Genomic DNA, 53604 nt, shown 5'->3' with positions numbered 1-53604 from the left:
CAGGCGCTCCTCGCCACGTACGGCCGGGAACACTCCGACGAACGGCCGCTGTGGCTGGGCTCGCTGAAGTCCAACATCGGCCACACGCAGGCCGCGGCAGGCGTGGCAGGTGTGATCAAGATGGTCATGGCGATGCGCCACGGCGTCCTGCCGCGGACCCTGCACGTCGACGAACCCACACCGCACGTGGACTGGTCGGCCGGTGACGTCCGGCTGCTGACCGAGGCCGTCGACTGGCCCGAGACGGACCGCCCGCGCCGTGCTGCCGTGTCGTCCTTCGGCGTCAGCGGCACCAACGCCCACACCATCATCGAGCAGGCCCCCGCTGCCGAGGAGCTGCCCCCGGCGTCCGACTCGGGCGCGGCCGTGCCGTGGGTGCTCTCCGGCAGGACCGAAGCAGCACTGCGGGCGCAGGCCGCCCGCCTCGTGTCCTTCCTGGACGACAACGACAACGACAGTGACAACGACGGCGAGGCGGCCCCGGTGGCCGACGCGGCGTATTCGCTGGCCACGACCAGGGCGGCCTTCGAACACCGCGCCGTGGTGGTCGCGGAGACCCCCGAGGAGCTCCGGCAGGGACTGGCCGGTGTCGCCCGCGGCGCCACGCCGCCCGGCGTGGTGACCCCCACCGCACGCACCGGCGGCAAGACCGTCTTCGTCTTCCCCGGGCAGGGGTCGCAGTGGGTGGGCATGGCCGCCGAACTGCTGGAGACCTCCCCCGTCTTCCGCGAACGGATCGACGCCTGCGAGCGCGCCCTCGCGCCGCACGTGGACTGGTCGCTGACCGCGGTGCTGCGCGGCACGCCCGATGTCGAGCAGGACCGGGTCGACGTGCTGCAGCCCGTGCTGTGGGCGATGACGGTGGCCCTGGCCGAGGTGTGGCGCTCCTTCGGAGTGACCCCCGACGCCGTCGTCGGGCACTCCCAGGGCGAGGTCTCCGCGGCGGTGATCGCCGGAGCGGTCTCCCTGGAGGACGGGGCGCGCATCGTGGCGCAGCGCAGCCTCGCGGTGCGCGAACTCCAGGGCCGCGGCGGCATGGCCTCGGTGACGCTTCCGGACGAGGAGGCGCAGGAACTGATCGGCCGGTGGGCCGGCCGCCTCGGCACCGGCGCCGTGAACGGGCCCGGGACCGTCGTGGTCTCCGGGGACACCGACGCCCTGGACGAACTCCTCGCCCACTGCGAACAGGAGGGCATCCAGGCCCGCAAGGTCGCCGTCGACTATGCCGCGCACTCGCCGCAGATCGAACGCGTCGAAGCGCAGGCGAGTGAGGGGTTCGCCGGCATCATCCCGCTCCCCGGCTCCGTGCCCTTCTACTCCACGGTGACCGGCGGGAAGCTGGACGCGGACGAGCTCGGCTCCGGCTACTGGTACCGCAACATGCGGCAGACGGTGCGGTTCCACGACGCGATCCGGACCGCTCTGGCCGACGGACACGACGTTTTCGTCGAAGTCAGCCCGCACCCCGTGCAACTGGCGGGCATCCAGGACGCCATCGAGGCCGCCGAGGCGGAGGCCGCGGTCGTACCGACGCTGCGCCGAGGCGACGGCGGACGGCACCGGCTGATGCTGTCCCTTGCCCAGGCCCATGTGCACGGCGTCGGCATCGACTGGGACGCAGTCCTGCCGGGTGCGCGCCGCGTCGACCTCCCGACCTACGCGTTCCAGCACGAGCGGTACTGGCTGGAGGCGGGCGCTCCGGCCGGTGACGTGCGAGCGGCCGGACTGGACGCCGCCGACCACCCGTTCCTGGGGGCTGCGGTGGAGCTGCCGGACACCGGCGGCCACCTGCTGACCGGGCTGCTGTCCCTGCAGGCCCAGCCCTGGCTGGCCGACCACGCGGTGCTGGGCACGGTGCTGCTGCCGGGCACGGCCTTCGTGGAACTGGCCGCCCACGCCGCGGCCGAGACCGGCTGCGATGTGGTCGAGGAGCTCACCCTGCAGGCACCGCTGGTGCTGCCCGAGCACGGCGGTGTCGCGCTCCAGGTCCTCGCAGGCGCCCAGGACGACTCCGGCCGCCGCCCGCTGAGCGTGCACTCGCGAGCCGGGGACGGCCCCTGGATCCGCAACGCCACCGGCGTCCTGGCCACCGGCGGAGCCCCCTCCGGCACCGACCTGAGCAGCTGGCCCCCGGCCGACGCCCAGCCGGTGGACCTGGACGGGTTCTACGACCGCTTGGCGGACCTCGGCCTGAGCTACGGCCCGCTCTTCCAGGGGCTGCGTGCCGCCTGGCGCGGCCACGACGCGGTCTACGCCGAACTCGCCGTCACCGACGAGGCGCAGGCGGACGCGGACGCGTTCGGCGTGCACCCGGCGCTGCTCGACTCCGCGCTGCACGCGCTGGGCGCGGGCGGCCTCGTACCGGCCGCCGACGGGCCCCTGCTGCCCTTCGCGTGGTCCCGCGTCACGCTGCACGGAACCGGAGCAGCCGGCCTGCGGGTACGGCTCTCCCAGGCCGGCGGGGACACGGTACGGCTGGAGGCCGCCGACGGCACGGGCCGTCCCGTGGTGTCGGTGGAGTCGCTGACGCTGCGCCCGGTGTCGGCGGAGCAGCTGCGCACGAGCTCCCGGGACTCCCTGTTCACCGTGGACTGGGCACCGCTCGCCGCACCAGCCGACGCGAAGGCCTTGGCCGTACGGGCCTACGACGACATCGCCGCCCTCATCGCCGCCCCCGCGGCGGAGACCGGGGCGCAGGCGGACACGGACGCCGTCGTCGTCCCCTGCCCGGCCGGGTCGGGCACCGACGCCGAACGGGGCCGGGACGTCCTCGCCGAGGTGCTCCGGCTGGTCCGGTGGTGGCTGGCCGAGGACCGGGCCGCCCGCCTGGTGCTGGTGACCCGGGGCGCGGTCGCCGCACGCGACGATCCGGCACAGGGCGACCCGGTGCAGGCGGCCGTGTGGGGCCTGGTCCGGTCGGCACAGTCGGAGGACCCGGACCGCATCGTCCTCCTCGACACCGAAGAGAACGCCGACGGAGAGCACCTCGCGGCGGCGGCCGTCCCCCGGCTCGTCGCCTCCGAGGAGCCGCAGGCGGCACTGCGCGGCGACGCGCTGCTGCTGCCGCGGCTCGCCAGGGCCGCCGCCGACGCCCCCCGGGCCACCCCGGACTTCGGGACCGGCACGGTGCTCCTGACCGGCGCGTCCGGCGCCCTGGGCGGACTTGTCGCCCGGCACCTGGTCGCCGAACACGGCGTGCGCAGCCTGCTCCTGATGAGCCGGCGCGGCGCGGACGCCGAGGGTGCGGCGGAGCTCCAGGAGGAACTGACCGCCGAGGGTGCCGAAGTGCTCTGGGCCGCCTGCGACGTGGCCGACCGGGACGCCCTCGCCGAGGTGCTGTCCGGCACGCCGGTGACGGCCGTGGTGCACACGGCCGGAGTCCTCGACGACGGCGTGATCGGTTCGCTCACGCCGGAGCGCATGGAGACGGTGCTGCGCCCCAAGGTCGACGCGGTGCTGAACCTGCACGAGCTGGCGGGCGACGTGTCGGCGTTCGTCCTCTTCTCCTCGCTCGCGGGCACCCTCGGCACCCCCGGCCAGGCCAACTACGCCGCGGCCAACGCCTTTCTGGACGCCTTCGCCGGGCGCCGCCGGGCCCAGGGGCTGCCCGCGGTGTCGCTGCCGTGGGGCCTGTGGCAGCGCACCGGCACCATGACCGAGGACCTCGGCGGCGCCGGCCGGACCCGGCTCGCCCGCGGCGGCGTGCTGCCGCTGTCCGACGAGGACGGCCTGGAACTCCTCGACGCGGCGCTCGCGCTGCAGGAGCCCGTGGTGGTGCCGGCACGGCTGGACCTCGCCGCCCTGCGGAACGCGACCGCCCCGGTGCCGCCGCTGCTCAAGGCGCTTGTCGGCGCCCGGCCGCGGCGCACGGACCGGGCGGCTTCCGTACCGCTGGCGCAGCGGATCGCGGGCCTGCCCGAGGGCGAGCGCGAAGAGGCCGTGCTGGACCTCGTCCGGTCCGAGGTCGCCGCCGTTCTCGGACACAGCTCGGCCAAGGCCGTCCAGCCCGACCAGGCCTTCGGCGACCTGGGCTTCGACTCGCTGACCGCGGTGGAGCTCCGCAACCGGATGAACCAGGCCACCGGCCTGCGGCTGCCCGCCACGCTCGTCTTCGACTGCCCGACGCCCGCGGTGCTCGCGCAGCGGGTGCTGAAGGACCTCCCCGGCGGCACGGCCGGGACGGCGCCGGTCTTCGACGGGCTCGACCGCCTCGCCGCCGCCCTCGACGGCGCCGGAGCGGACGGCGTCGACAACGTCACCCGAACCAAGATCAACATGCGTCTCCAGGCGCTGCTCGCCCGCTGGAACGGGAACGAGCCGGCCGATCCGGGAGGCGCCGGCGGAGCCGAGAACGAGGACGACCTCAGCTCGGCGAGCGACGAGGAGCTGTACGAGCTCCTCGACGACGAACTCGGCACCTCCTGAACCGCGCAGGCCAAAAGGGGCGGACAACACCGATGATGAACGAAGACAAGCTCCGGGAGTACCTCAAGCGGGCCACCACCGACCTGCGCCAGGCCCGGCGGCGCGTGCGCGAGCTGGAGGCCCGCGACCAGGAGCCGATCGCCATTGTGGGCATGAGCTGCCGGTTCCCCGGCGGCGTCGGCTCCCCCGAGGAGCTGTGGCGGCTGCTGGCCGAGGGCAAAGACGCCATCTCGCAGTTCCCCGAGGACCGCGGCTGGGACGTCGACGCGCTCTACGACCCCGACCCCGAGCAGCCCGGCAAGGTCTACACCCGGCAGGGCGGCTTCCTCGGCGACGCGGCGGACTTCGACGCGGACTTCTTCGGGATCTCGCCGCGCGAGGCGCTGGCCATGGACCCGCAGCAGCGGCTGCTGCTGGAGACCGCCTGGGAGGCCTTCGAACATGCGGGCATCGACCCCGCCACCCTCAAGGGCAGCCGCACAGGCGTCTTCGCCGGCCTGATGTACCACGACTACGGCTTCACGCCCGGCGTCCTCCCCGAAGGGGTTGAGGGGCTGATGAGCACCGGCAACTCCGGCAGCGTCGCCTCCGGGCGCATCGCCTACACCTTCGGTTTCGAGGGCCCCGCGGTCACCGTCGACACCGCCTGTTCGTCCTCGCTCGTCGCCCTGCATCTCGCCGTGCAGGCGCTGCGGGGCGGCGAGTGCTCGATGGCGCTCGCCGGCGGCGTGACGGTCATGGCGGGCCCGAGCGCCTTCGTCGAGTTCAGCCGCCAGCGCGGACTCGCCCCCGACGGCCGCTGCAAGTCGTTCGCGGCGGCGGCGGACGGGGCGTCCTGGTCCGAAGGCGCCGGCCTGCTGCTCGTGGAGCGGCTGCGGGACGCCCGCCGGCTCGGCCACAAGGTGCTCGCCGTCGTCCGGAGCAGCGCCGTCAACCAGGACGGCGCGTCCAACGGCCTGACCGCGCCGAACGGCCCCTCGCAGCAGCGCGCGATCCTCGAAGCGCTGGCCGGGGCCCGGCTGTCCGCCGAGGAGGTCGATGCCGTCGAAGCACACGGCACGGGCACCAACCTCGGCGACCCGATCGAGGCGCAGGCGCTGCTGGCGACCTATGGACAAGAGCGCGAACGGCCGCTCCTGCTCGGCTCGCTGAAGTCCAACATCGGCCACACGCAGGCCGCCGCGGGTGCCGCCGGCGTGATGAAGATGGTGCTGGCGATGCAGCACGGCGTGCTGCCGAAGACGCTCCACGTGGACCGGCCGACCCCGCAGGTCGACTGGTCGGCCGGCTCGGTCGAGCTGCTGACCGAGGCGATCGCGTGGCCGGAGGCGGACCACCCTCGCCGGGCCGGGATCTCGTCGTTCGGGATCAGCGGCACCAATGCGCACATCATCCTCGAGCAGGCGCCCGAACCGGAGGCGGAGAACCCTGCCGACGACACGACTGAAGGCGAGGGCGTGGCCGAGGATTTGAGGCGGGCCCGGACCACGGTGGTGCCGTGGGTACTCTCCGCGAAGACCGGGCAGGCGCTGCGAGCGCAGGCACGACGACTGCTGTCGTCCGTGGACCTCACGGCCCCGTCACCGGCCGATGTGGGGTTCTCGCTGGCGGCCACCCGCTCGGCGCTGGAGCACCGGGCGGCGGTCGTCGGCGCCGACATGGAAGAGCTGCGCGCGGGGCTGACCGCCCTCGCAGTGGGCGAGCCCGCAGGACAGGTGGTGACGGGGCGCGCCGGGGCCGACCGGGCCAAGGTCGGGTTCCTGTTCTCGGGTCAGGGTTCGCAGCGGCTGGGGATGGGGCGTGAGCTGTACGAGGCTTACCCGGTGTTCGCTGCGGCGTATGACGAGGTGTGCGCGCATCTGGACGCGCCCGTCGACGTCGATGCGGAATCGCTTCATCAGACGGGTTCGACGCAGCCGGCGTTGTTCGCGGTCGAGGTGGCGCTGTTCCGGCTGCTGGAGTCGTGGGGTGTCCGGCCGGATTGTGTGGCCGGTCATTCGGTGGGTGAGATCGCGGCTGCGCATGTGGCGGGTGTGCTGTCGCTGGACGACGCCGTGAAGCTGGTGTCGGCGCGTGCCGCGTTGATGCAGGCGCTGCCCGCGGGTGGTGCGATGGTGGCGGTCCAGGCGGCCGAGGACGAGGTGCTGCCGCATCTGACCGGCGGCGTCGGTATCGCGGCGGTCAACGGCCCGTGGTCCGTGGTGGTCTCCGGAGCCGAGGATGCCGTGCTGGAGATCGCCGAGGTCTTCATCCAACAGGGCCGCAGGACCTCCCGGTTGAAGGTCAGTCACGCGTTCCACTCGCCGTTGATGGATCCGATGCTGGAGGAGTTCGCGGAGGTCGTCAGCGGTCTGGCCTTCAACGAGCCGCGGATCCCGGTGGTCTCGAACCTCACCGGCCGCCTGGCGGAGCCGTACACCCCCGAGTACTGGGTGCGGCACGTCCGCGAGGCGGTCCGTTTCGCCGATGGCGTGCGGACCCTGCACGAGCTGGGTGTGACCACGTTCGTCGAGATCGGCCCCGGCGGTGTCCTCAGCGCCCTCGCCCAGGGCTGCCTCGACGACGCGGACATCGTCACCGTTCCCGCCCTGCGTCCCGACCGCCCCGAACCCCAGGCGCTCACTCTCGCCCTCGGGCAGTTGCACACGCACGGTGTCTCCCCGGACTGGCAGGCGCTCTTCCCGGGCGCCCGGCGTGTCGCCCTGCCCACGTACGCCTTCCAGCGCGAGCGCTACTGGCTCGAAGGAACGGCCGCGCTCGACGTCTCCTCGGCGGGCCTGGACTCCTCCGGCCACGCCCTGCTCGGCGCCGTGGTGGAGACCGCCGGGGCGCAGGACGTGCTGTTCACCGGCCGGCTGTCCCCGGCCGACATGCCCTGGATCGCGGAACACACGGTCGGCGGCGTGCCGGTGCTCCCGGTCGCCGCATTCGTGGAACTCGCCCTGTCCGCGGGACGGCAGGCCGGGTTCCCGCACCTGGAACAGCTGGACGTGGACGCCCCGCTGGTTCTGGTCGAACAGGGCGCCGTCCGCATCCAGGTGCAGGTCGGTGCGGGCGACGACCCCGACCGGCGCCCGGTGCGCGTCTTCAGCCGGCCCGCTGCGGGCGGTGCCGGCGAGCCGTGGGTCTGCCACGTCACCGGAGAGCTCACCCGCAACGCTCCGGCGTCGGAGTTCGACATGATGACATGGCCGCCGACGGGTGCCGAACCCGTGGCCGTGGAGGGCCGTCCGGGTCTGCGCGCCGCCTGGCGCGCCGGGGACGAGCTGTACGCCGAGGCCGAACTGCCTGTCACGGAGCGGGACCGGGCGGACCGCTACGGCCTGCACCCCGTACTGCTGGACGCCGCCCTCCGCGTGCTGGCGTCGGACCGCGCCGAAGACCCCGGCGAGGTGCTCATGCCCTACGCCTGGAGCGGCATGTCCGTGCACACTCCGGGGCCCAGGGCCGTACGCATACGCATCCGGCCCGCCGGTGACGACGCGGTGGCGATCGAACTGTCCGACGCCGACGGCTCTCCCGTCGCGTCGGTCGCGTCCGTCCGGACACGGACGATGTCCCCGCAGCAGGTGCTGGCCTCGCGCGTGGCGCACCAGGACTGGATGTTCGAGGTCGACTGGGTCGAGCACACCGCGGCTTCCGCTCCCGCCACTGCTTCCGAAGCCGAGTGGGCGGTCCTCGGCAACGAGGGTTCCCACTCCGACATCGACGGGCTCCGCAAGGCAGTCGACGGCGGGGCGGCCACGCCTGCCCACGTCCTCCTGCACTGCGCCCCGAGCGAGGGCGACGCCGCCGCGGCGACGCGCGGGCTGCTGGCCGATGTGCTGTCGGCCGTCCAGGAGTGGGTCGCCGACGAGCGGTTCTCCGACGCGCGGCTCGTGGTGATGACGCGCGGAGCCGTCGAGCTGGACGGCACAGCTTCGGACCTCGCGCACGCGGCGGTCTCCGGTCTGGTGAAGTCGGCCCAGACCGAGCACCCTGACCGGCTCCTGCTCGTCGACGCGGACGACTCGGTCACGAACGGCGGCCTCGCCCCGGCGCTGGCCGCGGCGCTCGCCGCTCTGGACGAGCCGCAGGCCGCGGTGCGCGACGGAAAGCTGTACGTGCCGCGCCTCGCCCGGATCACCCGGCCCGAGGAGCCCACCGGTCACGCGTGGGGCCCCGAGGGGACCGTGCTGCTCACCGGCGCGACCGGTGGCCTCGGACGGTCGCTCGCGCGGCACCTCGTCGCCGAACGCGGCGCGCGGAGGCTGCTGCTGGCCAGTCGCCGCGGCCCCGCGGCCGAAGGCATCGGCGAACTCGTCGCCGCCCTCTCCGAACTGGGCGCGCACGTCGACGTTGCCGCCTGTGACATCGCGGACCGGGACGCCCTCGCGGAACTGCTGGCCTCGGTCCCGGCCGAGCACCCGCTCGCGGCCGTGGTGCACGCGGCGGCGGCCCTGGACGACGGCGTGGTCACCGCCCTGACCTCGGAGCGCCTGGACACCGTGCTGCGGCCGAAGGCAGACGGGGCGCTGCACCTGCACGAGCTGACCAAGGACCTGGACCTCTCCGCGTTCGTGCTGTTCTCCTCCCTGGCCGGAGTCCTGGGCAGCGCCGGCGCGGCGAGCTACGCCGCTGCGAACGCCTTCCTGGACGGGCTGGCGCGGCGGCGCCGGGCCGCGGGTCTGCCCGGCACCTCGCTGGCGTGGGGGCTGTGGACGGACAACGGCGGCATGGGCGACCGGATCACCGACGCCGACCGCAACCGGATCGGGCGGGCCGGAGTCGTGCCGTTCACCCCGGCGGAGGGGCTGGCCCTGTTCGACGCCGCCCTCACCGTGGACCGGCCGGTGATCGTGCCGGTCCGGCTGGACGTTCCAGGCCTGCGCGCCATGGCCCGCGCCGGCATGCTGCCCGCCGTGCTCCGCGGCCTCGTCGGCGACACCGGCGCCGCGGCCGGCGAGGCTGCGGCCGCGGGGACCCCCGCTCTGGCCCGCCGTCTCGCCGGGACACCCGAGGCCGACCAGGAGAAGGTCCTGCTGGACCTGGTGCGCCATCAGGCGGCAGCCGCCCTCGGTCACGCCACCGCCGCCCGCATCGAGCCCACCACGGCCTTCCGGGACATCGGCTTCGACTCCCTGACCGCCGTGGAGCTGCGCAACCGGCTCAAGGCCGCGACCGGGCTCCGGCTCAAGCCCACCCTGGTCTTCGACCACCCCAACCCCGTCGCGATCGCCCGGTTCCTCCACAAGGACCTGGTGCTCGACCTCACCGCCGAGGCCCCGCCCGTGCTCGGCGAACTGGACCGGCTGGAGGCGCGGCTCGCCGCGATCGCCCCGCAGGACGCGGTGCGGGACAAGGTCACCGCCCGGCTCAAGGCGCTGCTCTGGAAGTGGACCGACACCCGAAAGGACGCCGCGGCGAACACCGCCGACGCCGGCCCCGGCACCGACCGCGGCCGCGACTTCGACCTCGACCGGATCGACGCCGCCACCGACGACGAGATGTTCGACCTCATCGACCAAGAGCTCGGGTCTCACTGACTCATCTCACGCACTGCTACCGAGGACGTAAAACATGTCGAACGACGACAAGCTCAGGGATTACCTCAAGCGCGTGATGGTGGACCTGCGCCAGACCCGCAGGCAGCTGGGTGAGCTGGAGGCGAAGGACACCGAGCCCATCGCCATCGTCGGGATGGCCTGCCGCTACCCGGGCGGGGTCGGCTCGCCCGAGGACCTGTGGCAACTGGTCGCCTCGGGCGGCGACGGCGTGTCCGGGTTCCCCACCGACCGCGGCTGGGACCTGGACACGATCTACGACCCCGAGCGCGGGCGGACGGGCCGCACGTACGTGCGCGAGGGCGGCTTCCTCTACGACGCCGGCGAGTTCGACCCCCCGTTCTTCGGGATCTCCCCCCGCGAGGCCCTGGTCATGGACCCGCAGCAGCGGCTGCTCCTGCAGACCTCCTGGGAGGCCCTCGAACGCGCGGGCATCGACCCCGTCACCGCACGCGGCACCCGGGCCGGCGTGTTCGTCGGCACCAACGGCCAGGACCACGCCCACCTCCAGCGGCAGGGCGACAGCGACATCGAGGCCCACCTCGTCACCGCGAACACCGCCGCCGTGGTGTCCGGCCGCATCTCCTACGCCCTCGGCCTCGAAGGCCCGGCGGTCACCGTCGACACGGCCTGCTCGTCCTCGCTGGTGGCGCTCCACCTGGCCGCCCAGGCGCTGCGCCGCGGCGAGTGCTCGCTCGCCCTGGCCGGCGGCGTGACCGTGATGGCCACGCCGAACACGTTCATCGCGTTCAGTGCGCAGCGCGGCCTGTCGCCCGACGGCCGCTGCCGCGCGTTCTCCTCGACCGCCGACGGCACGGGCATGTCCGAAGGCGTCGGCGTGCTCCTGCTGGAGCGGTTGTCCGACGCCCGCCGACTCGGCCACGACGTGCTCGCCGTCATCCGCGGCAGCGCCGTCAACCAGGACGGCGCCTCCAACGGCCTCACGGCCCCGAACGGCCCGTCGCAAGAGCGCGTGATCCGGCAGGCGCTGGAGAACGCCCGCCTCACCGCCGCCCAGGTCGACGCGGTCGAGGCGCACGGCACGGCCACCACCCTCGGCGACCCGATCGAGGCGGAGGCGCTGCTCGCCACGTACGGCCAGGAGCACTCGGGCGACCGGCCGCTGTGGCTGGGGTCCATCAAGTCCAACATCGGTCACACGCAGGCCGCCGCCGGTGTCGCCGGTGTGATCAAGATGGTGATGGCCATCCGCAACGGCGTCCTGCCGCAGACGCTGCACGTTGACGAGCCGACCGCTCAGGTCGACTGGTCGGCGGGCGGCGTCAAGCTCCTGACCGAGGCCGTCGCGTGGCCCGAGTCGGACCACCCCCGCCGCGCCGCGGTCTCCTCCTTCGGCGTCAGCGGCACCAACGCGCACACGATCATCGAGCAGGCCCCGGCCCTCGACCGGGAGCCCGCCGCCGAGCCGGCCGGGGACCCGGCCGCCGGCGCGCTGCCGTGGGTGCTCTCGGCGAAGAGCGACGCGGCGCTGCGCGCGCAGGCGGAGCGCCTGCTCTCCTTCCTGGAGGACGGCCGGAGCGGCGGGAGCGGCCCCGGCCGCTCGCCGGCCGACATCGGCTTCTCCCTCGCCACGACGCGCACCGCCTGGGACCGCCGGGCGGCCGTCGTCGGCGAGAGCCTGGAGGAACTCACCGAAGGCGTAAGGGCACTGGCGTCCGGCGCCCCGTCCGCGGCCGTCGTCCAGAACGCGGCCCGCCTCGGCGACAAGACCGGGTTCCTGTTCTCCGGCCAGGGCTCGCAGCGGGCCGGCATGGGCCGCGAACTCTACGACGCCTTCCCGGCGTTCGCCGCGGCCTACGACGAGATCCGCGCCCACCTCGACGTCACGCTCGACGCGGACGCGGAGCAGCTCAACCAGACCGGTTGCACACAGCCGGCGTTGTTCGCCGTTGAGGTGGCGCTGTTCCGGCTGCTGGAGTCGTGGGGTGTCCGGCCGGATTGTGTGGCCGGTCATTCGGTGGGTGAGATCGCGGCTGCGCATGTGGCGGGTGTGTTGTCGCTTGAGGATGCGGCGAAGCTGGTGTCGGCGCGTGCCGCGTTGATGCAGGCGCTGCCCGCGGGTGGTGCGATGGTGGCGGTCCAGGCGGCCGAGGACGAGGTGCTGCCGCATCTGACCGGCGGCGTCGGTATCGCGGCGGTCAACGGCCCGTGGTCCGTGGTGGTCTCCGGAGCCGAGGATGCCGTGTTGGAGATCGCCGAGGTCTTCATCCAACAGGGCCGCAGGACCTCCCGGTTGAAGGTCAGTCACGCGTTCCATTCGCCGTTGATGGATCCGATGCTGGAGGAGTTCGCGGAGGTCGTTCGCGGTCTGACGTTCAGTGAGCCGCGGATCCCGGTGGTCTCGAACCTCACCGGCCGGCTGGCGGAGCCGTACACCCCCGAGTACTGGGTGCGGCACGTCCGCGAGGCGGTCCGTTTCGCCGATGGCGTGCGGACCCTGCACGAGCTGGGTGTGACCACGTTCGTGGAGATCGGTCCGGGCGGTGTCCTGAGCGGCATGGCGCAGGGCTGTGTGGACGAGGCGGTCACCGTCCCGCTGCTGCGCGGTGACCGCCCCGAGCGGCAGGCCGTCGTCACCGCGCTCGCCGAACTGCACGTCAGCGGCGCCGAAGTGGACTGGCAGGCCCTCTTCCCGGGCGCCCGGCGCGTCGAGTTGCCCACCTACGCCTTCCAGCAGCAGCGCTACTGGCTGGAGGCCCCCGAGGCCGAGACGGCCGCTGTGGACGCGTTCGACGCCGAGTTCTGGGCGAGCGTCGAGCGCCAGGACGCCCAGTCCCTCGCCGCCACGCTGGGGCTGAGCCCCGAGGAACTGGACGTCGTGGTCCCGAAGCTGTCCGCCTGGCGGCGCCAGCGGCGCGAGCAGTCCGTCGTGGACGGCTGGCGCTACCAGCTGGCCTGGCAGCCGCTGAACGGCCTGTCCGCCGGCGACCTCTCCGGCAGCACATGGCTGTTCGCCGCGCCCGAGGGCGACGAGTGGGCCGGGACGGTCCGCGCGGCCCTCGCCGGACGCGGCGCGCACCTGATCCCATTGACGGTCGGCGCCGACGCCGACCGCGCGTCCCTGGCCGGTGAGCTGACCCGGGCCGCAGCCGAAGCCGGATCGCCCGACGGCGTCCTGTCGCTGCTCGCGACCGGCGAGTCCGCTTCGCCCGAGCACCCCGCGCTCTCGCAGGGTCTCGCGCAGACCGTGGCCCTGGCCCAGGCGCTGGGCGACGCGGGCGTCGACGCGCCGCTGTGGTGCGCCACCCGCGGAGCCGCCGCCACCGGCCGCTCCGACGACGCACCGCTCAGCGCGGTGCAGAACCAGGTGTGGGGCCTCGGCCGCGCCCTGGCCCTGGAGCACGCCCGGCGCTGGGGCGGGCTGATCGACTTGCCCGCGGCCGTCGACGAGCGCGCCGCCGGCCGTATCGCCGCCGTACTGAGCCAGGGAGCCGGCGCTGCGGATGGCCAGGAGGACCAGGTCGCCGTCCGCGCCACCGGCGTGTTCACCGCCCGCCTCGTCCACGCCCGAAGCGGCGCCGGCCGGTCGTGGTCGCCACGCGGCACCGCCCTGATCACCGGTGGTACGGGTGCGCTGGGCGGGCACATCGCCCGCTGGCTCGCCGGTGCCGGTGCCGAACACCTGGTGCTCACCAGCCGCCGCGGCGCCGACGCGCCCGGCGCGACCGCGCTCAAGGCCGAACTGGAGGAGCTGGGAGCGCGCGTCACCCTCGCCGTGTGCGACGTCGCCGACCGCGACGCGCTGGCGGCGCTGCTCGCCGGGCACACCTTCACCTCCGTCTTCCACGCCGCGGGCGTGGAACAGTTCGCCCCCTTCGACGAGCTGACACCGGCCGACTTCACCCGCGCGGTGGCGGCGAAGGCCCGCGGTGCCGCACACCTGGACGACCTGCTCGGCGACCGCGAGCTGGACGCCTTCGTCCTCTTCTCGTCGATCGCCGGCGTCTGGGGCAGCGGCCTGCAGACCGCCTACGCGGCCGGCAACGCCTTCCTCGACGGGCTCGCCGCCCGGCGGAGGGCCCGGGGCCTGACCGCCACCGCGATCGCCTGGGGCCCCTGGGCCGACGGCGGCATGGTCACCGACGCCGACGAGGAGCACCTGCGCCGCCGCGGCGTCGTCACCCTGCCCGCCGCACTCGCCGTCACCGCGGTCCAGCGCGCCCTGGACTGCGACGACACCGCGGTCGTCGTGGCCGACATCGACTGGGAACGGTTCATCGGACCGTTCACCCTCGGCCGCCCGAGCGCCCTGCTGTCCGAGCTGCCCGAGGTACGCCGCGTGGGCACCGCCGCACCGGCCGACGCCGCCGCCGGCGCCGCGCCCCTGGCGGCCCGGCTCGCCGGACTGCCGGAGGCCGAGCGCACGGAGACCCTGATCGACCTGGTCCGCGCGCACGTCGCGGCCGTACTGGGCCACTCCTCGGCGGTGGAGGTCGAGCACGACCGGGCCTTCAAGGACCTCGGCTTCGACTCCCTGACCGCCGTCGAACTCCGCAACGCCGTGAACACGGCCACCGGCCTCGCGCTGCCCCCCACGCTGGTGTTCGACCACCCCAACAGCACGGCGCTCGCCCGCTTCCTGCAGAGCGAGCTGCTCGGATCGCGGGCCGCCGTGGAGCAGGAGCAGCACGCGGCCGCCGACGAGGAGCCCATCGCCATCGTGGCGATGAGCTGCCACCTGCCCGGCGGCGTCGACTCGCCCGAGGCCCTGTGGGACCTGGTGACATCCGGCGGCGACGCCATCTCCGACTTCCCGTCGGACCGCGGCTGGGACGTCGAGGCCCTCTACGATGCCGACCCCGATCGCCCCGGCAAGACGTACGCGCGCGACGGCGGATTCCTCTACGGTGCCACCGACTTCGACGCCGGCTTCTTCGGGATCTCGCCGCGGGAGGCCCTGGCGATGGACCCGCAGCAGCGCCTGATGCTGGAGACCTCGTGGGAGACCTTCGAGCGGGCCGGGATCGCCCCCGCGCAGCTGCGCGGCAGCCGGACCGGCGTCTTCGTCGGCATGGCCTACCAGGGCTACGGAGCCGATGTGCGCAGCACGCCGGAAGGCGTCGAGGGACACCGGCTCGTCGGCGGCGCGTCCAGCGTCGTCTCCGGGCGGGTGGCCTACACCTTCGGACTCGAAGGCCCCGCCGTCACGATCGACACGGCCTGCTCGTCGTCCCTGGTCGCCCTGCACCTGGCCATGCAGTCGCTGCGCAACGGCGAGTGCACGATGGCCCTGGCCGGCGGCGTCACCGTCATGGCCAGCCCGAGCGTCTTCGTGGAGTTCAGCCGCCAGCGCGGCCTGTCGCCCGACGGCCGCTGCCGGGCGTTCGGCGCCGGCGCTGACGGCACCGGCTGGGCGGAGGGCGTGGGCGTGGTGCTCGTGGAGCGCCTCTCCGACGCTGTGCGCAACGGCCACGAGGTCCTCGCGGTCGTAAGGGGCAGCGCCGTGAACCAGGACGGCGCGTCCAACGGTCTGACCGCGCCGAACGGTCCGGCGCAGCAGCGGGTGATCCGCCAGGCCCTGGCCTCGGCCGCGCTCGCTCCGGGCGACGTGGACGCCGTCGAGGCGCACGGCACGGGCACGACGCTGGGTGACCCGATCGAGGCACAGGCGCTGCTCGCCACGTACGGGCGGGAGCGGCCGGAGGACCGGCCGCTGTGGCTGGGCTCGCTGAAGTCCAACATCGGCCACACACAGGCCGCGGCAGGTGTGGCAGGTGTGATCAAGATGGTCATGGCGATGCGCCACGGCATCCTGCCCCGGACACTGCACGCGGACGAGCCGACGCCGCACGTGGACTGGTCGGCCGGTGACGTCCGGCTGCTGAACGAGGCCGTCGCATGGCCCGAGTCGGACCGCCCGCGCCGCGCCGCGATCTCGTCCTTCGGCGTCAGCGGCACCAACGCCCACACCATCATCGAGGAGGCCCCCGCCACGGCGGAGCTGCTCCCCACGCCCGACTCCGGCGCGCTCGTGCCGTGGGTGCTGTCGGGCAAGGGCGAGCCGGCGCTGCGCGCCCAGGCGGCCCGGCTGGCCGGCCACCTCGACGCGCACCACGGCTGGACGGCTTCCGACATCGGTCTCTCCCTGGCCTCCCGCGAGACGTTCGAAGACCGCGCGGTGGTCCTGGCACAGGGCTCGGACAGGCTCCGGCAAGCCCTCACCGCCCTCGCCGCCGGCGAACCGGCGGCGAACGTGACGCTGGGACGCGCCCGCTCCGAGGGCAAGGTCGGCTTTCTGTTCTCGGGTCAGGGTTCGCAGCGGATCGGTATGGGGCGTGAGTTGTACGCGGCGTTCCCCGTCTTCGCCGATGCGTACGACGAGGTGTGTGCGCGTCTGGACGCGCCGGTCGACGTCGACGCCGAGAGCCTGCACCGGACCGGGTGCACCCAGCCCGCGCTCTTCGCGGTCGAGGTGGCGCTGTTCCGGCTCCTCGAATCCTGGGGCGTGCGGCCGGATTGTGTGGCCGGTCATTCGGTGGGTGAGATCGCGGCTGCGCATGTGGCGGGTGTGTTGTCGCTTGAGGATGCGGCGAAGGTGGTGTCGGCGCGTGCCGCGTTGATGCAGGCGCTGCCCGCGGGTGGTGCGATGGTGGCGGTCCAGGCGGCCGAGGACGAGGTGCTGCCGCATCTGACCGGCGGCGTCGGCATCGCGGCGGTCAACGGCCCGGAGTCCGTGGTGGTCTCCGGAGCCGAGGATGCCGTGCTGGAGATCGCCGAGGTCTTCACCCAACAGGGCCGCAGGACCTCCCGGTTGAAGGTCAGTCACGCGTTCCACTCGCCGTTGATGGATCCGATGCTGGAGGAGTTCGCGGAGGTCGTCCGGGGTCTGGCCTTCAACGAGCCGCGGATCCCGGTGGTCTCGAACCTCACCGGCCGGCTGGCGGAGCCGTACACCCCCGAGTACTGGGTGCGGCACGTGCGCGAGGCGGTGCGCTTCGCCGACGGCATCCAGACCCTCGGCGGCCTTGGTGTGACCACGTTCGTGGAGGTCGGTCCCGGCGGTGTCCTGAGCGGCATGGCGCAGGGCTGTGTGGACGACATCGTCACCATCCCCGTACTCCGAGCCGACCGCCCCGAACGGCAGGCCGTCGTCACCGCGCTCGCCGAACTGCACGTGCACGGCGCCTCCCCGGACTGGCAGGCCCTCTTCCCCGGCGCTCACCGCGTCACCTTGCCCACCTACGCCTTCCAGCGCGAGCGCTTCTGGCTGGACGGGGACGAGGACCCGGCCGCCGCCGGCACCCCGGCCGACGCGGCGGACTCCGGCTTCTGGGACAGCGTGGAGCGCGAGGACGCGGAGTCCCTCGCCGCGACCCTGGGCGTCGGCGCGGACGCCTCGCTGAGCGCGCTCCTGCCCCGGCTGTCCGCGTGGCGCCGTCAGCGCCGCGAGCAGTCCGTGGTCGATGGCTGGCGCTACCGCGTCACGTGGAAGCCGCTCGGCGCGCTCCCTCAGCCCGGTGCGTCCGGGACCTGGCTGCTCGTCGTGGCCGGCGAGAGCGAGTGGGCCGACTCGGTCCGCACCGCGCTCGGCGAGCGCGGCCTGGAACTGGTGACGCTCGTCGCCGGGCCCGGCACCGACCGTGGGACGCTCGCCCGCGAGCTGGCCGGCGTCGGCCCGGTGACCGGCGTGCTGTCCCTGCTCGCCGAGGACGAGAGCGCCTCGGCCGGCCGCCCCGGCCTGTCGCACGGCCTCGCCGCGACCCTCTGCCTGGTGCAGGCGCTCGGCGACGCGGGCGTCGACGTCCCGCTGTGGTGCGCCACGCGCGGCGCGGTGGCCACCGGCCGCTCCGACCGCGTGAACCGCCCGCTGCAGTCGCAGGTGTGGGGCTTCGGCCGGGCGGCGGCGCTGGAATACCCGCAGCGCTGGGGTGGACTGCTCGACCTTCCCGATCTGCTGGACGCCCGCACCGCGGCCCGCGTGGCCGCCGTCCTCGGCCAGACGGCCGAGGACCAGGTGGCGGTCCGCGCCTCGGGCGTCTTCGGGCGCCGGCTCGTCCGGGCCGCCCGCGCCACCGGCTCCGCCCAGGGGTGGTCGCCGCGCGGCACGGTGCTGATCACCGGCGGTACGGGTGCGCTGGGCGGCCACGTCGCCCGCCGGCTGGCCGGTGCGGGTGCCGAGCGCCTGGTGCTCACCAGTCGCCGCGGGCCCGCGGCGCCCGGCGCCGCGGAGCTCGTCGCGGAGTTGGAGGAGCTCGGCGCGGCCGCGACCGTCGTGGCCTGTGACGCGGCCGACCGTGACGCCCTGCGCGCGCTGCTGGCCGAGCACCCCGTCAACGCCGTCGTCCACGCCGCCGGCGTCGGCGACCACGTCATGATCGAGGACTCCGACCCGGCCGCCTTCGCCGCCACGGTGGCGGCCAAGGCCGCGGGTGCCACGCACCTGGACGAACTGCTGGCCGGTCAGGAGCTCGACGCGTTCGTCATGTTCTCCTCGGGCGCCGGTATCTGGGGCGGCGCCGGCCAGGGCGCCTACTCTGCGGCCAACGCCTACCTGGACGCCCTCGCCGAGTACCGGCGGGCACTCGGGCGCACCGCGCTCGCCGTCTCCTGGGGCGGCTGGGCCGGGGGCGGCATGGCCGGCGTCGGCGACGGAGAGGAGATGCTGCGCCGCCGCGGCCTGCCCCCCATGCAGCCCGCCCTCGCGATCTCCGCGCTCCAGCAGGCGCTGGCCGACGGCGAGACCGCCCTCACCGTCGCGGACTTCGACTGGGAGCGGTTCATCGGCCCGTTCACCGTCACCCGCCCCAGCGCCCTGTTCTCCGACGTGCCCGAGGCGCGCCGCGCCCTGGAGGCGCCGGCCTCCGGCGGCGCGGAAGTCGGCGACGCGCTCACCGCGCAGCTGACCGGGCTGCCGGCGGGCGAGCAGGACCGCACGCTGGTGGACCTCGTCCGCACGCACGCGGCCGCCGTACTCGGCCACGACGGCGCCGCGGCGGTGGAGCCCGGCCGGGCCTTCAACGACCTCGGCTTCGACTCGCTCACCGCCGTCGAACTGCGCAACAAACTCATGGCCCACACCGGCCTGAAGCTGCCCACCACGCTGGTCTTCGACTACCCCGACGCCACGGCCCTGGCCCGGTTCCTGCGCGCCGGACTGCTCGGTTCGCGGGGCGCCGCGCAGCAGGAGCAGCGCGCGGCCGCCGTCGTCGACGAACCCATCGCGATCGTGGGCATGAGCTGCCGCCTCCCCGGCGGCGTCGGCTCGCCCGAGGACCTGTGGCGGCTCGTGGCGTCCGGCGGCGACGCGATCTCCGGCTTCCCCGAGGACCGCGGCTGGGACGTCGAGGACCTCTACGACCCCGACCCGGGCACCCCGGGCAGGACATACGCGCGCGACGGCGGCTTCCTCTACGACGCGGGCGACTTCGACGCCGCACTGTTCGGGATCTCGCCGCGCGAGGCGCTCGCGATGGACCCCCAGCAGCGCCTGCTGCTGGAGGCCTCGTGGGAGGCGTTCGAGCGGGCCGGCATCGACCCGGCCTCCCTGAAGGGCAGCCGCACCGGCGTGTTCGTCGGCATGTCCTACCAGGGCTACGGCGCGGGCCTCCCGCAGGTCCCGGAAGGCGTCGAGGGCCACCTGCTCACCGGCAGCGCCGCGAGCGTCGTCTCCGGGCGCGTGGCCTACTCGTTCGGCCTGGAGGGCCCGGCCGTCACCGTCGACACGGCGTGCTCGTCGTCGCTGGTCGCCCTGCACCTGGCCATCCAGTCGCTGCGCAACGGCGAGAGCACGATGGCCGTCGCGGGCGGTGTGAACGTCATGGCCGTACCGGCCGCGTTCGTGGAGTTCAGCCGCCAGCGCGGGCTGGCCCCTGACGGACGGTGCAAGGCGTTCGGCGCCGGCGCTGACGGCACCGGCTGGGCGGAAGGCGTGGGCGTGGTGCTCGTGGAGCGCCTCAGCGACGCCGTGCGCAACGGCCACGAGGTCCTCGCGGTCGTACGGGGCAGTGCGGTCAACCAGGACGGCGCGTCCAACGGTCTGACCGCGCCGAACGGCCCGGCGCAGCAGCGGGTCATCCGGCAGGCCCTGGCCTCCGCCGGGCTCACCGAGGCCGATGTCGACGCGGTGGAGGCGCACGGTACGGGCACCGCTCTGGGTGACCCGATCGAGGCGCAGGCGCTGCTCGCCACGTACGGCCGGGAGCGCCCGGAGGACCGGCCGCTGTGGCTGGGCTCGCTGAAGTCCAACATCGGTCACGCCCAGGCGGCGTCCGGCGTCGCCGGTGTGATCAAGATGGTGATGGCGATGCGCCACGGCGTCCTTCCGCGGACACTGCACGCTGATGAGCCGACGCCGCACGTGGACTGGTCGGCGGGCGCCGTGCGGCTGCTGACGGAGGCCGTCGGCTGGCCGGAGACGGACCGCCCGCGCCGCGCCGCGATCTCGTCCTTCGGCGTCAGCGGCACCAACGCCCACACGATCATCGAGCAGGCCCCGGTGGCCGAACCGGCCGCCGTCGTACCGGTCGAGGTCGCCACGGGGACCGTGCCGTGGGTACTGTCCGGCAAGTCCGAGGCCGCGCTGCGCGCCCAGGCCGAGCGCCTGCTGTCCCTCACCACCGACGGTGCCGAACCGTCCCTCACCGACGTCGGCCTCTCGCTGGCCACCACCCGGGCCGCCCTGGAGCACCGCGCCGCCGTGGTCGGTGCCGACCGCGGCCGGATCGCCGAGGGCCTGCGGGCCCTGGCCTCGGGGGCGCCCGCTCCGGGCGTCGTCCTCGGCCGTGCCGACGCCGGCCGGGTCGGGTTCCTGTTCTCCGGGCAGGGCTCGCAGCGCATCGGCATGGGGCGGCAACTGTACGAGGCGTTCCCGGTCTTCGCGGAGGCGTACGACGAGGTGTGTGCCCACCTCGACCGGCACCTCGACCGGCCACTGCGGGACGTGGCCTTCGGCGAGAACGGTCACGAGGACGGCGAGGAGCTGAACCGCACCGCCTTCACCCAGCCCGCGCTGTTCGCGCACGAGGTCGCCGTCCACCGCCTGCTGGAGTCGTGGGGCGTGCGGCCGGACTACCTGGCCGGGCACTCCGTGGGCGAGATCGCGGCCGCGCACGTGGCCGGGGCCGTGTCGCTGGAGGACGCGGCCGCACTGGTGACGGCTCGTGCCGCGCTCATGCAGGCCCTGCCCGCCGGCGGGGCGATGATCGCCGTCCAGGCCACCGAGGACGAGATGCTGCCGCACCTCACCGACGACGCCGACATCGCGGCGATCAACGGGCCGCAGTCCGTCGTGGTCTCCGGAGCCGAGCACGCCGTGGCCGCCGTCGCGGACTTCTTCGCCCGGGAGGGCCGCAAGATCTCCCGGCTCACCGTGAGCCACGCGTTCCACTCGCCGCTGATGGACACCGTGCTGGAGGACTTCGCCCGCGTCGTCGGCGGTCTGCGCTTCGAGACGCCCCGGACACCGGTCGTCTCGAACCTCACCGGTGAGCTCATCGACGCGTACACGGCGGACTACTGGGTCCGGCACGTCCGCGAGGCCGTGCGCTTCGCCGACGGCATCCGGACCCTGGGCGAGCTGGGCGTGACCACGTTCGTGGAGACCGGCCCCGGCGCGGTGCTGAGCGCCATGGCCCAGGGCTGCCTGGACGGCGCGGTCGCCGTTGCCTCCGCACGGTCCGGCAGCCCCGAGCCCGAGGCGATCACCGGCGCCGTCGCGCAGCTCCACGTGCACGGCGTCCCCGTCGACTGGCAGGCGTTCTTCGCCGGCCGCGGCGCCCGGCGCGCCGACCTGCCCACCTACGCCTTCCAGCACCAGCGGTACTGGCTGGAGACCACCGCGCCCACGGCCGCCGCCGTCGCGGGGACCGACACCGTGGAGGCCGGGTTCTGGGAGACGGTGGAGCGCGAGGACGCCCAGTCCCTCGCCGCCACCCTCGACCTGCCCGCCGAGCAGCTGGACGCGGTGCTGCCCCGGCTGTCCGCGTGGCGCCGGCAGCAGCGCCGGGAGTCCGCCGTGGAAGGCTGGTCCTACCGCACGGGCTGGCAGCCGCTCAGCGGCCTCCGGGCGCACGAACTGCCGGGCGACTGGCTGTTCCTGGTCACGGAGGACACCTCGGCCGTCGAGTGGACCGCCGCCGTCGCCGACGGCCTCGCCGCCCGCGGGGCCCGGCTGGTCCGGGTGGCGGTCGACCCCGCCGCGGACCGCGGCGCACTGTTGCGGCAGCTCGGCGACGCCGTCCGGGAGACCCCGGTCGACGGTGTGATCTCCCTGCTCGGCACCGACGAGCGGCCCCACGCCGGACACCCGGCCCTCTCCATCGGCACCGCGCTGTCCCTCGCGCTCGTCCAGGCCCTGGGCGACGCGGGCATCGACGCCCCGCTGTGGGCACTGACCAGGTCCGCCATGTCCACCGGCCGGGCGGACGCGGTGCCGAGCGCCGCCCAGAACGCCGTCTGGGGTCTCGGCCGGGTCGCCGCGCTGGAGCACGCGCCGCGCTGGGGCGGTCTGATCGACCTCCCGGACACGGTCGACGACCGGGTCGCCGGCCGCCTCGCCGCGGTCCTCGGCCAGTCGGCCGAGGACCAGGTCGCGATCCGCGCCCGCGGCGTGTTCGGCCGCAGGCTGTCCCACACCGCCGCCCGCCGGAACACGCGGGCCGGGCAGCGGTGGTCGCCGCGCGGCACGGTGCTGATCACCGGTGGTACGGGTGCGCTCGGCGGGCACGTCGCCCGCTGGCTCGCCGGTGCCGGTGCCGAACACCTGGTGCTCACCAGCCGCCGCGGCCTCGACGCGCCGGGTGCGTCGGGTCTCGTCGCAGAGCTGCAGGCGACGGGGGTCCGTGTCACCCTCGCCGCGTGCGACGTCGCCGACCGTGAGGCGCTCGCCGCGCTGCTCGCCGAGCACTCCGTGAACGCCGTCGTCCACACGGCGGGCGTGGACCACATGGAGCCACTGGAGGCCATGACGCCGGGCGCCTTCGCCGACGTGCTGTCCGCCAAGGCAGCCGGCGCCCTGCACCTCGACGCGCTCCTCGCCGGCCGGGAAATCGACGCCTTCGTCCTCTTCTCGTCCATCGCCGGCGTGTGGGGCAGCGGCTACCAGGCCGCCTACGCGGCGGCCAACGCCCTGCTCGACGGACTCGCCGAACGCCGCCGGGCCCAAGGCCTGCCGGCGACCGCCGTGGCCTGGGGCCCGTGGGCCGGCGGCGGCATGGCCGAGGCCGACGGCGCGGACGAACGACTGCGCCGCCGCGGGCTGATCCCGATGCCCGCCGAGCTCGCCGTGGCCGGCCTCCGGCAGGCGCTGGACTCCGGCGAGGCGACCGCCACGGTGGCCGACGTCGACTGGGAGCGGTTCCTGCCCCCGTTCACCGTGGGCCGCCCGAGCGCCCTGCTCGGCGACCTCCCGGAGGCCGACCTGATCCCCACCGCGGGCAGCACCGGCGGCGGGCCCGGCACGGCCGCCGCCTCGCCCCTGGCCGACCGCCTCACCAGGATGCGCGAGACCGAGCAGCACGCGCTGCTGGTCGACCTCGTCCGCGCACACGCGGCGGCCGTCCTCGGCCACGACGGCGCCGGCGAGGTCGAGGCCGACCGGGCCTTCAAGGACCTGGGCTTCGACTCCCTGACCGCGGTCGAACTGCGCAACAAGCTCAACGCCGAGACCGGCCTCGCACTGCCCCCCACGCTGGTCTTCGACCACCCCAACGCCCTGGCCCTCGCCCGGCAGCTGCGCACCGAGCTCACCGGCCTCACCATCGCGGCCGCACCCGAAGCGGCCGCCGCGCCCGCCGAGGACGACGACCCCATCGCGGTCGTCGGCATGGCGTGCCGCTACCCGGGCGGGGTGCGCTCGCCCGAGGACCTGTGGCAGCTGGTGGTCTCCGGCGGCGACGCCGTGGGCGACTTCCCGGCGGACCGCGGCTGGGACGTGGAGGGCATCTACGACCCGGACCCGGACGCGTCCGGCAAGACGTACACCCGCCGCGGTGGATTCCTGTACGAGGCGGGGGAGTTCGACCCGGGGTTCTTCGGGATCAGCCCGCGTGAGGCCGTGGCGATGGATCCGCAGCAGCGCCTGCTGCTGGAGACCACGTGGGAGACCTTCGAGCGGGCCGGCATCGACGCGGATTCGGTGCGCGGCAGCCGTACCGGAGTCTTCGTCGGCTCCGGCTACCAGGACTACGCCGCCCAGGCCTTCCACGCGATCGACGATTCCGAGGGCTTCTTCGGCACGGGCAACTCGGCGAGCATCATGTCCGGCCGTATCGCCTACACCCTCGGCCTGGAAGGACCGGCCGTCACGGTCGACACGGCGTGCTCGTCGTCGCTCGTGGCCCTGCACTGGGCGGTCCAGGCCCTCCGTAACGGCGAGTGCTCCATGGCGCTGGCCGGCGGCGTGATGGTCATGTCCACCCCGCGTGCCTTCGTGGAGTTCAGCCGCCAGCGCGGGCTGGCCGCCGACGGCCGGTGCAAGGCGTTCGGCGCCGCCGCCGACGGCACCGGCTGGGCCGAGGGCGTCGGCATGCTCCTGGTGGAGCGGCTGTCCGACGCCCGCCGCAACGGGCACCGGGTGCTGGCCGTGGTGCGGGGCAGCGCCGTGAACCAGGACGGCGCGTCCAACGGCCTGACCGCGCCCAACGGCCCCGCGCAGCAGCGGGTCATCCGGCAGGCACTCACCTCCGCGGGCCTCACCGCCGCCGACATCGACGCGGTGGAGGCGCACGGTACGGGGACGAAGCTGGGTGACCCGATCGAGGCGCAGGCGCTCCTCGCCACGTACGGCCGGGAGCGGCCCGACGGACAGCCGCTGTGGCTGGGCTCGCTGAAGTCCAACATCGGCCACACGCAGGCCGCCGCGGGTGTCGCCGGTGTCATCAAGATGGTCATGGCCATGCGCCACGGCGTGCTCCCGCGGACCCTGCACGTCGACGAACCCACACCGCACGTGGACTGGTCGGCCGGAGACGTCCGGCTGCTGACCGAGGCCGTCGACTGGCCCGAGACGGACCGCCCGCGCCGTGCAGCCGTGTCGTCCTTCGGCGTCAGCGGCACCAACGCCCACACCATCATCGAACAGGCCCCGCAGGCCCCGGCCGAGGAGGCCACCGCCGCCCCGGCGCCGACGCTCCTGCCGTGGGTGCTCTCCGCCAAGAGCAGCGCTGCGCTGCGCGACCAGGCACGACGGCTGCTGGCCTTCGTGGAGGACGGCACGTCACCGGCCGATGTCGGCTTTTCGCTGGCCACCACCCGGAGCGCCCTGCGCCACAGAGCGGCCGTCATCGGCGAGAGCTGTGACGACTTCCGCCGCGGACTGGACTGCCTGGCCGCCGGAATGCCGTCGCCCGGCGTCGTCCAGGGCCGGCCGGGAGGCAAGGTCGGCTTTCTGTTCTCGGGTCAGGGTTCGCAGCGGATCGGTATGGGGCGTGAGTTGTACGCGGCGTTCCCCGTCTTCGCCGATGCGTACGACGAGGTGTGTGCGCGTCTGGACGCGCCGGTCGACGTCGACGCCGAGAGCCTGCACCGGACCGGGTGCACCCAGCCCGCGCTCTTCGCGGTCGAGGTGGCGCTGTTCCGGCTCCTCGAATCCTGGGGCGTGCGGCCGGATTGTGTGGCCGGTCATTCGGTGGGTGAGATCGCGGCTGCGCATGTGGCGGGTGTGTTGTCGCTGGACGACGCGGTGAAGCTGGTGTCGGCGCGTGCCGTGTTGATGCAGGCGCTGCCCGCGGGTGGTGCGATGGTGGCGGTCCAGGCGGCCGAGGACGAGGTGCTGCCGCATCTGACCGGCGGCGTCGGCATCGCGGCGGTCAACGGCCCGGAGTCCGTGGTGGTCTCCGGAGCCGAGGATGCCGTGCTGGAGATCGCCGAGGTCTTCACCCAACAGGGCCGCAGGACCTCCCGGTTGAAGGTCAGTCACGCGTTCCACTCGCCGTTGATGGATCCGATGCTGGAGGAGTTCGCGGAGGTCGTCCGGGGTCTGGCCTTCAACGAGCCGCGGATCCCGGTGGTCTCGAACCTCACCGGCCGGCTGGCGGAGCCGTACACCGCCGGGTACTGGGTGCGGCACGTGCGCGAGGCGGTGCGCTTCGCCGACGGCATCGAGACCCTCGGCGGCCTTGGTGTGACCACGTTCGTGGAGGTCGGTCCCGGCGGTGTCCTGAGCGGCATGGCGCAGGGCTGTGTGGACGACATCGTCACCATCCCCGTACTCCGAGCCGACCGCCCCGAACGGCAGGCACTCGTGACGGCCCTGGCCCATCTGCACACGCGCGGCGTGTCCGTGGACTGGAACTCGTTCTTCGCCGGTGCGCGGAAGACCGACCTGCCGACCTACGCCTTCCAGCACGAGCGGTACTGGGTCGACGCCCCGGAAACCGCCGCCGCCGCCGCGGCGGCGGACCCGGTGGACGCGGAGTTCTGGGAGACAGTGGAGCGCGAGGACCTGCGGGCCCTCGCCGAGACCCTCGACATCGGGGCAGGAGACGCGTTCAGCGACGTGCTGCCGAGGCTGTCGTCGTGGCGGCGGCAGCGCAAGGAGCAGTCCACCGTGGACGGCTGGCGCTACGCCGTCACCTGGAAAGCGATACCCGATCCCTCCCCGGAGGGCCCTGCCCGGATCGGTGTATGGCTGGTTCCGGTCAGCGCCGCGCAACTCGGCGACGACTGGGTCACCGCCTGCCTCCGCGGGCTGACCGAGCGGGGCCTGGCCCCGCTGCCGGTCCCGGTCGAGCCGGCCACCGGCCGTGAGGACCTGACCGCGCAGCTCGCCCGGGCGGCCGGTGACGAGACCGTGGCGGGCGTCCTGTCGCTGCTCGCCGTCGACGGCGAGGCCGCCCCGGCGGCCGCCGCACTGACCGCCGGCGTCGCGCTGTCCGTCCTGCTCGTCCAGGCCCTGGGCGACGCGGGCATCGGCGCCCCCCTATGGTGCGCGACCCGGAATGCGGTGGGCGTGAGCCCCGCCGACGAGGTGACGGACCCGTACCAGTCCCAGGTCTGGGGTCTGGGCCGGGTGGCGGCGCTGGAGCACGCGCCGCGCTGGGGCGGTCTCGTCGACCTTCCCGGCACGGTCGACGACCGAGTCGTCGGCCGACTCGCCACGGTGCTCGGCCAGTCGGCCGAGGACCAGGTCGCGATCCGCGACCGCGGGGTATTCGTGCGGCGCCTGTCGCGTCTGCCCGCAGCCCGGAGCGACCGTTCGTGGTCGCCGCGCGGGACCGTCCTGATCACCGGTGGTACGGGTGCGCTGGGCGGGCACGTGGCCCGCTGGCTCGCCGGTGGGGGTGCGGAGCACCTGGTGCTCACCAGCCGCCGCGGTCTCGACGCCCCCGACGCCGCCGGCCTCAAGGCCGAGCTGGAGGAGGCGGGCGTGCGCGTGACCGTCGCCGCCTGTGACGTGGCCGACCGCGAGGCGCTGGCCGCGCTGCTCGCCGAGCACCCGGTGGACGCCGTCGTCCACACGGCGGGCACCGCCGAGGCGGGCATGCTCGCCGAGACGAGCCTCGGCGACTTCGCGGCGACGGTCGCCGCGAAGGCCGTCGGGGCCGTGCACCTTGACGAACTGCTCGGCGATCAGGAGCTGGACGCCTTCGTCCTCTTCTCCTCCGTCTCCGGCGTGTGGGGAGGCGGCGGGCAGGCCGCGTACTCGGCCGCGAACGCCTTCCTCGACGGCCTGGCGCAGCACCGGCGGGCCCGGGGCCTCGCCGCGACCGCCATCGCCTGGGGCCCGTGGGGCGAGGGCGGCATGGTCGCCGACGCCGGGGACGAGGAGCGGCTGCGGCAGCGCGGTCTGACCGTGCTGCGGCCGGACCGGGCGATCTCCGCCCTGCACGACGCACTGAGCGGCGGGGACGGCACGGTCACGGTGGCCGACGTGGACTGGGAGCGGTTCGTCGTCCCGTTCACCGTCAGCAGGCCGAGCGCGCTGCTGAGCGACCTGCCCGAGGTCGGGGACGTCCTCGCGGAGGAGCCCGCCGAGCAGGCCGCGGAGCCGTCCGCGCTCAACGCGAAGCTGTCCACGCTGTCCGAAGACGAACAGCAACGCCTGCTCGTGGACACGGTGTGCGCGCACGCGGCGGCCGTACTCGGCCACAGCGGCTCCGCGGCGGTGCAACCGGACCTGGCGTTCCGGGACCTCGGCTTCGACTCCCTGACCGCGGTGGAGCTGCGCAACCTGCTCACTGCCGACACCGGCCTGACCCTGCCCGCGACGCTGGTCTTCGACCACCCGACGCCCGAGGCGATCGCCCGCCACCTGCGGAGCGAACTGGCCGGCGAGACGGGCCCGGAGGAGGTGTCGGTCTTCGGCGAGCTCGACCGGCTGGAGTCGCTGATTTCGACGGCCGCCTCGGCCGAGGAGACGGTCCGGTCGGGGGTGCGGAGGCGGCTGCAGGAACTGCTGTCCCTGGTGAACTCCGCCGGAGAGCAAGGCGCGGAATCCGCCGATGCGCAGCGACAGCTCCAGGACGCGACGATCGACGACATCTTCGATCTGATCGATCAAGATCTAGAAAATTCCTAGTTCTTGGCGCTCTACCTTTGACGACAGCCGAGGACGGATGAGGCGGATGAGCAGCAACGAAGACAGGCTTCTCGAGTATCTCAAGCGCGTCACCGGAGACCTCCGTCAGGCCCGGGAGCGCCTGCGCGAGGTCGAGGAGAAGGACCAGGAACCCATCGCGATCGTCGGCATGGCGTGCCGCTACCCGGGCGGGGTGCGCTCGCCCGAGGACCTGTGGCGGTTGGTGGCCTCCGGTGGTGACGCGGTCGGCGAGTTCCCGGCGGACCGGGGCTGGGACGTGGAGGGCATCTACGACCCGGACCCGGAGGCGACGGGGAAGACGTACGCGCGCCGCGGTGGATTCCTGTACGAGGCGGGGGAGTTCGACCCGGGGTTCTTCGGGATCAGCCCGCGAGAGGCCGTGGCGATGGATCCGCAGCAGCGCCTGCTGCTGGAGACCACGTGGGAGACGTTCGAGCGGGCCGGCATCGACGCGGATTCGGTGCGCGGCAGCCGTACCGGAGTCTTCGTCGGATCCGGCTACCAGGACTACGTCAACCTCCTGGTCGGAGTGGGCGGCGAGTCCGACGGCCATCTCGGGACCGGCAACTCCGCCAGTGTGATGTCCGGCCGTATCGCCTACACCTTCGGCCTGGAGGGCCCGGCGGTCACCGTCGACACGGCGTGTTCGTCGTCGCTGGTGGCGCTGCACTGGGCGGCCCAGGCGCTGCGCGGCGGCGAGTGCTCCATGGCGCTGGCCGGCGGCGTGCAGGTGATGACCACGCCTACCGCGTTCGTGGAGTTCAGCCGCCAGCGCGGGCTGGCCCCTGACGGACGGTGCAAGGCGTTCGGCGCCGCCGCCGACGGCACCGGCTGGGCCGAGGGCGTCGGCATGCTCCTGGTGGAGCGGCTGTCCGACGCCCGCCGCAACGGGCACCGGGTGCTGGCCGTGGTGCGGGGCAGCGCCGTGAACCAGGACGGCGCGTCCAACGGCCTGACCGCGCCCAACGGCCCCGCGCAGCAGCGGGTCATCCGCCAGGCCCTGGCATCGGCCGGCCTGTCTCCCGCCCAGATCGACGTCGTCGAGGCGCACGGTACGGGCACGACGCTGGGTGATCCGATCGAGGCGCAGGCGCTGATCGCCACGTACGGCCGGGAGCGGCCGGAGGACCGGCCGCTGTGGCTGGGCTCGCTGAAGTCCAACATCGGTCACTCGCAGGCGGCCGCGGGTGTCGGCGGCATCATCAAGATGGTCATGGCCATGCGCCACGGAGTGCTCCCGCGGACCCTGCACGTGGACGAGCCGACGCCGCACGTGGACTGGTCGGCGGGCGCGGTGCGGCTGCTGACCGAGGCCGTGGAGTGGCCGGAGACCGATCACCCGCGCCGGGCCGCCGTGTCGTCCTTCGGCGTCAGCGGCACCAACGCCCACACCATCGTCGAGCAGGCCCCGCCGGCCCAGGACGAGGAGCCCGCGGATGCTCCCGCCGACGGCCCCCTGGCGTGGGTGCTCTCCGCCAGGAGCGACGCGGCGCTGCAGGCCCAGGCGGCCCGGCTGCTGCCCTTGGTACGGGGCGAGGTCCGGCCGTACGACGTCGGGCTGTCGCTGGCCACGACCCGCGCGGCCATGCGTCACCGGGCCGCGGTCGTGGGGGAGAACCGTGAGGAACTCCTCCTCGGGCTGGAGGACCTGGCCACCGGGACCCCTTCATCCCGTGTGCTGCTGGGGCGCCCGGCCGGCGGCAAGACCGGCTTCCTCTTCTCCGGGCAGGGCTCGCAGCGCATCGGCATGGGGCGCGAGCTGTATGCGGAGTTCCCCGTCTTCGCCACGGCCCACGACGAGGTGTGCGCGCGCCTGGACGCCCCGGTCGACGTCGATGCCGAAACGCTTCACCGGACCGGGTGCACCCAGCCCGCGCTCTTCGCGGTGGAGGTGGCCCTGTTCCGGCTCCTCGAATCCTGGGGTGTCCGGCCCGACTTCGTCGTGGGCCACTCCGTGGGCGAGATCGCCGCCGCGCACGTGGCCGGTGCGTTGTCCCTCGACGACGCGGCGAAGCTGGTGTCCGCGCGTGCCGCGCTGATGCAGGCCCTGCCCGCGGGCGGCGCGATGGTCTCCGTGCAGGCCACCGAAGAGGAAGTCCTGCCCCACCTCACCGACAGGGTGAGCATCGCCGCGGTCAACGGCCCCTCGTCGGTGGTGGTTTCCGGTGACGAGACGGCGGCCCTGGCGATTGCCGCGGGCTTCGCCGAGCAGGGCCGCAAGACGTCCCGGCTGAAGGTCAGTCACGCGTTCCACTCGCCGCTGATGGACCCGATGCTGGAGGAGTTCGCCGAGGTCGTCCGTGGCCTGGCCTTCGAGAAGCCGCAGCTCCCCGTCGTCTCCAACCTCACGGGTCAGCTCGTCCAGGCCTACACCCCCGAGTACTGGGTCCGGCACGTGCGCGAAGCGGTGCGCTTCGCCGACGGCGTCCGGACCCTGCACGACCTGGGCGTGAAGACCTTCATCGAGATCGGCCCGGGCGGTGTCCTGAGCGGCATGGCGCAGGGCTGTGCGGACGAGGCCGTCACCGTGCCCGTCCTGCGTGCCGACCGCCCCGAACGGCAGGCGCTCGTGACGGCCCTGGCCCATCTGCACACGCACGGCGTGTCCGTGGACTGGAACTCGTTCTTCGCCGGTGCGCGGAAGACCGACCTGCCGACCTACGCCTTCCAGCACGAGCGGTACTGGGTCGACGCCCCGGAAACCGCTGCCGCCGCCGCGGCGGTGGACCGGGTGGACGCGGAGTTCTGGGAGACCGTGGAGCGCGAGGACCTGCGGGCCCTCGCCGAGACCCTCGACATCGGGGCAGGGGACGCGTTCAGCGACGTGCTGCCGAGGCTGTCGTTATGGCGGCGGCAGCGCAAGGAGCAGGCCGCCGTCGACGACCGGCGCTACCGCGAGTCGTGGAAGCGCCTGGGCGAGCTCGCTCCGGCCGGCATCGGCGGCACCTGGCTGTTCGCCGTGCCGGAGGAGGAGAACGAGCAGACCGCCGCGGTCCGCACCGCGCTCACCGCCCGCGGCGCCACTCTGAAGACGCTGGTCGTCGGCGCGGCGAGCGACCGCGCCGGTCTGGCCGGGCAGCTGGCCGGGATCGGGCCGGTCGACGGCGTGCTGTCCCTGCTCGTCAGCGGCGACCCCGTGCTGCCCACCCTGCTGCTCGTCCAGGCCCTGGGCGACGCGGGCGTCGACGCACCGCTGTGGTGCCTCACCTCGGGCGCGGTGGCCGTGAGCGGCTCCGACGCCGTACGCGACGCCCGGCACGCCCAGGTCTGGGGCCTGGGCCGCACCGTAGCCCTGGAGCTGCCCCGGCGCTGGGGCGGCCTGATCGACCTGCCGGAGTCCGTCGACGACCAGGCCGCCGCACGCCTGGCCGGCGTTCTGGGACAGGCGCTGACGGGCCGGTGGGAGGAGGACCAGCTCGCCGTCCGCGCCTCCGGCGTCTTCGCCCGGCGGCTCGCCCACGCACCGGCACGGGCGGCCACCCGCCGCTGGCGGCCCCGCGGCACCGTCCTCATCACCGGTGGTACGGGTGCGCTGGGCGGCCACGTCGCCCGCTGGCTGGCGCGCGGCGGCGCCGAACACCTCGTCCTCACCAGCCGCCGGGGCGCGGACGCCCCGCGCGCCGCCGCCCTGCGGCACGAGCTGGAGGCCCTCGGCGCCCGCGTCACGCTCGCCGCCTGCGACGTGGCCGACCGCGACGCCGTGGCGGCCCTGCTCGCCGAGCACGCCTTCACCGCCGTCGTGCACGCCGCAGGAGTCGCCGACGCCGGCATGGTGGACGCCACCACCCCGGCCGCCTTCGCCGCCGCGCTCGCCGCCAAGGCGGGCGGCGCCGCGCACCTGGACGAGTTGCTGGGTGACCGGGAGCTCGACGCCTTCGTCCTCTTCTCCTCCATCTCCGGCGTCTGGGGCAGCGGCGGCCAGGCCGCCTACGCCGCCGGCAACGCCTTCCTCGACGGTCTCGCCCGGCAGCGCCGAGACCGCGGCCTCACCGCGACCGCGGTCTCCTGGGGCCCCTGGGCCCACGGCGGCATGGTCGAGGACGGCGACGACGAGGAGCGGCTGCGCCGCCGCGGCCTCCGTGCGATGACCCCCGTATCGGCGATCACCTCCCTGCAGCGCGCGCTCGACCGCGACGAGACCCTGCTGACCGTGGCCGACGTGGACTGGTCGCGCTTCATCGTGCCGTTCACCCTCGGCCGGCCCAGCCCGCTGCTCGGCGACCTCCCCGAGGTGCGCGCGACGCTCGCGGAGGATGCCCCCGAGGCGGGCCACGGCTCAGGGGCGCTCGCCGAGAACCTGGCCGGGCTGTCGCACGAAGACCGCGCACGCGCCCTCGTCGACCTCGTGCGCACGCACGCCGCCGCCGCCCTCGGCCACCGGGGAGTGGGCGCCGTCGAGGCCGACCGGCCCTTCCGGGACCTCGGCTTCGACTCCCTGACCGCGGTGGAACTCCGCAACCGGATCAACGAGGCCACCGGCCTCGCCCTGCCCACGACGGTGGTCTTCGACCACCCCACGGCCGCGGACCTCGCCGCCCACCTGCTCGCCGAACTCACCGGCGGCCAGGACGCGAAGGCCACGGCCGCGGCGGCCGCCGCGGTGCTGGACGAGCCGATCGCCATCATCGGGATGGCCTGCCGCTACCCCGGCGGCGTACGCTCGCCCGAGGACCTGTGGGAGCTGGTCGCCTCCGGCCGCGACGCGATCTCCCGCTTCCCCGGCAACCGCGGCTGGGACGTCGAGGCGCTCTACCACCCGGACCCCGACCACCCCGGCACCACGTACACCACCCACGGCGGATTCCTGCACGACGCGGACGAGTTCGACCCCGCGGTCTTCGGAATCAGCCCCCGTGAGGCCGTCGCCATGGACCCGCAGCAGCGCCTGCTGCTGGAGACCACCTGGGAGGCCTTCGAGCGCGCCCAGATCGCCCCCGACACGATGCGCTCCACCGCCACGGGCGTCTTCGTCGGCACCGGCTACCAGGACTACACCGGCCGCCCGCTCAAGGTGCCGGACGGCGTCGAGGGCTACATCCCCAGCGGCAACGCGGCCAGCGTGATCTCCGGCCGGCTCTCCTACGCGTTCGGCCTGCAAGGCCCGTCGGTCACCGTCGACACCGCGTGCTCGTCCTCGCTGACCGCCCTCCACCTCGCCGTGCAGGCGCTGCGCAACGGAGAGTGCTCCATGGCACTTTCCGGCGGCGTGATGGTGATGGCCGGACCGTCCGCGTTCACGATGTCGAGCCGGCAGCGCGCGCTGTCCGCCGACGGCCGCTGCAAGGCGTTCTCCTCGTCCGCCGACGGCACCGGCTTCGCCGAGGGCGTGGGCCTGGTCCTGGTGGAGCGGCTGTCCGACGCCCGCCGCAACGGGCACGAGGTCCTGGCCGTCGTGCGGGGCAGCGCGGTCAACCAGGACGGCGCCTCCAACGGCCTGACCGCGCCCAGCGGCAGAGCCCAGCAGCAGGTCATCCGGCAGGCGCTGGCCAATGCCCGGCTCGCTGCGGACGAGGTGGACGCCGTGGAGGCCCACGGCACCGGAACCCGGCTCGGCGATCCGATCGAGGCGCAGGCCCTGCTGGCCACGTACGGCAAGGAGCGTTCCGAGGGCCGGCCGCTGTGGCTCGGCTCGCTCAAGTCCAACATCGGCCACACGCAGGCCGCCGCGGGCGTCGGCGGCGTCATCAAAATGGTGATGGCCATCCGCAGCGGCATCCTGCCGCAGACGCTGCACGTCGACGAGCCGACCCCGGAGGTCGACTGGTCCAGCGGGAACGTGCGCCTGCTCACCGAGCAGACCGCCTGGCCCGACCAGGACAGGCCACGGCGTGCGGCCGTCTCCTCGTTCGGGATGAGCGGCACCAACGTGCACACCATCATCGAGCAGGCTCCGCGGACCGCGCCCGCCGCAGGGGACGGGCAGACCCCCGCAGCGCAGGACGCGACCGCCGCCCGGCCCCTGGACGTGTTCCCGTGGGCGCTGTCCGCGAAGACCGCCCGGTCCCTGCGCGAGCAGGCCCGCCGGCTGCTGAACCACCTCGACCGTACCGAAGGGCTCTCGCTGCCCGACGTCGGCCGCGCCCTCGTCACCACGCGGACGCAGCTGGAGCAGCGGGCCGTGGTCGTCGGCCACGACCGGCACGAGCTGCGGGCCGGACTCGCGGCGCTCGCCGACGGCAAACCCGCGGACACCGTGGTCCAGGGCACCGCCGCAGCCTCCGGCAGGGTCGCCTTCGTCTTCCCCGGTCACGGCTCGCAGTGGACCGAGATGGCCCGCGAACTGCTGGACACTTCCCCGGTCTTCGCCGAGCAGGCGAAGGCCTGCGCCGAGGCGTTCGCCCCCTACGTCGGCCGGCCGCTGCTCGAGGTCCTGCGCGCCGAGCCGGGCGCACCGGGCATGGCCGAGGTGGACGTCGCCCAGCCCGCGCTGTTCACGGTGATGGTGTCGCTGGCCGCCCTGTGGCGCTCCTACGGCGTGACGCCTGCCGCCGTCGTCGGCCACTCGCAGGGCGAGGTCGCCGCCGCGTACGTCGCGGGCGCGCTGACGCTGGACGACGCGGCCCGGATCGTGGCCCTGCGCAGCCGCTCGCTGACCAAGCTCATGGGCAAGGGCGCGATGCTCGCGGTCGCCATGCCCGCCGACCGGGCCCGCGCGAGGCTGGAGAAGTACGGGACCCGGCTGTCGGTCGCCGCCGTGAACGGGCCCGCCGCCCTGACCGTCTCCGGAGAGCCCGATGCGGTCGACGAACTCCTGGCGGAACTGGAAGACGAAGGCGTGCGCGTGCGCAAGGTCCGCGGCGCGACCGGCGCCGGGCACTCCGCCCAGGTCGACAGCCTGCGCCCCGAACTGCTTGAGCTGCTGGCCCCGGTGGCGCCGGCCCCGGCGGACGTCCCCTTCTACTCCACGGTGACCGGCACTGTGCTGGACACCACCGCCCTGGACGCCGAGTACTGGTACCGCAACGCGCGGCACACGGTGGAGTTCGAGCGGACCGTACGGACGCTGCTGGCGGACGGGCACGGGGTGTTCGTCGAGTGCAGCCCGCACCCGCTGCTGGCCGGCGCGGTGCAGGAGATCGCGGAGGAGGCCGGTGCCGACGCCGTGACCGGCGCCTCGCTGCGCAGAGGCCAGGGCGGCATGGACCGCTTCCTGCGCTCCGTGTCCGAACTGCACGTGAGCGGCGTGCACGTCGACTTGACGGTCCCCTTCGCCGGGCGTCCGGTGCGGCGCGTGGATCTGCCGACGTACGCGTTCCAACGGCAGCGGTACTGGCTGGAGAGCGCCGACCCGGTGCCTGCGGGCGCCGATCCGGTCGAGGCCGGGTTCTGGGAGCTGGTGGAGAACACGGACCTGTCCGGGCTCGCCGCTGAACTCGGGGCGGACGACGCCGCCCTCGTCGGCCCGGCGCTGCCGGTGCTGTCCGCGTGGCGCCGGCGCAGCCGCGAGAAGTCCACGGTGGACGGCTGGCGCTACCGCGTCTCCTTCCGGCGGCTGACCGACCACCCGGCCCCCGGCCTGGACGGCCTGTGGCTCGCCGTCCTCCCCGCCGGCCTGGCGGACGAGCCGTGGGCGCCCTGCGTCGTCGGCGTGCTCGGCGCCCACGGCGCCAAGGTGCGGGTCGTCGAACTCCCCGTCGACTGCGACCGATCGCAGGCCGCGAACCGGCTCGCCGAGGAACTCGGCGGCGAACAGCCCGCCGGTGTCCTGTCGATGCTCGGCCTCGCCCCCGGCTGCCACCCGGCCCACCCGACGTTGTCCGCGAGCCTCGCCACGACCGTCACCCTGTTGCAGGCGCTGGGCGACGTGGACGTCCAGGCACCGCTGTGGTGTGCGACCCGCGGAGCCGTGTCCACCGGAGCCACCGACCCGCTGCGCGACGCCGGCCAGGCACAGGTCTGGGGTCTGGGCGTCGTCGCCGCACTGGAACTGCCCCGGCGCTGGGGCGGTCTCGTCGACCTGCCCGAGAAGCTGGACGAGCACGCGCTGCGCCGCCTGGCGGGAGCGCTGGCCCAGCACGACGAGGATCAGCTCGCCGTACGTGTCGACGGCGTGTACGGCCGGCGCATGGTCCGGGCGCGGCCCGCAGACGTGGAGCCCGCGACACCGTGGCAGCCTCGCGGTACCGTCCTGGTCACCGGCGGAACCGGCGGCGTGGGCCGGCACCTCGCCCGGTGGCTGGCCGGCGCGGGCGCGCAGCACTTGGTGCTCACCAGCAGGAGCGGGCCCCACGCCCCCGGTGCGCAGGAACTGCATGCGGAGCTGACCGCCCTGGGCGCCGAAGTGACCATCGCCGCCTGCGACACCGCCGACCGCGATGCGGTCGCGCGACTGCTCGCCCGCGTCGAGTCCCGGCACCCGCTCACCGCGGTGCTGCACGCCGCCGGCACGGCACGGTCGTCCATGCTGGCCGACGCCGGTCTCGACGAGTTCGCCGAAGCCGCGGCCTCCAAGGTCACCGGCGCCATCCACCTCGACGAGCTGCTCGACGGCCGTGAGCTGGACGCTTTCGTCCTCTTCGCCTCCGGTGCCGGCGTCTGGGGCAGCGGTGGGCAGGCATCCTACGCCTCCGCCAACGCCTTCCTCGACGCCCTGGCACTGCGGCGGCGGGCCCGCGGCCTGACCGCGACCTCGGTCGCCTGGGGCGGCTGGGCGGGCGGCGGCATGGTCGACGACGCGGTCCAGGAGCGCGGCGAACGGCGGGGCCTGGGCGTCATGGCCCCCGAGCTCGCGATCTCCGCCCTGCGCCAGGCCGTCGAGCACGACGAGGCGGCCCTCACCGTCGCCCCGATCGACTGGGAGAAGTTCCTGCCTGCCTTCACCGTGGGACGGCCCAGCCCGCTGCTGGCCGACCTGCCCGACGTACAGCGGCTCCTGGAGGCCGAGCTGGCCGTCGGCGAGGAGACCGGCGCCGGAGCGGCGCTGGCGACCGAGCTCGCCGCACTCGCACCGGCCGAGCAGGAGGAGCGGCTGCTGGAGCACATCCGCGCCCAGAGCGCCGTGGTCCTCGGTCACACGTCGGCCGAGGACGTGCTGCCCACCGCGCACTTCCTGGAGCTCGGCTTCGACTCGCTCACCGCGGTCGACCTGCGCCGGCGCCTGTCGGCGGCGACCGGTCTCCGCCTGCCCGCCGGACTGGCCTTCGACCATCCCACGCCCGCCAGGCTCGCCGAGCACCTGCTGACGCGGCTCCAGGGCGCCGGCCACGGCGCGGCGGAGGAGCGGCCCGCCGACATGCTGGTGCAGCTCTACCGGCACGCGAGCCAGAACGGGACGGCCGCCGAGGCCATGGGGATGCTGATGGAGGCGGCCCGTTTCCGGCCTTCGTTCGAGCGGCCCGAGGAACTGGCCCAGCGGCCCGCCCCCGTACGGTTGTCGCAAGGCGACCATCCCCTCGCGCTGATGTGCTTCTCGCCGTACGTCGTACCGGCCGGGGCACACCAGTACGCGCGGTTCGCCGCACCCTTCCGCGACCGGCTGGACGTGTGGGCGCTGGTCCACCCCGGCTACGAGAAGGGCGAGCCGGTCCCGTCCGATCCGGACGGCGTGCTCCGGCTGCACGCGCAGACCGTACGGGAGTGCGCCGGCGGAAAGCCGGTCGTCCTGCTCGGCTACTCCTCGGGTGGCTGGATCGCCCACGGCGTGGCGGCACACCTGGAGGCCATGGGCGAGCAGCCGGCGGCCGTGGTGATGGTCGACAGCTTCAGCCGCGAGGTCCCCTTCGACCACCAGGTGCTCAACGCGATGGCCCAGGCGCAGTCGCAGCGCCTGGACTTCATGGCGTCCGGCGGTGAACAGCTCACCGCGATGGGTCGTTATATGCGCCTGTTCGACGACTGGGCCGCGCCGCGGATCGCCGCGCCGACCCTGCTCGTACGGGCGAGCGAGCCCGTGCTGGCCGGCGCCGCGGACGGCGACGGGCGCGCCGCACCACCCGAGCACGTGGACACGATCGTCGAAGTGACCGGAAACCACTACTCGATGTTGGAGGACCACGCCGGCACCACCGCGGCGGCGGTGGATTCCTGGCTGGCGGACGTCGTCACCGATTCGTCCGGCGCCGCCGCACCTTAGGACGCAACGACCGCATGACCGGCGCGCGACCACCGCGATCACCCCAGACCGGACCGAGTAGATGTGGGAGAGAAATCATGACGAAGGCTCTCTACGAGATAGGCGAGACCCCGCCCCTCGGTGAGGTCCCGCGGCAGATGTACGCCTCGGTGATCCGCCAGAACCGATTCGGCGAGCCGAAGCAGGCGTTCCGCACTGAGGTCGTCGACACCCCCCGGGTGGGCCGGGGCCAGGTGCTGGTCTACGTGATGGCCGCCGGCATCAACTACAACAACGTGTGGTCCTCTCTGGGCGAGCCGGTCGACGTCATCGGGATGCGGCAGCGCCAGGGCCAGCCCGAGGACTTCCACATCGGAGGCTCGGAGGCCTCCGGCGTGGTGTGGGCCGTCGGCGAAGGCGTCCGCAACGTCGAGGTGGGTGACCACGTGCTGCTCACCAGCGGCCAGTGGGACGAGGCCGCCGAGGACATCCGGATGGGCACGGACCCTCTGGTCTCGGAGAGCATCAAGGCCTGGGGGTACGAGACCAACTACGGCTCCTTCGCGCAGTTCTGCCGCGTCGACGAGTACCAGTGCCACCCCAAGCCCGCCCATCTGTCGTGGGAGGAGTCGGCGGCCTTCCTGCTCACCGGGCCCACCGCCTACCGGCAGTTGTTCGGCTGGCAGGGCAACACCGTCCGCCCCGGAGACCCCGTCCTGGTCTGGGGCGGTGCGGGCGGCCTCGGCTCGATGGCCATCCAGCTCGTCAGGCTGGCCGGCGGCATCCCGATCGCCGTGGTCTCCAGCGAGGACCGCTCCGAGTACTGCCGCCGCCTCGGGGCGGAGGGCACCGTCAACCGCCGCGACTTCGATCATTGGGGCCGGCTTCCCGACGCCGGGGACGCCGAGGCGTCGGCGCGGTTCCTGCGCGGCGCTCGCGGGGTCGGGAAGAAGATCTGGGAGATCCTCGGTGAGCGCAAGTCCCCGCGGATCGTGCTGGAGCACAGCGGCCAGGACACCCTGCCGACCTCGATGTACCTGTGCGACAACGCCGGCATGGTGGTGATCTGCGGTGGCACCTCCGGCTACAACGGAGACGTCGACTTGCGCCACCTGTGGATGCGCTCCAAGCGCCTCCAGGGCTCGCACTACGCCGGCACTCGCGAGTGCCGCGAGGTCATCAACCTCGTCGGCGCCGGCATGCTCGACCCCTGCCTGTCCGCCTGCGACGGCTTCCAGGACATAGGGCGCATGCACCAGATGATGCACGACAACGTGCACCCCTCCGGGAACATGGCCGTCCTCGTGAACGCGCCTCGGCGCGGCGAGACCGCGCTCGAACTCGCGGCCGCCTGACCGTCCCCCGTCGTACGAACCCCCCACGTCCCACAAGCACAAGGAGAGTCATGCCCGAGCCCACCGCCGACGCGCCCGCCGTCCCCAACGCCCGCAGCTGCCCGTTCCTGCCGCCGGACGGCATCGCCGACGTCCGGGCGGCCGCCCCGGTGACCCGGGCCACCTTCACCAGCGGCCACGAGGCGTGGCTGGTGACCGGCTACGAGGAGGTGCGCGCCCTGCTGCGCGACCCCTCGTTCAGCGTCCAGGTGCCCCACGCGCTGCACACCCAGGACGGCGTCGTCACCCAGAAGCCCGGCCGCGGCAGCCTGCTGTGGCAGGACGAGCCGGAGCACACCGCAGACCGCAGGCTGCTCGCCAAGGAGTTCACCGTCCGGCGCATGCATGCGCTCCGGCCGAACATCCAGCGCATCGTCGACGAGCACCTCGATGTCATCGAGGCGCGGGGCGGCCCGGTCGACCTGGTGAGGACCTTCGCCAACCCGGTGCCTTCCATGGTGATTTCCGATCTGTTCGGTGTCCCGGTCGAGCGCCGTGCGGAGTTCCAGGACATCGCCGAGGCGATGATGCGCGTCGACCAGGACGCCGCCGCCACCGAGGCCGCCGGCATGCGCCTGGGCGGGCTGCTCTACCAGCTCGTCCAGGAGCGCCGGGCCAACCCCGGTGACGACCTGATCTCGGCGCTGATCACCACCGAGGACCCCGATGGCGTGGTCGACGACATGTTCCTCATGAACGCGGCCGGCACCCTGCTGATAGCGGCCCACGACACCACCGCCTGCATGATCGGCCTCGGTGCGGCGCTGCTCCTCGACCGCCCCGACCAACTGGCCCTGCTTCGCGAGGACCCGTCGCTGGTCGGCAGCGCGGTCGAGGAGCTGCTGCGCTACCTCACCATCGGCCAGTTCGGCGGCGAGCGCGTCGCCACCCGGGACGTGGAGCTCGGTGGCGTGCGCATCACCCAGGGCGAGCAGGTCGTCGCGCACGTCCTCGCCGCCGACTTCGACCCGGCCTTCGTCCAGGAGCCGGAGCGCTTCGACATCACCCGCCGCCCCGCCCCGCATCTGGCCTTCGGCTTCGGCGCACACCAGTGCGTAGGCCAGCAACTCGCCCGGATCGAGCTGCAGATCGTCTTCGAGACCCTGTTCCGCCGTTTCCCGACCCTGCGCCTGGCCAAGCCCGTCGAGGAGCTCCGCTTCCGCACCGACATGGTCTTCTACGGCGTGCACGAGCTGCCCGTCACCTGGTGACCGCCGCACCACGGCCCACTCCCACAGGAGACCGGCGCCCGCGGACCTCCTGCGCTGATCACGCCTTCCGTCGCCGCCTCGCGCCGAGGGCGGCCGAGGCCGCCGTGCACACCAGGGACTGCCCTTTTCGGGCGCATGGCCGCCGGACCTGGAGATTCCGCATGTCGGTCTTCGTGTCGCCGTGACTCTCCCGCCGCTGCCCGGTCCTCGCGCTGAGGGTCCCCGAAGCCGCTTGCGGCACGCCACAGCCCGACGCAACGGCGGTCGCGTCCCCAGGCGGCCAGCGCGCAGTCCCGTTCACCTACGCCGCCGTCACCGAACGCGGCGACGGTTCGTACTCCGTGTCCCGCCACGCGCCCGGCGTCCGCTCGGTGACCGGGTGCTCCGACGGCCGGCCGGTCGACCACGGCGGCGCCGAGGAGCCCGTGACAGCGGCCCGCGGCCCACTGGCCCGACGAAGGGTCCGGGGCCCGGCGGCCGGGTGCCGACCGGGCCGCGCAAGGCCTGCTGACGGACTGAAGCCTGATTCCCGTAGCCAAACACGTATCGATGAACGACCGCCCTGCCGATTGTTCGAAAGGCACGACATGACAGAGACCGAAATCCGCCTCTCCGGGTCGCAGCCCCCGTCCTTCCCTCAGGACCGGACCTGCCCGTACCAGCCGCCGAAGGCCTACACGGAATGGCGGGGCGAGAGCCCGCTGACGCAGGTCACGCTGTTCGACGGCCGACCGGCGTGGCTGATCACCGGGCACGCCGAGGGACGGGCGCTGCTCGTCGATCCCCGGCTGTCCTCCGACTGGGGTCACCCGGTCTTCCCCGTCGTCGTCCAGCGCACCGAGGACCGCGGCGGGCTCGCCTTCCCGCTGATCGGCGTCGACGATCCCCTGCACGCCCGGCAGCGGCGCATGCTGATCCCCAGCTTCGGCGTCAAGCGCATGAACGCCATCCGTCCCAGGCTTCAGAGCCTCGTCGACCGGCTCTTGGACGACATGCTGGCGAAGGGGCCGGGCGCGGACCTGGTGTCGGCGTTCGCCCTGCCGGTGCCCTCCATGGCGATCTGCGAGCTCCTCGGCGTCCCGTACGGCGACCACGACTTCTTCGAGGAGTGCTCCCGCAATTTCGTGGGCGCCGCGACGTCGGCGGAGGCCGACGCGGCCTTCGGCCAGCTGTACACGTATCTGCACGGCCTGGTCGGGAAGAAGCAGGCCGAGCCTGAGGACGGCCTGCTGGACGAGCTGATCGCACGCCAGTTGGAGGAGGGCGAGCTGGACCACGACGAGGTGGTCATGATCGCACTGGTCCTGCTGGTGGCCGGCCACGAGACCACGGTCAACGCGATCGCCCTCGGAGCCCTCACGCTCATCCAGCACCCCGAGCAGACAGACGTGCTGCTCCGCGACCCCGGTGCGGTATCGGGAGTCGTCGAGGAGCTGCTGCGGTTCACCTCCGTCTCCGACTACATGGTCCGGATGGCCAAGGAGGACATCGATGTCGGCGGCGAGACGATCAAGGCCGGGGACGCGGTGCTGGTCTCCATCATGCTGATGAACCGCGACGCCACGGCGTACGAGAACCCCGACATCTTCGACGCCCGGCGCACCGCACGTCACCACGTGGGCTTCGGCCACGGCATCCATCAGTGCCTGGGGCAGAATCTCGCCCGCGCCGAGCTCGAGATCGCCCTTGGCACGCTCTTCGCCCGCATCCCGGGCCTGCGGCTGGCCGTACCCCTGGACGAGGTGCCCATCAAGGCCGGTCACGACGCCCAGGGCCCGATCGAGCTCCCCGTCACCTGGTGAGGGCCCGGGCGCAGGGAACGGAAGGAAGGGAGGCGGGCCACGCCATGCGCATCACCGTCGACCGCGACCGGTGCATCGGCTCCGGCCAGTGCGTCATGACGGCACCCGGCGTCTTCACGCAGGACGACGACGCGCTGGTCGCCCTGGTCCCGGGACATGAGGACGGGGCGGGGGACCCGCGTGTGCACGACGTCCCCATGGCCTGTCCGGTGCAGGCGGTCGCGATCTACGAGGATTGAGCGGCATGGGCCGTCGGCTTGGGGTCCGCACCCGCGCGAGCGGTGGCTCCCCGGGAGCCGGGGCCAGGGCCACCGCTTGCTGGAATCCCGCAGCGGCGCATCACGGCCGAACCGGATGTCAAGCGACGCGGCAGAGCACGGGGCCACCGCGCTCATCGGCCGGAGCCGGGCCCGTCCCGTCCTGGGCCCCGGCCCGTGAGCGCGTCGTCGGCACCGTGGCCCAGCAGTTCGTGGAGCAGCGGGGTCGCGGGCAGTGCCGGGTGGAGGTACACGCGCTCGCGGCGTTGCTCGACGGCGGCCAGCAGCATCCGGAAGGTAGTCCTCGCCTCCTCGATCCGCCCGCCGTGATGTTGCGCCTGGCCCAGCAGGCCCAGGTGGAGCGGGTGGCGTAAGTACGTCCTGGACTGGCCTAACTCGGCCAGCGAGCTGTGCATGAGGGCGAGGCCGTCGTCGTGATCTCCCGCGTGCACCAGGCCCCACCCTTTGACGACGCCCAGCATCGCCTTCCAGTAGAGAAGTCCGTGTTCGCCCGCGACGCGGACGCCCTCGTCGCTCGAGGCGAGTGCGGTGCGGGCGTCACCCTCCCACGCCGCCACGACCCCGTCCACGTACAGCGCGAAGGAGCGGTCGGACGGCCTGTTTTCGTACTCGGTGAGGCTCAACAGCTCACGTCGGCGCGTGCCGGCGGTCTGCCGGTGTCCAAGGAGCCAGTGGGTGAAGGTGTCGTAGGAGCGGCAGGAGACGCGCGGGTCGTGCTGGTAGGTACGCGCCAGCGCGAGACCCTCGTTGGCGAAACGATCCGCCATGCCGACGCCGCGCTCCAGTTCGGCGAGCGCCTGCGGCAGCATTCCGCGCACATGCAGCACGATGCCTTCGCCGTACGCCGCACCGAGCGCCGCCACGGGTTCCAGGGTCTGCCGCGAGATGTCCCGCAGCAGGCCGGAGAACTGCCGCGAGGCGTCGTAGCGGCCGGTGACCAGGTATGCCGCGCACAGCGCCCAGAGCACTGACGGGTCCTCGGGGGAATGAGTGGCCGTGCTGAGGGCGCGCCCGCGCGTCAGTGCCGCCTCGGCCTCGGGGTGGCCGAAGCCGCGAGTGTTGGCGAGTACGTGGCCGAGTTGGATGTGCAGCTTCTGTTCCAACCTCACGATGGCGGGATCGTCCGGTGGCAGGAAGCCGACCAGGTGCACCGCGCGGCGCAGCCAGATCTCCACCTGCTCGTACGCCATGCACTGCTCGGCGTGTTCCGCGGCGAGCAGCAGCCGAGGCAGCACCTCGGCGGCGGGCAGCGCACGCTTGGCGTGCCAGCTGTGATGTGCCACCCGCTCGATCTCCTCGTCCCCCACTCGCCCGCGCCTGCGTGCGCTCAGCGCGTCGGCGACCCTGGCGTGCAGGCGGTGGCGGTCCTCACGGGGGAGCTCGTCCACGAGCGTCTCCTGGACCAGGGCGTGAGCGAAGTGCAGCCGCCCCGGATGGTGCGGGTCCTCCCCGAGCAGCCCGGCACGGATGGCGGACTCGAGACCCGCGATGACCGGTTCGTCGGGCGTGGCGGTCCGGTGCAGCAGGTCGGTGTCCACCTCGGCGCCGATGACGGCGCACAGTCGAAGCACCCGCAGGACCGGCTCGGGCAGCGCGGCAAGGCGCTGGTGCAGAGCCTCGCGTACGCCGGTGGGAATGTGGGTCAGGAGCGCGTCAACGGCGTCCGGGCGATGGAGTTTACGCGCGTCCCCCACAAGGGAGAGAAGCTGCATCACAAAGTACGGGTTGCCAGCGCTGCGCCGGTGCAGCACCTCGACAACCTTCGGGTCCACTCCAGACCCCGCATGTGCCTCGACGAGGGCGCCGACGGCCTGCAGGGAGAGCCCGCAGAGCCGCAGCGTCTCGGTCCTGGGGCCGCGTAGCACGTCGGAGACCATCCGGCGCAGCGTTACGTCCGACTCGGCCTCGAACTTCCGGGCCGTGAGCACGATGCCGAGCGGATGGCCCTGGCAGCGGGTGCTCAGTAGCCTGAGCAGGTCGAGGGAGGCGGTGTCCGCCCATTGCAGGTCTTCGAGGAGCAGCACGAGCGGCTGTTTCCCGGCGAGGGCGAGCAACACCTCACAGACCGCGTCGTGGGCGAGGAAGCGGGCCTGGCACCAGTCGGAGGCCCATTTCGGGCCTCCGGTCCGGGCCGCCGACCGCTCGGGCATCAGTGGGGCGAGCAGGGCGCCGTACGGTTCCGTCGCCTCGCGAAAGGCATCCGGCCGGGTGGCGGACAGCCGCCGCAGGATCTGGGTCCACAGCCAGTAGGCGGGGACGCCTTCGCCGGGGAAGCAGTGGCTCCAGACCACCTCCAGTCCGGAGCCCCTCTCATGCGCGGCCATGCTCTCCAGACGTGCCGCAAGTTCCAGCAGCAGGCGGGTCTTTCCGACTCCTGGGGGGCCGAGGACGCCGGCCACATGGCCGTGGCCCACGACCGCGCTCGCGGCTGCGGTCGTCAGGCGGTCGAGCTCCTGGCTGCGGCCGGTGAACAGCGAAGGCGCAGCGGTCCACCCCGACTCGAACTCCCGGGATTCGCCGGCCCCCGGAGCGGCTGCCGGCTCGTGCTCCGGCCCGGGTACAAGCCGCCACCGGGCTGGCCCGGCTTGCGTGCCGGCGGCAGCCGCCCGCGCACCCGGCGGCACATGGGTTCGCGCCTCCGGGCGCGCGTCGGTCCCCGTGATCCCCTCGCGTTCGACGGCCGCGCCGCAGTCGTCTGTCCCGTTGGCGTCGTTGGTTGCCACCGCCCGGCCGTGCCCCCGGGCCGTGACGGCCGTCCTACCGTTTCCGGAGCCCTCAAAGTTCCGTACTCCGCCGTCACCCGTCTCGTTCATGACGAGCGGGACATGTGACGCTCCGGTGGACTCAAGTGGTGCGGGAGACAGCTTCTTCGAGTGGGCGCTCGCTCTCGGCTCCTGGCGCAGGATCGTGTTTCTGACCCGGCGTAGTTCGGCTGCGGTTTCCACGCCGAACTCCTCGACCAGATGACTGCGCGTCCGCTCATACACCTCAAGCGCCTCGGCCTGCCGTCCGAGCCGGGACAGTGCCGTCATGAGGTGGCCGACAAGCCGCTCCCGCGTGGGATGACGGCGCGCCTCCCCGTCCAGATCGGCGGCGACCTCTTCGGCCGCGCCGAGAGCCAGCCGCGCCTCCGCGCAGGACTCCACGGCGGTGAGCCGGATCTGTTCGAGTCGGGTGCACTCGTCACTGAGCGGCGGATGGCTGTCGAACTCCGCGTAGGGCGAGCCGCGCCACAGCCCCAAGGCCTCGGTGAGCCGGGCACGCGCGGTGCGCGGATCGCGCTGTTCCAGGAGCCGCCGTCCGTCGGTGACCAGACGCTCGAAGCGGCAGGCATCGACCTGCTCGGGATCGAGATCGAGGACATAACCGGGCGTCCGATGACGCAGCACCGAAAGTTGGCCTGTTCCCGCCTTTGTGTGCAGGGCCCGGCGCAGATGAGAGACATGGCTTTGGAGTGTGGCGACGGCGTGACGGGGCGCTCCGTCACCCCACAGTTCCTCGATGAGCAGTTCGGTGGGCACCACGCGGCCAAGGCGGATGAGCAGCAGGGCGAGCAGTGTTCGCCGGCGTGGCGGGCCGAGCGGCAGGTCATGCCCGTCGTGTCGTGCCGACATGGGCCCCAGAACGCTCAGTATGAGCTCAGCCTGGCCGGTAGTTGTGGGTGACACGTTTACGGACGGAGGTAAGGGCATGACGGTCCCCATCGTGCTCGCGGTACGGCTGGCTGACGGACGGTTTCGGGCTGGCTGATCTCACACCGTCCCCTGCGGATCCTGGCATAGAGAAGGCGCCTTCCAAGCTGGAGATCCATCGATTGGCAAGAAAGCGGCAGGTGTTCGGCAAGGATTTCGACAGGCGGTCCGGAAAACGATGGCGGACGACGGCAAGGGGCCGCCAGCGGCTCGACCAGGACCCCGCAAGGGCGGTGACGCACGATGTTCAGCATCTGGAGATACCGCTGGTCCCAGGGCCGACGACGCCCCTGCTGACGGCCTTCACGGCCGCTCACCAGTCTCCGAACTTATTTCGCCCAAGTTTCCTGAGGGAGCCCTCTCTTGCTGAGTCCAGCACCTGCATCTCCGGGCCTGTGCATGGCGAGCCTCGATAAAACCCTGACCATCCAGCAGGCGAACCAGGAGTTCTTCCGGCAGTTCAACGACTCGTCCGAGGACATATGCGGCCGCAATTTCCGTGACGTGCTGCACCCGAGCGTGCAGCAGCCGCTGGTGCGCCAATTCTCCAATTTACTGGAAGGGAGGCACCAGCGATTCGTGACGCCCGTCATTGCCGTGGGGCCTGGCGACGAGTCCGCCTTCACCGTTCCGCTCACCGCGGTCGCGGTACGCGGTGGCCTGCCCGACACGACCGCGATCCTGGTCATGATGCCCACGGCCGGTGACGCCGAGCAGACACGTGTGGTGACCAAACGCAGGAAGATCCTCTCCGCGATGGACGCGCGCATCCTCGAAGGCATCGCCGCCGGTGTCTCCACCGTCCCCTTGGCAGCCAGCCTCTACCTCAGCCGGCAGGGCGTCGAGTACCACGTGACCTGCCTGCTGCGGAAGCTGAAGGTGCCCAACCGTGCCGCGCTGGTCTCCCGCGCCTACTCCATGGGCGTGCTCAAGGTCGGCACCTGGCCGCCCGAGGTCGTGGACGACTTCGTCAAGTGAGACGGCATGGGGCCCGCGCCGGGCGCCCGCTCGCGCCGGTGGCCGTGGCAGCGTTCACCCGGGCCGAACGCACGGTCGCCGGACTCGCCGCCCACGGAGTGCCCGGCAGGCACATGGCGGAACGCCTCGAGTGAGTTCGCGCGCCGTGGAGAAACGCCTCACCAGTGCCCACCGCGAGCTCCCGGGAGCCGGACGGTCCGAACCGGCCGCGTCCTCCCCTCTGCCGGCCCCGCCGGCGCCTGGAGGCACCAGTGAGCGCTGCCCGCGCCCGGGAGCGGGCCGTACCCTGACGCCCGCTTCCGTACCCCCGGGCAAGCGAAACTCCGGGCCCGGCCACCACAGGGCCAGCCCGCCCGATCCGGAATCCGGCGACGGCCTTTGCGCGGTCTCCGCACGGTCCGTTCCGCCCCGGGCCGCGCCGCTCCGGCCGGCCTTCCGATTCAGCTTTCCTCTCCCTCGAAGCTCAGGAGACACAGCGTGATTGCACACCAGCCTCTGTCGCGCCGCCGCATGCTCGGCGTGGCGGCCTTGGGTGCCGCCGCACTCGCGGGGCAGACCACGATCACCGCCGCTCCCCGGGCGGCTGCTGCCAGCGCAACAAGTGGTTCCGGCGGCACGTTCGTCCCCGCCGTCGTGGTCGGCACCGGTTACGGCGCGGCCGTCTCCGCCCTGCGTCTCGGCGAGGCAGGGGTCCCCACCCTGATGCTGGAGATGGGTCAGCTGTGGAACCAGACCGGTCCGGACGGCAACGTATTCTGCGGAATGCTCGCGCCCGACAGACGCTCCAGCTGGTTCAAGACCCGCACCGAGGCCCCGCTCGGCTCCTTCCTGTGGCTCGATGTCGCCAACCGGGACATTGATCCCTACGCGGGTGTACTGGACCGGGTCAACTTCGACCAGATGTCCGTGTACGTGGGACGCGGTGTCGGCGGCGGTTCGCTCGTCAACGGCGGCATGGCGGTCACGCCCCGGCGCTCGTACTTCGAGGAGGTGCTGCCCCAGGTGGACGCCGACGAGATGTACACCAAGTACTTCCCGCGCGCGAACTCCACCCTCCGGGTCAACGACATTGACAAGAGCTGGTTCGAGCAGAGCGAGTGGTACACGTTCGCGCGTGTCTCGCGCCGGCAGGCCTCGAATGCGGGGCTGAGCACCACCTTCGTGCCCAACGTATACGACTGGGACTACATGCGCCGTGAGGCGGACGGCGCGGTGCCCAAGTCCGCGCTGGCCGCCGAGGTCATCTACGGCAACAACCACGGCAAGGTCTCACTCGACAAGAGCTACCTGGCGGCCGCCCTGGGCACCGGCAAAGTCACCATCGAGACCTCGCACGAGGTCAAGACGATCCGTCAGCAACCCGACGGCACGTACCTTCTGACCGTCGAGCAGAGGGACACCTACGGCAAGCTGCTCCGGACCAAAGAGGTCTCCTGCCGCCACCTCTTCCTCGGCGCCGGCAGCCTCGGCTCGACCGAACTGCTGCTGCGTGCCCGGGAGACCGGCACCCTCCCGAACCTCAGCCCCGAGGTCGGCGGAGGCTGGGGCCCCAACGGCAACATCATGACCGCCCGCGCCAACCACATGTGGAACCCCACCGGCACCAAGCAGTCGGCGATCCCCGCCCTCGGCATCGACGACTGGGACAACCCGGACACCCCCGTCTTCGCCGAGATCGCCCCCCTGCCGGCGGGTGTCGAGACCTGGGTCAGCCTCTACCTGGCCATCACCAAGAACCCGGAGCGCGGCACCTTCGTCTACGACGCCGCCAAGGACCGGGCGGACCTGCGCTGGACCCGGGAGCAGAACGCGCCCGCGGTCGCAGCCGCGAAGTCGCTGTTCGACCGCATCAACAAGGTCAACGCCACCATCTACCGGTACGACCTCTTCGGCAAGCAGATCAAGGCCTTCGCCGACGACTTCTGCTACCACCCGCTCGGCGGCTGCGTCCTCGGCAAGGCCACTGACGACTACGGCCGCGTCGCCGGATACAAGAACCTCTACGTGACCGACGGCTCACTCATCCCCGGCAGCATCGGCGTCAACCCGTTCGTGACCATCACGGCGCTGGCAGAGCGGAACGTCGAGCGCATCATCAAGGAGGACGTCGCGGACTCCTGACGAGCGGTGGGCGGGGCCCGCTCGCGCCTCGCCGCTTCTCCTCCCGGCGAACGCCCCGCCACGGTGGGGCCGGCCGAACCGAAACCGAAAGGGAACGATTCAGTGAACTCCCCGCTCACCGAGGACAACGGCGCCTGGATCCGCAGGTTCCACCCGCGCCCCGACAGCCGCGTCCGCCTGGTCTGCCTGCCCCACGCGGGCGGCTCCGCCAGCTTCTACTTCCCCGTGTCCCGGTCCATGCCCGACAGCGTCGACGTGCTGTGCGTGCAGTACCCCGGCCGCCAGGACCGCCGCACCGAACCTCTCCTGGACTCCGTACCGGCGCTCGCCGACAAGGTCTACGAGGCCCTCCTGCCCTGGACCGACCGGCCCATCGCCCTGTTCGGCCACAGCATGGGCGCCTCCCTCGCCTACGAGATCGCCCGACGGCTGGAGCAGGAGCGGGGCATCACGCCCGCCACCCTCATCGCCTCCGGCCGCCGCGCCCCGTCCACGCACCGCGACGAGACCGTCCACCTGCGCGACGACGACGGCCTCGTCGCCGAGATGCGCGGCCTCAGCGGCACCAACCCCCGACTGCTGGGCGACGAGGAAATCCTGCGCATGATCCTCCCGGCCATCCGGGCGGACTACCGCGCAGCCGAAACCTACACCTGGGAACCGGGGGCGCCCCTGCGCTGCCCCGTGACCTGCCTCGTCGGCGACGACGACCCGAAGGTCACCTTGGAGGAGGCCGCCGCCTGGTCCGGGCACACCGACGGCCCGTTCATGCTGAAGGTCTTCCCAGGCGGCCACTTCTTCGTGGCCGAGCACCAGACGGAAATCGTCCGCCTCATGGCCACCCAGTTGGGTGCCGGTCGTTGAACCGCCCCGGGTTCTGGGGAGATCTCGTTGGTTGCTGTGAGCTGGGGTTTGCGAGGGGTGGGTGTGGTCGCAGAAGACGCGCATGAAGGCGGCGAGGTCCTCGTACCTGTCGTGGCTGCCGGGGATCGCGCAGATGGGTGCCGGATGGTCATCGTAGGGCCGGAACAACTCGGTGCCGCAGTCGTCCGCGCTGCCGGCGGGGCAGATCACGTCACTGGCGATGACCGCGAACCGAACGGAGCGGTCAGCCGACCGGCTTCGAGGGGGCGCCTGGGCAGCGGTGGAGCACCACCAGGAGTCGCCTCGACCGCGTCTGGTTCAGTGCCGGAAGGTAAAGGTCGGCAGTGCCCTGTCCAGCCAGCGGGGCATCCACCAGTTGGCGTTGCCGAAGACGGCCAGGGACGCCGGCACGATCAGCATGCGCACGATCGTCGCGTCGAGGATCACGGCGATGGCCAGCGTGATGCCAAGCTCCGTGGGCGGGATCGGGCCCGTGACACCGAAGGCCACGAACACGATGACCATGATGACAGCCGCGTTCGTGATCGGCCGTCCGGTGGCCGCGATGCCATCCCGTACCGCAGTACGGGTCTCGCCGGTCTGCTCGTACTTCTCACGTATCGAGGCCAGCAGGAACAGCTGGTAGTCCATCGACAGACCGAAGAGAATCGCGAAGAAGAACACCGGAGCCCAGGCGTTGATGAAGCCCTGGGACTCGATGCCGATCAGCGAGGCGCCCACGCCGTGCTGGAAGATGACCGAGGCGATGCCGAACGCCGCTCCGACAGTGAGCAGGTTCATTACCACCGACACCAGCGCGATCACCACACTGCGGAAGACGATCAGCATCATCAGCAGCGACATCACGAGCACCAGCGCGATGATGCCGGTCGCGGACGCTGCTAGTGCCTCGGTCATGTCGTGGTTCTGCGCCGCCGGTCCGCCCACCAGGGAACCGGGTGCCGCCCTGTCGAGTCTCTCTCGCAGATCGGCTACGAGGCCGGAGGTGCGTGCGTCGTCGATGGCTGTCGTGGGCGTGATGCGGACGACCGTACGGCCCGAGTCCGCGGGCCCGGCCGCCACCTCGGCGTGCTGGACACCGCCCATGTTCTTGGCGGTGCTGACGACCTGCGCGGCCTGCTTGCGGGGAGTGGTGACGTACATCGCGGCGCCCGCGCCGGGACCGAACGCGTCGATGAGGGTCTCGTAGCCGTCGCGGCTCGAGTACCCGGTGTCCACCACGCGCGCGCCAGGCATACCCAGTTCGACACCGGCGACCGGAGCGGTCAGCGCGCCGAGCAGGAGCAGTCCACCGATCAGGCCGACCGCGGGGCGGCGGACGACGCGGTCGGACCAGCGGCCCCAGCGGGCCTCACTGCGGCCGCCGGGCTTGGCGCGGCCGCGTAGTACCCGTGCGCCGAGGGCCGCGAGAACCGCGGGCAGCAGGGTCAGGGCGGCGGCCACAACGACGACGACGGCGAGGATCATGCCGAGCGCCATGGAACGGAACACCATCACCGGAAGCAGGAACAGCGCACCCAGTGCCATGACCAGGGCAAGGCCGGACAGCACGATCGCCTTGCCGGAGGTCGCCAGGGTCGTGGCGAGCGCGGTCTCGGTGTCGATGCCCTTGGCGCGCTCGGCGCGGTAGCGGGTGATGACGAACAGGCTGTAATCGATACCGAGTGCCATCCCGATCATCATCGAGAAGTTCATCGACCACACGGACAGCGGGCTGACCATGGTGACCAGGTGCAGTGCGCCGTAGGCGCCCGCGATGCCGACGATCGCCAGCATCATCGGCATCCCGGCGGCGACGATGCTGCCGAACACCACCACGAGCAGCACCATCATGGGCAGGCCGGACAGGAGTTCGGCCTTGAGCATGGCCTTTTCGTTGGACTCGTTGAAATCGGCCCACACCGGCCACTCACCGGTCACGTCCGCACTCGCGCCTGCGGGCAGCTCGGCCTCGCTCACGGCCTCACTGACCTTCCCCGCGGCCCGGGGCAGTTCGGCCTCCTCGTCTGCGTTCAGGTGGACGGGGACCAGAGCCGTCCGGCCGTCCTCACTGACGAGCCCGGCGGACGGCGGTCGCTCGCGCGGGTCCGTCACTTTGCTGACTGACGCCGAACCTTCCACCTGCCGGATCACGGCATCGACCGCGGCATCCCGCTCACTCCCGCCGGGCACGTGGACCACGACGACCGCGGCTTCGGTGCCCAACTCGGCGAAGTCACGACGCAGCTCGGCGCGGACCTTCTCGCTCTCGGACCCCCGGGCGTTCCAGCCGGCACCGGACAGGGCGCCGTTCAGCGTGGCAGCGAGCGGAGCGGCGGCCAGCACGATCACAAGCCAGACCAGCATCACCACCTTGCGGCGCTCCACCATGACGGCGGCGGTGCGATCGGCGAGGCTGCGCCGGCGTTTGTCCGGCGGATCGTGTTTGTGGACGAGGGCGGACCTGCCGATGGACATGTGGAAGACCTCCGTTGGTGATGGTGCGGCCCGAGAACGCCTGGGACAGGCCCCGGACGAACAAGGGGCGGTGCGTGCGCGTGGCTGCGCGGCCGGGGGCGAAGCGGGCTCAGGTGCGGGGAGTGTGTGCGGGCCCGGTGGCCCAGGTGAACTGGGCCACTGGGCGGGCCTGTATGAGGGGGTGAGGTGCGGTCAGGCGTCCTGCTGGCTTGTGGTCCATTGGGTCAGCCACTGTTGTTCGTCGTGCTGTTTGGCGTGGTGCAGTTCC

The 53604-nt window shown here is 73.1% G+C and carries 14 protein-coding genes; 12 read left to right on the top strand and 2 right to left on the bottom strand.

The annotated features are described in order from the left end of the window. The 8 genes from ACZ562_RS36135 to ACZ562_RS36100 all read left to right on the top strand — a co-directional run. Positions 1-4425: type I polyketide synthase (locus ACZ562_RS36135; protein ID WP_471188422.1), on the top strand; the 4425-nt coding region annotated here is incomplete at its 5' end. Positions 4426-4457: 32 nt separating this feature from the next. After that, on the top strand, positions 4458-9950 hold the full coding sequence (locus tag ACZ562_RS36130; RefSeq protein WP_471188419.1) for an SDR family NAD(P)-dependent oxidoreductase: 5493 nt from the start codon (positions 4458-4460) through the stop codon (positions 9948-9950). Positions 9951-9984: 34 nt separating this feature from the next. Then, entirely contained in the window at positions 9985-28446 is an 18462-nt protein-coding gene (locus tag ACZ562_RS36125) for a type I polyketide synthase (protein ID WP_471188417.1), read from the top strand. Between the two features lie 46 nt (positions 28447-28492). Further along, positions 28493-38539, top strand: a complete 10047-nt coding sequence (locus tag ACZ562_RS36120; protein ID WP_471188414.1) for a type I polyketide synthase — start codon at positions 28493-28495, stop codon at positions 38537-38539. 77 nt (positions 38540-38616) lie between these two features. Continuing rightward, positions 38617-39873 (top strand): crotonyl-CoA carboxylase/reductase, encoded by a 1257-nt coding sequence (gene ccrA, locus ACZ562_RS36115; protein ID WP_471188412.1) that lies wholly within the window; start codon positions 38617-38619, stop codon positions 39871-39873. 50 nt (positions 39874-39923) lie between these two features. Next, positions 39924-41123 (top strand): cytochrome P450, encoded by a 1200-nt coding sequence (locus tag ACZ562_RS36110; RefSeq protein WP_471188410.1) that lies wholly within the window; start codon positions 39924-39926, stop codon positions 41121-41123. Positions 41124-41710: 587 nt separating this feature from the next. Next, positions 41711-42925: a cytochrome P450 gene (locus ACZ562_RS36105; RefSeq protein WP_471188408.1), complete on the top strand. Its 1215-nt coding sequence runs from the start codon at positions 41711-41713 to the stop codon at positions 42923-42925. Between the two features lie 44 nt (positions 42926-42969). Next, a complete protein-coding gene (locus ACZ562_RS36100) occupies positions 42970-43164 on the top strand; it encodes a ferredoxin (protein ID WP_471188406.1) in 195 nt (64 codons plus the stop codon). A gap of 152 nt (positions 43165-43316) precedes the next feature. Here ACZ562_RS36100 and ACZ562_RS36095 read toward each other — a convergent pair whose 3' ends face one another. After that, entirely contained in the window at positions 43317-46817 is a 3501-nt protein-coding gene (locus tag ACZ562_RS36095; RefSeq protein ID WP_471188403.1) for a BTAD domain-containing putative transcriptional regulator, read from the bottom strand. 477 nt (positions 46818-47294) lie between these two features. Between ACZ562_RS36095 and ACZ562_RS36090 the strand changes: the two genes are divergently transcribed. From ACZ562_RS36090 to ACZ562_RS36075, 4 genes are all read left to right on the top strand, one after another. Then, positions 47295-47873 carry a LuxR C-terminal-related transcriptional regulator gene (locus tag ACZ562_RS36090; RefSeq protein WP_471188401.1) on the top strand — a complete coding sequence of 193 codons (579 nt, stop codon included), beginning with the start codon at positions 47295-47297 and terminating at the stop codon, positions 47871-47873. After that, on the top strand, positions 47870-48007 hold the full coding sequence (locus tag ACZ562_RS36085; protein WP_471188398.1) for a hypothetical protein: 138 nt from the start codon (positions 47870-47872) through the stop codon (positions 48005-48007). Before ACZ562_RS36090 ends, ACZ562_RS36085 begins: the two co-directional genes overlap by 4 nt. Before the next feature lie 376 nt (positions 48008-48383). Then, the gene (locus ACZ562_RS36080; protein WP_471188424.1) at positions 48384-49994 is read left to right on the top strand and encodes a GMC oxidoreductase; all 1611 of its coding nucleotides are present in this window, start codon (positions 48384-48386) and stop codon (positions 49992-49994) included. 102 nt (positions 49995-50096) lie between these two features. Then, complete coding sequence (locus tag ACZ562_RS36075) at positions 50097-50858, top strand: thioesterase II family protein (protein ID WP_471188396.1); 762 nt, start codon at positions 50097-50099, stop codon at positions 50856-50858. Between the two features lie 318 nt (positions 50859-51176). Here the strand turns inward: ACZ562_RS36075 and ACZ562_RS36070 are convergent, their stop codons facing one another. Beyond that, complete coding sequence (locus ACZ562_RS36070) at positions 51177-53336, bottom strand: MMPL family transporter (protein ID WP_471188393.1); 2160 nt, start codon at positions 53334-53336, stop codon at positions 51177-51179. Positions 53337-53604 lie beyond the last annotated feature (268 nt).

This window comes from Streptomyces sp. NPDC040410 (genome assembly GCF_055595715.1).
Note: the sequence above shows the minus strand (reverse complement) of the source record. Positions and strands in the feature narration are given on the sequence as shown.

What these genes read in the sequence shown, in the direction of transcription:
- ACZ562_RS36100 (WP_471188406.1), top strand. Translation starts at nt 42,970, where the DNA reads ATGCGCATCACCGTCGACCGCGACCGGTGCATCGGCTCCGGCCAGTGC.
- ACZ562_RS36070 (WP_471188393.1), bottom strand. Translation starts at nt 53,336, where the DNA reads ATGTCCATCGGCAGGTCCGCCCTCGTCCACAAACACGATCCGCCGGAC.
- ACZ562_RS36110 (WP_471188410.1), top strand. Translation starts at nt 39,924, where the DNA reads ATGCCCGAGCCCACCGCCGACGCGCCCGCCGTCCCCAACGCCCGCAGC.
- ACZ562_RS36090 (WP_471188401.1), top strand. Translation starts at nt 47,295, where the DNA reads ATGGCGAGCCTCGATAAAACCCTGACCATCCAGCAGGCGAACCAGGAG.
- ACZ562_RS36125 (WP_471188417.1), top strand. Translation starts at nt 9,985, where the DNA reads ATGTCGAACGACGACAAGCTCAGGGATTACCTCAAGCGCGTGATGGTG.
- ACZ562_RS36105 (WP_471188408.1), top strand. Translation starts at nt 41,711, where the DNA reads ATGACAGAGACCGAAATCCGCCTCTCCGGGTCGCAGCCCCCGTCCTTC.
- ACZ562_RS36130 (WP_471188419.1), top strand. Translation starts at nt 4,458, where the DNA reads ATGATGAACGAAGACAAGCTCCGGGAGTACCTCAAGCGGGCCACCACC.
- ACZ562_RS36095 (WP_471188403.1), bottom strand. Translation starts at nt 46,817, where the DNA reads ATGTCGGCACGACACGACGGGCATGACCTGCCGCTCGGCCCGCCACGC.
- ACZ562_RS36080 (WP_471188424.1), top strand. Translation starts at nt 48,384, where the DNA reads ATGCTCGGCGTGGCGGCCTTGGGTGCCGCCGCACTCGCGGGGCAGACC.
- ccrA (WP_471188412.1), top strand. Translation starts at nt 38,617, where the DNA reads ATGACGAAGGCTCTCTACGAGATAGGCGAGACCCCGCCCCTCGGTGAG.
- ACZ562_RS36120 (WP_471188414.1), top strand. Translation starts at nt 28,493, where the DNA reads ATGAGCAGCAACGAAGACAGGCTTCTCGAGTATCTCAAGCGCGTCACC.